The organism is Synechococcus sp. W65.1, from assembly GCF_047461615.1.
Lineage (GTDB): Bacteria > Cyanobacteriota > Cyanobacteriia > Thermostichales > Thermostichaceae > Thermostichus.
Genome location: NZ_JANSHI010000009.1, coordinates 1 through 57281 on the forward strand (window position 1 = coordinate 1; position 57281 = coordinate 57281).

Annotated in this window: 50 protein-coding genes, 1 tRNA gene, 1 other RNA gene and 1 pseudogene (1 of these 53 running past the window's edge); 26 read left to right on the forward strand and 27 right to left on the reverse strand. The window is 60.1% G+C overall.

Translation table 11 applies throughout. From position 1 onward, the window contains the following. The 3 genes from NW806_RS06405 to ppsA all read right to left on the reverse strand — a co-directional run. On the reverse strand, positions 1-1298 hold a 1298-nt coding region (locus NW806_RS06405), incomplete at its 3' end, for a right-handed parallel beta-helix repeat-containing protein (RefSeq protein ID WP_414410448.1). 721 nt (positions 1299-2019) lie between these two features. Next, positions 2020-3288: a dihydrolipoamide acetyltransferase family protein gene (locus tag NW806_RS06410; RefSeq protein WP_414410449.1), complete on the reverse strand. Its 1269-nt coding sequence runs from the start codon at positions 3286-3288 to the stop codon at positions 2020-2022. Between the two features lie 69 nt (positions 3289-3357). Continuing rightward, positions 3358-5823 (reverse strand): phosphoenolpyruvate synthase, encoded by a 2466-nt coding sequence (ppsA, locus tag NW806_RS06415; protein ID WP_414410450.1) that lies wholly within the window; start codon positions 5821-5823, stop codon positions 3358-3360. Between the two features lie 312 nt (positions 5824-6135). Between ppsA and NW806_RS06420 the strand changes: the two genes are divergently transcribed. From NW806_RS06420 to NW806_RS06430, 3 genes are all read left to right on the forward strand, one after another. Next, complete coding sequence (locus NW806_RS06420) at positions 6136-7089, forward strand: RluA family pseudouridine synthase (protein ID WP_414410451.1); 954 nt, start codon at positions 6136-6138, stop codon at positions 7087-7089. Between the two features lie 178 nt (positions 7090-7267). Continuing rightward, complete coding sequence (locus tag NW806_RS06425; protein ID WP_414410452.1) at positions 7268-8995, forward strand: alkaline phosphatase D family protein; 1728 nt, start codon at positions 7268-7270, stop codon at positions 8993-8995. 260 nt (positions 8996-9255) lie between these two features. Then, on the forward strand, positions 9256-9615 hold the full coding sequence (locus NW806_RS06430; RefSeq protein ID WP_414401581.1) for a hypothetical protein: 360 nt from the start codon (positions 9256-9258) through the stop codon (positions 9613-9615). A gap of 57 nt (positions 9616-9672) precedes the next feature. Here the strand turns inward: NW806_RS06430 and NW806_RS06435 are convergent, their stop codons facing one another. From NW806_RS06435 to NW806_RS06445, 3 genes are all read right to left on the reverse strand, one after another. Continuing rightward, the gene (locus NW806_RS06435) at positions 9673-11967 is read right to left on the reverse strand and encodes a glycosyltransferase (RefSeq protein WP_414410453.1); all 2295 of its coding nucleotides are present in this window, start codon (positions 11965-11967) and stop codon (positions 9673-9675) included. A 59-nt stretch (positions 11968-12026) separates the two neighbouring features. Next, positions 12027-13961 (reverse strand): cellulose biosynthesis cyclic di-GMP-binding regulatory protein BcsB, encoded by a 1935-nt coding sequence (locus NW806_RS06440; protein WP_414410454.1) that lies wholly within the window; start codon positions 13959-13961, stop codon positions 12027-12029. 119 nt (positions 13962-14080) lie between these two features. Next, entirely contained in the window at positions 14081-14482 is a 402-nt protein-coding gene (locus NW806_RS06445; protein WP_414410455.1) for a cupin domain-containing protein, read from the reverse strand. 276 nt (positions 14483-14758) lie between these two features. Here NW806_RS06445 and NW806_RS06450 point away from each other — a divergent pair, with 276 nt between their 5' ends. The 4 genes from NW806_RS06450 (at position 14759) to NW806_RS06465 (ending at position 19350) form a co-directional block, all read left to right on the forward strand. Further along, positions 14759-16378 (forward strand): hypothetical protein, encoded by a 1620-nt coding sequence (locus NW806_RS06450; RefSeq protein ID WP_414410456.1) that lies wholly within the window; start codon positions 14759-14761, stop codon positions 16376-16378. Then, positions 16375-17484, forward strand: a complete 1110-nt coding sequence (locus tag NW806_RS06455; protein ID WP_414410457.1) for a hypothetical protein — start codon at positions 16375-16377, stop codon at positions 17482-17484. Before NW806_RS06450 ends, NW806_RS06455 begins: the two co-directional genes overlap by 4 nt. 28 nt (positions 17485-17512) lie before the next feature. Further along, entirely contained in the window at positions 17513-18412 is a 900-nt protein-coding gene (locus NW806_RS06460) for a hypothetical protein (RefSeq protein WP_414410458.1), read from the forward strand. A 101-nt stretch (positions 18413-18513) separates the two neighbouring features. Continuing rightward, a complete protein-coding gene (locus NW806_RS06465; protein WP_414393609.1) occupies positions 18514-19350 on the forward strand; it encodes a universal stress protein in 837 nt (278 codons plus the stop codon). 1 nt (position 19351) lies between these two features. On the opposite strand, the gene NW806_RS06470 is transcribed toward NW806_RS06465, so the two are convergent. From NW806_RS06470 to prmA, 4 genes are all read right to left on the reverse strand, one after another. Next, positions 19352-20836 carry a hypothetical protein gene (locus NW806_RS06470; protein WP_414410459.1) on the reverse strand — a complete coding sequence of 495 codons (1485 nt, stop codon included), beginning with the start codon at positions 20834-20836 and terminating at the stop codon, positions 19352-19354. A gap of 7 nt (positions 20837-20843) precedes the next feature. Then, entirely contained in the window at positions 20844-22103 is a 1260-nt protein-coding gene (hisS, locus tag NW806_RS06475) for a histidine--tRNA ligase (protein ID WP_414410460.1), read from the reverse strand. A gap of 97 nt (positions 22104-22200) precedes the next feature. Next, the gene (locus NW806_RS06480; protein WP_414410461.1) at positions 22201-22953 is read right to left on the reverse strand and encodes a 16S rRNA (uracil(1498)-N(3))-methyltransferase; all 753 of its coding nucleotides are present in this window, start codon (positions 22951-22953) and stop codon (positions 22201-22203) included. Continuing rightward, positions 22923-23810 (reverse strand): 50S ribosomal protein L11 methyltransferase, encoded by an 888-nt coding sequence (gene prmA / locus NW806_RS06485; RefSeq protein WP_414410518.1) that lies wholly within the window; start codon positions 23808-23810, stop codon positions 22923-22925. The genes NW806_RS06480 and prmA overlap by 31 nt, the downstream gene beginning before the upstream one ends. 291 nt (positions 23811-24101) lie before the next feature. On the opposite strand from prmA, the gene NW806_RS06490 reads away from it, so the two are divergent. Further along, entirely contained in the window at positions 24102-24929 is an 828-nt protein-coding gene (locus tag NW806_RS06490) for a hypothetical protein (protein ID WP_414410462.1), read from the forward strand. Here the strand turns inward: NW806_RS06490 and NW806_RS06495 are convergent. Together NW806_RS06495 and NW806_RS06500 are read right to left on the reverse strand one after the other, a co-directional pair. Next, complete coding sequence (locus tag NW806_RS06495) at positions 24926-25675, reverse strand: phycocyanobilin:ferredoxin oxidoreductase (protein WP_414410463.1); 750 nt, start codon at positions 25673-25675, stop codon at positions 24926-24928. The genes NW806_RS06490 and NW806_RS06495 overlap by 4 nt on opposite strands. Beyond that, a tRNA-Ser gene (locus NW806_RS06500) sits at positions 25675-25761 on the reverse strand. Before NW806_RS06500 ends, NW806_RS06495 begins: the two co-directional genes overlap by 1 nt. 102 nt (positions 25762-25863) lie before the next feature. On the opposite strand from NW806_RS06500, the gene panB reads away from it, so the two are divergent. Then, positions 25864-26682, forward strand: a complete 819-nt coding sequence (panB, locus tag NW806_RS06505; protein ID WP_414410464.1) for a 3-methyl-2-oxobutanoate hydroxymethyltransferase — start codon at positions 25864-25866, stop codon at positions 26680-26682. Between the two features lie 38 nt (positions 26683-26720). Next, complete coding sequence (locus NW806_RS06510; protein ID WP_414410465.1) at positions 26721-26981, forward strand: hypothetical protein; 261 nt, start codon at positions 26721-26723, stop codon at positions 26979-26981. A gap of 90 nt (positions 26982-27071) precedes the next feature. Here the strand turns inward: NW806_RS06510 and NW806_RS06515 are convergent, their stop codons facing one another. Continuing rightward, on the reverse strand, positions 27072-27938 hold the full coding sequence (locus NW806_RS06515; RefSeq protein WP_414393620.1) for an acyl-CoA desaturase: 867 nt from the start codon (positions 27936-27938) through the stop codon (positions 27072-27074). Positions 27939-28221: 283 nt separating this feature from the next. Between NW806_RS06515 and NW806_RS06520 the strand changes: the two genes are divergently transcribed. Continuing rightward, entirely contained in the window at positions 28222-28890 is a 669-nt protein-coding gene (locus NW806_RS06520; RefSeq protein ID WP_414410466.1) for a TetR/AcrR family transcriptional regulator, read from the forward strand. Between the two features lie 9 nt (positions 28891-28899). On the opposite strand, the gene rnpB is transcribed toward NW806_RS06520, so the two are convergent. Both rnpB and lipA read right to left on the reverse strand, forming a co-directional pair. Further along, positions 28900-29348: RNase P RNA component class A (rnpB, locus tag NW806_RS06525), an RNA gene on the reverse strand. A gap of 29 nt (positions 29349-29377) precedes the next feature. Then, complete coding sequence (gene lipA, locus NW806_RS06530; protein ID WP_414393624.1) at positions 29378-30295, reverse strand: lipoyl synthase; 918 nt, start codon at positions 30293-30295, stop codon at positions 29378-29380. Positions 30296-30594: 299 nt separating this feature from the next. Here lipA and tkt point away from each other — a divergent pair, with 299 nt between their 5' ends. The 5 genes from tkt (at position 30595) to NW806_RS06555 (ending at position 34329) form a co-directional block, all read left to right on the forward strand. Continuing rightward, positions 30595-32595, forward strand: a complete 2001-nt coding sequence (gene tkt, locus NW806_RS06535) for a transketolase (protein WP_414410467.1) — start codon at positions 30595-30597, stop codon at positions 32593-32595. A gap of 39 nt (positions 32596-32634) precedes the next feature. After that, complete coding sequence (locus tag NW806_RS06540) at positions 32635-33120, forward strand: hypothetical protein (protein WP_414410468.1); 486 nt, start codon at positions 32635-32637, stop codon at positions 33118-33120. Between the two features lie 166 nt (positions 33121-33286). Then, positions 33287-33457: a hypothetical protein gene (locus NW806_RS06545; RefSeq protein WP_414410469.1), complete on the forward strand. Its 171-nt coding sequence runs from the start codon at positions 33287-33289 to the stop codon at positions 33455-33457. A gap of 27 nt (positions 33458-33484) precedes the next feature. Further along, entirely contained in the window at positions 33485-33733 is a 249-nt protein-coding gene (locus tag NW806_RS06550) for a hypothetical protein (RefSeq protein WP_414410470.1), read from the forward strand. Continuing rightward, on the forward strand, positions 33724-34329 hold the full coding sequence (locus tag NW806_RS06555) for a hypothetical protein (RefSeq protein ID WP_414410471.1): 606 nt from the start codon (positions 33724-33726) through the stop codon (positions 34327-34329). Before NW806_RS06550 ends, NW806_RS06555 begins: the two co-directional genes overlap by 10 nt. Positions 34330-34366: 37 nt before the next feature. Here the strand turns inward: NW806_RS06555 and NW806_RS06560 are convergent, their stop codons facing one another. After that, positions 34367-34621, reverse strand: coding sequence for a hypothetical protein (locus tag NW806_RS06560; RefSeq protein ID WP_414410472.1), 255 nt, complete (start codon positions 34619-34621; stop codon positions 34367-34369). A 108-nt stretch (positions 34622-34729) separates the two neighbouring features. On the opposite strand from NW806_RS06560, the pseudogene NW806_RS06565 reads away from it, so the two are divergent. Beyond that, positions 34730-36223 (forward strand): annotated as a pseudogene (locus NW806_RS06565) (DNA gyrase/topoisomerase IV subunit A); the annotation flags it as partial. Between the two features lie 46 nt (positions 36224-36269). Here the strand turns inward: NW806_RS06565 and NW806_RS06570 are convergent. After that, positions 36270-36833: a hypothetical protein gene (locus NW806_RS06570; RefSeq protein ID WP_414410473.1), complete on the reverse strand. Its 564-nt coding sequence runs from the start codon at positions 36831-36833 to the stop codon at positions 36270-36272. A gap of 107 nt (positions 36834-36940) precedes the next feature. After that, positions 36941-38071, reverse strand: coding sequence for a peptidylprolyl isomerase (locus tag NW806_RS06575; RefSeq protein WP_414410474.1), 1131 nt, complete (start codon positions 38069-38071; stop codon positions 36941-36943). 343 nt (positions 38072-38414) lie between these two features. On the opposite strand from NW806_RS06575, the gene NW806_RS06580 reads away from it, so the two are divergent. Continuing rightward, positions 38415-39014, forward strand: coding sequence for a hypothetical protein (locus tag NW806_RS06580; RefSeq protein ID WP_414405352.1), 600 nt, complete (start codon positions 38415-38417; stop codon positions 39012-39014). 70 nt (positions 39015-39084) lie between these two features. Here NW806_RS06580 and tyrS read toward each other — a convergent pair whose 3' ends face one another. Further along, positions 39085-40341: a tyrosine--tRNA ligase gene (gene tyrS / locus NW806_RS06585; protein WP_414410475.1), complete on the reverse strand. Its 1257-nt coding sequence runs from the start codon at positions 40339-40341 to the stop codon at positions 39085-39087. A gap of 140 nt (positions 40342-40481) precedes the next feature. Here tyrS and NW806_RS06590 point away from each other — a divergent pair, with 140 nt between their 5' ends. From NW806_RS06590 to glyS, 5 genes are all read left to right on the forward strand, one after another. After that, positions 40482-42452 carry a transglycosylase domain-containing protein gene (locus NW806_RS06590; RefSeq protein WP_414410476.1) on the forward strand — a complete coding sequence of 657 codons (1971 nt, stop codon included), beginning with the start codon at positions 40482-40484 and terminating at the stop codon, positions 42450-42452. Further along, the gene (locus NW806_RS06595) at positions 42449-42763 is read left to right on the forward strand and encodes a hypothetical protein (RefSeq protein WP_414410477.1); all 315 of its coding nucleotides are present in this window, start codon (positions 42449-42451) and stop codon (positions 42761-42763) included. The genes NW806_RS06590 and NW806_RS06595 overlap by 4 nt, the downstream gene beginning before the upstream one ends. A gap of 223 nt (positions 42764-42986) precedes the next feature. After that, positions 42987-43586 (forward strand): superoxide dismutase, encoded by a 600-nt coding sequence (locus NW806_RS06600; protein WP_414393646.1) that lies wholly within the window; start codon positions 42987-42989, stop codon positions 43584-43586. A gap of 200 nt (positions 43587-43786) precedes the next feature. Then, entirely contained in the window at positions 43787-45865 is a 2079-nt protein-coding gene (locus tag NW806_RS06605) for a cation:proton antiporter (RefSeq protein ID WP_414410478.1), read from the forward strand. Positions 45866-45975: 110 nt separating this feature from the next. After that, positions 45976-48168: a glycine--tRNA ligase subunit beta gene (glyS, locus tag NW806_RS06610; RefSeq protein ID WP_414410479.1), complete on the forward strand. Its 2193-nt coding sequence runs from the start codon at positions 45976-45978 to the stop codon at positions 48166-48168. A 51-nt stretch (positions 48169-48219) separates the two neighbouring features. Here glyS and NW806_RS06615 read toward each other — a convergent pair whose 3' ends face one another. From NW806_RS06615 to NW806_RS06650, 8 genes are all read right to left on the reverse strand, one after another. Then, positions 48220-49143: a fructosamine kinase family protein gene (locus NW806_RS06615; RefSeq protein ID WP_414410480.1), complete on the reverse strand. Its 924-nt coding sequence runs from the start codon at positions 49141-49143 to the stop codon at positions 48220-48222. Positions 49144-49304: 161 nt separating this feature from the next. Continuing rightward, complete coding sequence (locus NW806_RS06620; protein ID WP_414410481.1) at positions 49305-49733, reverse strand: hypothetical protein; 429 nt, start codon at positions 49731-49733, stop codon at positions 49305-49307. Between the two features lie 29 nt (positions 49734-49762). Further along, entirely contained in the window at positions 49763-50332 is a 570-nt protein-coding gene (locus tag NW806_RS06625) for a GTP-binding protein (protein WP_414410482.1), read from the reverse strand. 105 nt (positions 50333-50437) lie between these two features. Continuing rightward, positions 50438-51034 (reverse strand): DUF4388 domain-containing protein, encoded by a 597-nt coding sequence (locus NW806_RS06630; protein ID WP_414410483.1) that lies wholly within the window; start codon positions 51032-51034, stop codon positions 50438-50440. A gap of 286 nt (positions 51035-51320) precedes the next feature. Continuing rightward, positions 51321-53825 carry a heavy metal translocating P-type ATPase gene (locus NW806_RS06635; protein ID WP_414410484.1) on the reverse strand — a complete coding sequence of 835 codons (2505 nt, stop codon included), beginning with the start codon at positions 53823-53825 and terminating at the stop codon, positions 51321-51323. Between the two features lie 56 nt (positions 53826-53881). Continuing rightward, positions 53882-54151: a hypothetical protein gene (locus NW806_RS06640; RefSeq protein ID WP_414393669.1), complete on the reverse strand. Its 270-nt coding sequence runs from the start codon at positions 54149-54151 to the stop codon at positions 53882-53884. A 12-nt stretch (positions 54152-54163) separates the two neighbouring features. Next, positions 54164-55429 carry a beta-ketoacyl-ACP synthase II gene (gene fabF / locus NW806_RS06645; protein ID WP_414410485.1) on the reverse strand — a complete coding sequence of 422 codons (1266 nt, stop codon included), beginning with the start codon at positions 55427-55429 and terminating at the stop codon, positions 54164-54166. A 63-nt stretch (positions 55430-55492) separates the two neighbouring features. Beyond that, positions 55493-55741 (reverse strand): acyl carrier protein, encoded by a 249-nt coding sequence (locus NW806_RS06650; protein ID WP_414393674.1) that lies wholly within the window; start codon positions 55739-55741, stop codon positions 55493-55495. A 194-nt stretch (positions 55742-55935) separates the two neighbouring features. Between NW806_RS06650 and rpsF the strand changes: the two genes are divergently transcribed. The 3 genes from rpsF to NW806_RS06665 form a co-directional block, all read left to right on the forward strand. After that, entirely contained in the window at positions 55936-56226 is a 291-nt protein-coding gene (gene rpsF / locus NW806_RS06655) for a 30S ribosomal protein S6 (RefSeq protein ID WP_414393677.1), read from the forward strand. Between the two features lie 69 nt (positions 56227-56295). Then, positions 56296-56691, forward strand: coding sequence for a single-stranded DNA-binding protein (locus NW806_RS06660; protein ID WP_414410486.1), 396 nt, complete (start codon positions 56296-56298; stop codon positions 56689-56691). A gap of 112 nt (positions 56692-56803) precedes the next feature. Beyond that, a protein-coding gene (locus NW806_RS06665; RefSeq protein ID WP_414410487.1) for a universal stress protein crosses the window boundary here: on the forward strand, positions 56804-57281 show its 5' portion. The gene runs 56 nt beyond the window's last position; the window shows 478 of its 534 coding nt (coding positions 1-478); its start codon is at positions 56804-56806; its stop codon lies off the right edge, out of view.

A 57281-nucleotide genomic window follows, 5' to 3' on the forward strand; every position in this document is an offset into this window, starting at 1 on the left:
GTACCATCCGCTTGTCGAATGGTCACCGTGGCCCCTGCCGGCAAGCCCGGGATCGTAATCCGCGGGCCAGCAGGAGTAGGCGTTAGCGTCTGCGTGGGCGTTGGTGCCGGCGTGGGCGTTGGCGTTGGCCTGGGTATTGGCTCTGGGATGGGCGTTGGAGTCAGCCTAGGTGTCGGTTCCGGCGTAGGCGTGGGTATCAGTTCTGGAGTGGGCGTGGGCGCCGGAGTTGGGGTGGGCCTTGGAGTTGGCCTGGGTGTTGGCGCTGGGATGGGCGTTGGAGTCAGCCTAGGTGTCGGTTCCGGCGTAGGCGTGGGTATCAGTCCTGGGGTAGGTGTGGGTGTCAGTTCTGGAGTGGGCGTGGGCACAGGGCCAACGCTGATCCTTTCAGCAAAGTTCCCCTGGAAGCGGTTGTTGGCCAAGTAGGCAGCAACTACTGTCTCCGGAGTGCCAGCTACCACTTGAATCCCTGCCCCTATGCCTTCACCGCGGGTTATGAACGTATTGTCGGAAATAGTACGAGCTTGGCTTCCTTGCAAAATGCGGATACCAACACTGCCAGCTATTCTGCCAACACCGATCCTATTAAATTGGATGGCCGGTGCCGACCCCGCTCCATCCAGCTGGATCCCAGTTGTGCCGTCGGTAGCTGCTTGCCGAGCCTGCACTGGCGCAGCAGTTGCAGCAGTGGCTGGATCCCCTTCAATCTGGTTGTTACGGAAAACCCCGCCAGAGTTGTCGCTATAGCGAACAGCCAAAGCCCGCACAGCCTGCAGGAGGATTGTGCTGTTTTCAATGGTAGGGTTACTACCTGGCACAGTGCCTATACCCACACCACCAGCTTTGCTGACGGTGGATGAGATGCTCGCGACCCGGCCATTGCCAGAGATCTGCACACAAGGATCCGAAAATTGCCGGCAAAAGATCTGAGCCAGCTGGCCCAGAACCCCCTCCAGAACCGCAGCATTGCCATTGACCAAGATGTTGGAGCGAGGGTCGTTGAGGGTGACCTTGCTCGGCTGAAAGGTGCCACCGTTGACCTGAATCTTTCCACCTTCCAACACGACCTCTACCCCTTGCAGGCTAGTTTGGCTGGCTACAACCACATCGAACAACCCCGCTAGGATCTCGTAGGCAGCAGAGCTGGTAATCCGAATCCGCCCGCCATTGGTGCCGTCACCTCCATCCAGGGCGAGGTTCTTCTCCAGTCTCTCCTTGCCCGCCCCCAAAATCTGGATCAGCACCTCTAGTCCTGCTGTGGCATTTTGCAGCCGCTGCGCTTCTGCAACGGCATCAGCCACCTTGGTAAAGGGGCCCCTGGCCGGATCCACTTGCAGGACGACAGATCCACTACCTGGCGACGGCAGAGGGGGAGAGTTGCCTGTGCCTCCTCCACAGCCGAAAGCGATCCCTGCCAACAGAGTCAGCAAAAGAGAACGAACTGGCCAGATAGATTGGGATACTTGGCCGTTTGTAGGACGAAGTCCTTCCATCGGTGGAAGATCCTTAGCAAGTTCCTATTAGTCAAGCCTATCAGAACTGAAGACACCCAGAGCCCCGATAGACCCCTGGGATCAATCTTCTCAAGCAGAGCCTCCTAAAGGGGATCTTGGCAGAGGGTCTGCAATCAGTAGGGAAATTTGAAGTTCTAGCGTTGTCGGCCAACCACGACCACTTGCAAGCAGCCCAGAGCAGATGCTGAGCCGGTATATCCTAGGAACGGATCCAGATAAGTTACAGGTCAGCCATATCCTCTTTCATTCGCCCGGTCGCGCGCAACAGCTGGCTGCCCGCTTAAGAGATCCTGGGGCTGCCCCACTGCAACTCATCGATGTGCGAGAACCGGTAGAGCCAGAGCTAGCCAACCTCAGTGCCCTTGGCTTTAGTACCGAGAGTAGCGCGAGCGGATTCTGGCGGAGCTTGACCGAGATTGCTCAGCTCTCGTCCTCTGCACCCACAACATTAGCGTCGGCATCCACGCCTGGGCTCTTGAGTAGATCTCAGCCTGCCCCTTATTGAGTTCTACAGCGTCAGGGATTCCACCTTTTGCTCCAACAACTGGGCTAGATCTTGCAAGAAGGCCGCAGCGTGGGCGCCGTAAATGACGCGGTGGTCGCAGGTGAGGTTAACCTGCATTTGGGAGCGAATGGCAATGGCTTTTTCCGGCGTAGCCACCACGGTGGGGCGAGCAGCGCCAATGGCCAAGATAGCCCCTTGGTTGGGGGGCAGGATGGCGTCGAAGCGATCCACCCCAAACATGCCCAGGTTGGAGAGGGTAAAGGTGCCACTGTTGTACTCTTCTGGCTGCAGTTGCTTGCGCCGCGCTCGCTCCACCAGCTCCTTCCAACGCCGTGAGAGTTCGTACAGGTCAACGCGGTTGGCTTGCTTGAGCACAGGGGTAATTAGGCCCCCATCCTCCATGGCCACCGCCACGGCAATGTTGATGTCCGCTTTGTAGTGGATCCCGTTTTCTGTGTAGCTGGCATTGAGGAGGGGGTGCTTTTCTAGAGTGAGGGCCACAGCTTTGACCAAAAGGGCCGTCAGCGTTACCCCCTTGGGCTTCACCTGTTGGTAAAGCTGATCCAAGCTGTCAGTGGTGATGGTGTAGCCGACGTGGAACACTGGCACACCCAGGCTGGCGTTCATGTTGCGCACCACCGCCGCCTGCAGGGTGCTCAAGGGAACCACTTCTCCCAAGGGCGCAGAGACAGGGGGAGGAGCAGCCGAGGAAAAAGCTGCCGCCGGGGCAGAGGCAGCCTGAGCTGCGGCCCGCTCCACATCTTCCGCTACGATGCGGCCCCCTGGGCCAGAGCCGCGCACAGTGCTCAGGTCAACCCCCAAGCTCTCTGCCAGTTTCTTTGCCCGTGGGGAAGCCAGGATCCGCTGGGATCCAGCCCCGTCGGAGCCAGTTGGGGGTGCGGAGGTGGAGATCGCTGCAGGGGCAGAGGCTGGCCGTTGCACTGGGGGGACAGAGGCTGCACTAGGCGTAGCTAGTGGCGCAGCACCCTTAGAGAGGGCCTTAGCTCTCTCTTGAGCCTCGGCCACCTCTGCTTCGGTTTCGGCAATGAGGGCAATGGGCGTGCCCACCGGCGCCGATTCCCCTGCCGGTACCAGGATGCTGGCCAGAATGCCGCTGTGGAAGGACTCCACATCCATGTCCGCCTTGTCCGACTCCACCACCAGGATGTTTTCCCCTTTCTCCACCCGGTCGCCGGGGTTTTTCAGCCAGGCAACGATCTTGCCCGTTTCCATGGTGGAGCTGAGGGCCGGCATGGAGAGTTCGTGGATCATGGCGGGGATGGCAACACAGCAGAGAAGATTGTAACCCAGCCAACGCGATCCCAGCGCAGCCCCCTGAGCCTATTGGGTACCATCGCCTTCCGCCTCAGCCACCACCAACAGAGTTTTCAGCAGGGAATCCGGGTTGAGGCTAATGGAGTCGATCCCCTGCTGCACTAGGAAGCGGGCAAAGTCAGGGTAGTCGCTGGGGGCCTGGCCACAGATGCCAATCTTGCGCCCGTGGCTTTTCACGGTCTGGATTACCCGGGCGATCATCCGCTTGACCGCTTCGTGGCGCTCGTCAAAAAGATGGGCCACCAGGGCGGAGTCGCGATCCAACCCCAGGGTGAGCTGGGTGAGGTCGTTGGAGCCGATGGAAAAGCCGTCGAAGATCTGGCAGAACTCGTCGGCCAGGATGACGTTGCTGGGGAGCTCGCACATGACGTACACCTGCAGGCCGTTTTCCCCTCGCACCAGGCCGTGGCGGGCCATCTCCTCCAGCACCTTGTGCCCTTCTTCGGGGGTGCGGCAGAAGGGAATCATCAAGATGACGTTGGTCAGGCCCATCTCGTCCCGCACCCGTTTCATGGCCCGGCACTCAAGGGCAAAGCCGTCGCGATAGCGGGGATCGGTGTAGCGGGAGGCCCCCCGCCAGCCAATCATCGGGTTTTCCTCGTGGGGCTCGTAGCGGGCTCCGCCCAGCAGGTGAGCATATTCGTTGCTCTTGAAGTCCGACAGCCGCACGATCACCGGCTTGGGGTAGAAGGCAGCGGCGATGGTGGCCACCCCCTGGGCCAGCTTGTCCACAAAGTACTCCGGCTTGTCAGAATACTGGGCGGTGAGCTCTGCCAGGCGCGGCTCCTCCTTGACCGCCTCCTCGTAGTGAACCAACGCTAGAGGGTGCACCTGGATGTGGTTGGCGATGATGAACTCCAGCCGCGCCAGACCTACGCCATCGCAAGGGATCTCGCTGAGGCCAAAGGCTTTTTCCGGGTTGCCCACGTTCATCATCAGTTGGGTGCGGGGGCGGGGCAGCTCCTCGAGGGGGATCTCTGTAACTTCATAGGACAGCAAGCCAGGATAGACGCGCCCTTCCTCCCCTTCGGCGCAGGAGATGGTGATAGGCTCGCCGGAGCGGAGCACCTGCGTGGCGTTGCCGCAGCCAACAATGGCCGGGATCCCCAGCTCGCGGGCGATGATGGCCGCATGGCAGGTGCGCCCCCCTTGGTTGGTGACAATGGCGCTGGCCTTTTTCATGATCGGCTCCCAGTCGGGATCTGTTTTCTCCGTCACCAGCACCTCGCCCGCTTGGAACTGATCCAAGCGGCGCACATCCAAAATGACCCGAGCTGTGCCCTGGCCAATGGCCTCCCCCACTGCTCGTCCCCGCACCAGGGGTTCTGGGCGCGCCTGCGGCTGCGTCAAGCGATAGGTCTTGAGGCGGTTGGCGGCTTTTTGGGACTGCACCGTCTCGGGGCGGGCCTGGACGATGAACAGCTCGCCCGTGATCCCATCTTTGGCCCACTCGATGTCCATGGGGGTGAAGCGGCCCCGCAGTGCCGAGTAGTGCTCTTCGATAAGGCAGGCCCAGCGAGCTAACTCCAGGATCTCGTCGTCCTTGAGGGCATATTGCCGGCGTAGGCTTTCGGGGACGGGTACGTTTTTGGTGGAACGGGATCCCTCCTCGTCGTAGACCAGCTTCAGGGCCTTGCTGCCCAGCTTGCGGGAGAGGATGGGCCGCCGCCCCTGCTGGAGGGTGGGCTTGAAGACCACGTACTCGTCGGGGTTGACGATCCCTTGCACCACGTTTTCCCCCAGGCCATAGGCCGCGGTGATCAGCACCGCATCTTTGAAGCCGGTTTCTGGGTCGATGGAGAACATCACCCCCGAGCAGGCCAAGTCCGAGCGCACCATCTTCTGCACCCCCACCGAGAGGGCCACCTGGAAGTGGTCGAAGCCCTTGATCTGGCGGTAGGAGATGGCCCGGTCGGTAAACAGGCTGGCAAAGCAGCGGTGGCAGGCCTGCAGCACCGCCTTGATCCCGTGCACGTTGAGGTAGGTCTCCTGCTGGCCGGCAAAGCTGGCATCCGGCAGGTCTTCGGCGGTGGCGCTGGAGCGCACCGCCACATCGGTATCGGGGCCGTAGCGCTCGCACAGCTCCTGGTAGGCCTTGGCAATGGCCTGCTCCAGCTCTGGGGGGAAAGGCGTCTGCAAAATCAAGGTGCGGGCGGCCTTGCCCCGCTCGCGCAGGTTCCGCACATCCTCGATATCGAGGTCTTTGAAGATCTCCCGCAGCTTCTCCTCGAGGCCGGCAGCGGCGATGAACTGGCGATAGGCATGGGCCGTGGTGGCAAACCCCAGGGGCACGCGGATCCCTTTAGGGGCTAGCTGCTGCAGCATTTCTCCCAAGGAGGCGTTTTTCCCGCCTACCTGAGCAATATCCCGTAGGCCCACCTCTGTGAGAGACAAAACCAAGGGCGGCTCTGAGCCAAGCTGGCGTTGAGGGGGTTGCTGAAGCTGGGACCCCAGCGCTGCTCCATCCAACATGCCTTGCCTCCTTGTACCCAGCGGACCAACTGTGCAATAAGTGCTGCAACACTTGCGTGTAGCAAGAAACTTTCCCCAGCCAGAATCTGGCTCGGCTTTAAGGAGCTATACCCCCACTGTACTGAGGGTTTTTCTCTGGTTAAAATCCCGGCACAGCCCCCTAGAGAAACCTGAGAAGGAGATGACACAAAGCCAATCCTGCCAAGATCCTGCTGAGAAAGCTGACACAAATCTTCGACCTTTTTTACCTAATGCAAAAGTAACCGCTCTGCCACAATGTTTTCAAAGCAGCAGTTTGCGGAAACAGGGCAAATGGAAGGCCTCAGGGATCCGGTGGCAGCAATTCGCCAGGTAAGAGTGACGGAAAAACAGCAGGGCTTGCGGCTGGATCGCGGGTTGGCAGAACAACTGCCGGAGCTGTCGCGCTCGCGCCTGCAGCAGCTCATCCGCCAGGGCCAGGTTTGGCTCAATGGTCAGCCCTGCCTGGATAAGGATCGCCCCCTGCAAGCGGGGGATCAGATCGAGGTGCGGATCCCGCCGGCCACCCCCACCCCCTTGCAGCCGGAGCGGATCCCCTTAGATATCCTCTATGAAGATGAGGATCTGCTTGTCATCAACAAGCCGCGCGGCCTGGTGGTGCACCCGGCTCCTGGACATGCCAGCGGCACCCTGGTGCATGCGCTGCTGGCCCATTGTTCTCACCTTTCGGGGATCAACGGCGAACTGCGTCCGGGGATTGTCCATCGCCTGGACAAAGACACCACCGGCGCCCTGGTGATTGCCAAACACGATCAGGCTCACCAGCACCTGCAGGCCCAAATTCAAGCCAAAACTGCCCGGCGCATCTACCTGGGAGTGGTGTTCGGGCGTCCTGCCCAGAGCCAAGGCACTATCTCTGCCCCCATTGGGAGGCACCCGGTGGATCGGCAGAAGATGGCCGTCCTGCCCCCCGGCCAAGGGCGAGCAGCGGTAACCCACTGGCAGGTGCTGGAGCGCCTGGGCAACTACACCCTAATGCAGTTTGAGCTGGAGACCGGTCGCACCCATCAGATTCGGGTGCATGCCGCCCACCTGCACCTGCCCATTGTTGGGGATCCCCTCTACACCCGGAGCAAAACCAGCCCCGTCAAGCTAAGCGGCCAAGCTCTCCACGCCTGGAAGCTCTCCTTTGTTCACCCACGCACTGGCCAGCCACTGCAGTTTACCGCTCCCTTGCCAGAGGAGTTTGAGCGGCTGCTGCGGCAGTTGCGCAGCCAGGTTGGCTAAGGGAGAGGCAAGCAGGATTGCAAAAAGCTAGGGCACGGAGCTCGGCGTTCTTAAACAGAGGCTAACCCAGCTTTCACCAATCCACAACCTCCGTTCGGGGGCAAAAGTGCTTGACTAAAGGCAACTAGCCATTGTTGCGGATCCCTTTACATTTGCCGGCGTCGCTGAGGTTAGCCGTATGAGTTCCCTGAGCTCCCGTCGTTTTTTCCTGCAGTTGTTGATGTTTGGGGGTGGGGCAGCTGCCCTGGCCGCCTGTGGGGGCACCTCCAGTTCTTCTATCCCGCCGCTGGGGGAGCCGGGATTTCCCCAGGGGGTGTTTGCCGGGGATCCCACCCCCGAAGGGGCAGTGCTCTCGACGCGGGTGGTGCCGGCTAGCAGCGTGGATACGGTGGCGGTGACGCTGCAGGTGGCGGAAAATGCTGGGTTCAGCCCCATTCTGCAGCAGGTTTCCCTCACTGCCCGCCGCGTGGCCGGTCGCAACTACCGCACCGAGCCAGGCGACTACATTGTCCGCACCGTCGTCACCGGCCTAAGACCGGCGCAGCGCTATTTCTACCGTTTTGTTAGCGAGGGGTTTACCAGCCCCGTGGGCCAGTTCCGCACCCTGCCAGCTCCAGGCGATGGGCGGCCCATTCGTTTCTTGCACATTAGCTGCGCCAACGAGCCTCCTTTTCCCATCGGGGCGGCCCTGCTGGCAGAGGTCAACCGCGGCGACATCGATTTCATCGCCTTCAACGGCGACACCGTTTACGCGGATCGCTTCTGGCTGGGTCTGGATCCGATACCAACGCTTGAGTTTTACCGCAGCCTCTATCGGGATCAGCGGGATCCCAAATATGCCGGGCCGGAGTTTGCCCAGTTGTTTAGCCGCACGGCTTTTGTTTACAACTGGGACGACCACGAGGTGATTGACAACTACAGCGGCCAGAAGGCCCGCGGCGGTCGCGCCGTCCAGCTCAACGACGCCACCGGGCAAACCCGCGATGTGGAAGATCTTAGAGTGTTAGGCTACCAAGCCTTTTTTGAATACAGCCCCATGAACCCGAATTTGACGGATGTGCCGGGGGTGGATAGCCGGGATCGGCTGTTTCGCAGCTTCCGCTACGGGGCCAATGCCGAAGTCTTCATCCTCGACCTGCGCCAGTACCGCGACTTGGCTGCCGTGACCCCCATCCTGCCCATCTTGCCCCCCGGCCTGACTCGTCAGCGCTTTTTGGAGCTGGCCGGCATCCGCCTCACGCCCGAGCAGGAGACCCTTTTCTTTGGCCCGCCGGGATCCGAGCAAGCCCTGTTTAACCTGCTGCGCCGCACGCCGCGCACCCTCTTGGGAGAGCCGCAGAAGCAGTGGCTGTTCAACGGCCTGCGCAACTCCACTGCCACCTACAAGTTCATCGTCAGCGAGTTTCCCATCACAGTGACCTATTTCCGCTCCAACGACATGTGGGAGGGCTATTGGCTGGAGCGGCAGGAGGTGATCGACTTTATCGAGCAGAACAACATCCGCAACGTGGTGTTCCTAACCGGCAACAACCACGCCGGTTTCATCGGCCAGGTCAACCCCGGCAGCAGCAACCCCATTTGGGAAGTATGGACTGGCCCCACCGGACGGAGTGTTACCGCTTTAAGCATCGATGAAGAAGGGAATCGCCTAGGGATCCCCAACGCCAGCCGCCTCTACTACCGGATTGTGAATGGCTTTCTGGCCCCTGTGAACCCTGCCAATCCAGAGGTGAGCGGGACCCCTGGCGTAACAACGGGCAACCTGCGCTTCTTGGAGCTGGCAGTGCCTAACTACAACGTCATCGAAGTGTCCGGCAGCCGCTGCACCATTCAAATCAAAGGCCCCACCGGCAGTGTTCTGACCGATCCCCTGGGACGCCGCGGAGAACTGATTCTGCCCCAGTGAGGAGCTAGACAGCTCCGGCCTGGAAAAATAGAGGGCTTTAGGCAGATTTTATCCACCCTACTCTGATCGAAATCAAGGGATTCCCGCTCTGGTCGGGATCCCTTTTTTGTAACTCTTTTTTGCGATTTTCAACATGGGATCCTTAACGTGATCTGGATCATTCGGGAGAAACAGAGTTGGCTGCTAGAGTGTGGGTGTTGAGGTGGATCCCTGTAGCCAAATCCATTCTTTCTCCGTTCTTCAGTAAGGAGGGCATTCCTATGGCTTCGGTGCGGGGCTGGTTGATGGCAAGCCTGATAGGGGCAGCCGCGGTTGTCGGGGGTGCTGCCGCCTGGGCTCAGAGCCGTAGTTTATGGCTTTTTCATGGACAATCGACAGTAGTTACAGGCTACTTCTACCAAGGTGAAAACATCTGGGCGCAGTGTGATCGGGATTGCTTCGATGTGGATCTGGTGCTTTACGATGCCAGTGGTCAAGTGGTGGCTACAGACGAACTCCTGGACGATTTCCCCATTGTGCAAGCACCCTACGAGGGAAACTTTGCCGTTAAGGTGATTATGGCTAGCTGTCTCCACCCGCGTGGTTGCGCTGTGATTGTAGATTCGGACTACAGCTTCTAAAGGGGCGCCGGCTGTCCTTAACTTCGCCCCCACGGCTTGGAAAGCCAAGTCAGCAGCCTAGCCTGCTTTTTGGGTGGCTTCTTGCACTTTGGCGTGGGTAAACTTGCTTATGCCATGGACGGTCTTCTCCCAGTAGAAGGGCTTGGTAAAAAGCTGCCACAGGGCCATATAGGCTGCGATGGAGTGGAGCTGCCAGTAGATGGGGTTGAGCAGGGCATAGAAGGCCAGATCGTAGTAGCCGCGTCGGAAGACAGCCACCAAGTTCAAGTAGATCCCGATGGCATTTCCTACCAGGAGGTTGAACAAGCCTAGGTAGATCAGCCAACTCGGGAAAAGGTTTTGCAGCCAATGAGCACGGGTGAGCAGCCAGTAGAAAAAGAGCAGCCACATAATGGGGCTGGTGAGGAAGGTCAAGAAGCTGCCCCCGATGAAAAGTTGGTAGGCCAGCCAGTTTTTAAGGCCCAGTTTGCGCAACGAGCGCAGGGGGTGGCGGTTGTGGACTAGCCAAGTCTGCATGTAGCCCTTGATCCAGCGGGAGCGCTGCCGGATCCAGTTTTTGAGGGCGCAATTGGCCTCTTCGTAGGTGGTGGAGTTGATCACCCCCACCGTGTAGCCGTGCTGGCTAGCGCGGATGCCTAGATCGGCGTCTTCGGTAACGTTAAAGGGATCCCATCCCTGCAATTCCCGCAGGCGGTCGGTGCGGAAATGGTTGCTCGTGCCTCCCAGGGGGATGGGCATTTTCAGAGTTTCCAAGCCTGGCAGGAGGTAGTCAAACCAGTAGGAATACTCCAGCGTAAACATGCGGGTGAGGAAGTTCTCGTTGCGGTTGAAGTAATTGAGAGCAGCCTGGACGCAGACCAAGCTGGGATCCCCTTTTCGGAAGGCAATGACTGCTTTTTTGAGTTGATCTGGGTCAGGAATGTCTTCAGCGTCGTAGATGGTGAGATATTCGCCACGGGCAAAAGCCAGGCCGTAGTTGCAGGCTTTGGGTTTGGTCTTGGGCTTGCTATCCGGCACGATGAGTAGGCGCACATAGCGGGGGGGCTTGGCGGCCCGAGCGGCTTCGATGGTGGCCTGGTCGTTTTCCTCCAGTAAGATGATCACATCCAAGCGCTCATGGGGGTAGTCCAGCTTGGAGAGGGAGTTGATGAGAATCGGGATGACTTCTGGCTCTTTGTAGACCGGCACCAGGATAGTGTAGATGGGCAAGGTGCGGTCATCGAGGGCAGCCACTTCCTCATCGGAGATCTGGTGGAAGCGATCGGCGGATCCCACCAGGCTGAGCAGCAGTTTGAACAGGATCGAAGCGACGTAAAAAAGATTGATCAGCAGCACCAAAATGGTCAGAGTCGTCCAAGGAGCACTGGCCAACCCCCACAGCAGCAGCACCAGCAGGCCGTAGCCTACCGCAATTTGGGAGGGGGTAAACACCCGCGAGGCCGATTCTTCTGGCAGGCGGGCCATGAGCTTGTACACCGCCTCTTGGCTAAAGCGGGATCCTTGGTCTTGGCTGAGGAGTTGGGTGATATCCCGCTCGCTGCCCAGCACCTTTTCAATTCGCAACCCTGGCCGCCAACTGTAGAGCATCTCATCCACCGCCCAGTCCAGGGGGTCATTGACCATCACGGTGAGGGTGTTCTCATCCGTCCAGTTCAAGGGGTAGAAGAGGTGGCGCATCATCAGCTCGGGCTCGAACTGGCGGCTCAAGCTCTCGTCGCGGTAAAGCAGCCCTGTCCCCATCAGCTCCGAGACGGAAGGATAGCCCAGCAGATGGGCCAGGATGCTGAGATACTCGGGAGTCGAGAGATAGCTCAGACGGGTCAGCACTTGCCCCAGGTTGGATCCAGTGCGGCGGCGGATGTCCAAAGCCTGCTGCCACTGCTCCAGAGTGAGACGACTGCCCAGCAGTTCGGCAGCAAGCTTGCGTTCGAGGATAACTGTCAGGATCTGCTTTTCTGTGGCTGGGATCTCCCAGATTTTTTTCACTCCTGGGCACAGCCGTTTCACGGCCTGCCAAACGCCGGGGTAGCCCGGCTCTTCAGTGGCCACGACAACGGTTTGCGGGTTGAGCCAGCCACAGGGCAAAAAGCGCACTGGTAGCAGATCCCCTGGCTCAACTAGCCAAGGCAGTTCTAGATCTAAGGGGTGCTTGAGCAGCCAGTCCCTCAGGTTGGGCCGATCCAGAATCTGGCGACAGAGATGAGCAAACTTGGAGGGGTGCATGGCCCGCAAGCTCCAAAGAGCCCTGGGCAAGGAGCAGCCCACTGCTTCCCGGTAGTCCTCGGCTGCTGCCAGTTGCTGCCGGGTGAGGTAGCCTGTCTGCACCAGCCAGGACTTGATCGACTGCAGCATGGCCTCTAGGTTGGGGTTCGGCTTCAGTCTGGCTTAAGCGCAAGTCCGTGACTAGCCCCCTACGAGGGGATTGGGGATTCGGGGCGGCGGGCCAAGCGTTGGTAGATATTCCAGGCCCCTACTGCCAGCAGGAGAGCCAGCACCAGCACCAGCCAGTAGCGGTACTGCCACAACAGGAGCTGCCAACTGAAGCGGCCTGGGTAGCGCACCCGATAGCCTTGGGGTGTGAGATCCCAACTCTGTACCTGGGTGAGCTGGGGGGTGGCAGCGTAGGCAGTGAGCACATTTCCCTGCAGTTGGTTGGCTAGGCGACTGCGCGGATCGGCAAGGCCACGGCTGAGGCGTTCTGCCAAAGCTGGATCGGATCCCCACCAAGACAGCCACAGGGTGGGCTTGCCCTGAACCAAAAAGTACTGCAGCAGGCCAAGGTTTTCTTGTGGTTGAGCAGCCAGGGCCACCTGCTGGTTTAAGGGATTGAGGATCTCAAACTGGGATCCCAGCCGAATGGGGCTATTCAGCTCCACCTGCTCCGGGGCGGCTACCAGGATTTGCCAAGCGAAGTTCCCGCTCTCCAGTTTGCCTCCCTCTTTGGGCAGAAACTTCACGGCGGGCAAAAGCGGTCGGGCGGCCAGCCGGCTCAGGGCCCCAACCAAATAGGCAGCAGCCGGCAGCAACTGCGGATCCCCCAGCCACACTTGGCCCGATCCCCGCAGCACTGCTGGAATCTCTTGCAGCTCCCCAGTGGGAGCTTGGTAGCCACTCCAGAGAAGGCCAGAGCTATCCGAGCGCACCTGGACTGTTAGCGGTGTCAGGGATCCTCGACAATTGCCTGGGCTGGCCCCGTAGTCAAAGCGGAGCTCCAGTTGATTAAAGCGGCGCAGCAGGCGGGTGGGCAGAGTAACAGTCTCGTTGAGCTGGGTGCGGCCTGTCAGGTTGTAGGTGCGCAGCAGAACGCCGTTCAAGAACACGTAGCCCGTCAGGCGATCTCCCACTCGGCCATCCACCGGGTTCATGATCACATCCAGTTGCGCCGCCAGATCCCGCGGCCGCCCCCCCAATTGGGACAGGTTGAAGTTGAAGACCAAAGACTGGCTGCCAAACCCCCGCAGCAGGGGATCCACAATCCCCAGCTCACGGAAGCTGAGGCGGTTGGCCCTGAGCGCTCTCTCCAGATCCGCCACCCTTGTCACCTGGATGCCGCGGCTGACCAGCCCCACCCGCTTCCATTCTTCATAGAGAGCAAGAATAGCTTCCCGGCGGGCGGCCACTCGCAGGCGGGATCCCTCTGGGGTAATTTGATGCTGCAAGTGGGGGGTGAAATTGGCCGGCTCTAGGGTAACTTGAGCTCCTGTAACCGGGCGGCTGCTCCAGAGAATAGGGGTCTGGGGAAAGAGGTGGGAAAGCAAGCTATACAGCCAAAGGGCCGCTTCTGCGGCTTCAGGAGTGAGGTTGGCTGGCACCACCAGAGTAAGCTGAGGGTACAGCCGACGCAGAAAGCCGGCCACTGTGGTATCCGGAACGCGGGGCACCAACTCAAAGAAACTATCCCGCCCTACCGTCAGCAGCAAATTGCCGGTATTCAAGTCGGCGCAAATATCGTCGCTGATGCTCAGGAAAGGCTGCACCGATAGGGTGATAAAGCGCTCGCCAGCGGCCAAGCTGGGGATGGGCACCCGCACCACTGGCTCCTGCCGCAAATCTCCCACCAGAAAGATCCCAGCCAGTTCGTCGTTAATGAGCACCCGCACGGTGGAAGTAGGCTTCAGCACTGGCGAGGGCTCCAGCCGCAACTGCACAAAGCTAGCTTCAGGATCAACGCCATTGATAGGGGCAGGGACGGTAACATCGAGGCGCGGGTTGGATCCCTGCAGCAGCACCGAGCGCTCGTAGCCTAGCCTTTGGAACGAAAGAGGCTCTGCTTGTCCTGCCTCTACCGGCACGCAGCACAGCAAACTGGCAACGAGCAGCGCCCATCGTCTTCTCCTCTGGCTCACCTTTTTGTTTGGATCCCTAGACATGCACAGACAAAGCCCAGCTCTAAGGTGGGAGCAGCCGTCCAGGCTTCAGAAGTTATTAGCCGGCCACAAGAGAGCCCTTTTGTCTTGGGCCTACCCTATGTGCGAGCGTAGTCGTCCTCGAAGCGTACAATATCGTCCTCTCCCAAATATTCCCCGTTCTGCACCTCGATGACGACCAAAGGGGTAGTGCCAGGGTTTTCCAGGCGGTGCTTGGTACAGGGGGGGATGTAGGTGGACTCGTTGGAGTTGAGTAGCATCACCTCTTCGCCCCGCGTGACCCGCGCCGTACCCCGCACCACAATCCAGTGCTCACTGCGGTGGTAGTGCATCTGCAGGCTGAGGCGATGGCCAGGCTTGACCTCGATGCGCTTGATCTTATACATCGGCCCTTCATCCAAGACCCAGAAGGCTCCCCAGGGTCGGACTTCTGCCTGGCAGGGCAAAAGCTCCAGCGCCGGAATTACCGCGTTCTCCCTGTCCCGCGCAGACTGTAGCATTGAGGTCACACCTTGTTCCCGTTCAAAGACCTTCCTATCTTCACCTGCAGCCTGCCAACTTTTCATCGACCATTTTGCTGAACCCAATACGCCAAAATGCGTAGAAGAAACGCCTCGAAAATACGGCTCTGCAGGGATCCCCAAAAACACCCACCCATCACCCAATGGTTTTTCTGAAGCTTGTTGGTATCCAGTCGCTTTTGGGATTCTCTAGAGGATCCGAGTCTCCCAGCTCAATTGTTAAGTTTAGTAGTTGAATTTGTTTACGAAGCATCTATGTTTGCAACTCAGCTTAAAGCCTTCTGGAGGCTCTTTGCGCCTATCGGGATCCCGTTGCCGCTCCTAGCTGGCCTTTTGTGGGGGCTCAAGGAAGGCTGGGGCTGGGTGAGCCTGGAGATGCAGTTTCTTGGCTACAAGGGATCCGTAGCCGCCCTGGGGCCGGATCCGCGCCTGCCCATTGTCGGCACCACTTTCCCCCCCTCCCTGGTGCTGGCTACGGCCATTCTGGGACAATCCCCGCTGTTGCTGCAGGCCATTTTGGGAGCCCTGCTGTTGGGCTGGATGGGGCAACAGTTGCGCCGTCTGCCTGCCGGCCTGGGGTGGCGCTGGCTGTGGGGCTTGTTGCTGCTGCTGCAGCCGGCTTTGATCCTAATGCTGCTGCGTAGCCCCACCTGGACAGCTACCTCGCTTTTGCTGGGGGTGAACATGGCCTTGTTGTTTCCCCTGGCCGATGAGAAACAAGCAGTGGAGAAGGATGAGCTGCCCGTTACGCTGCGGCTGCTGCTCATTGGCCTGACCTTGGGGCCTCTGATGGTGCTGCGCTGGGAAAGTAGCTGGCTGCTGCCCTGGCTGGCGATAGCACTGCTATTAGCTTTTCGCCGCGAATCCTGGGGCTTTCGCTGGGCTTCGCTTTTGGTGGCAGGCTTTGTCAGTCTGGCCTTGATCCTGAGCTGGCTGTACGTCAACTGGCTGTCGGTGGGGGATCCCTGGGCCTTTACCTTTCAGGTGGGCAGTGGCCTGCGGCTGCCCCAGTTGCGGGAAGACTTACAGCAGGTAGGTGGCTGGCGGGGGCTGCTTGAAGCGGGAAAGTGGCTGGCGCTGCTGGCTCCTGCCTATTTGCTGTTGGGGATGGGATCCCTGTTGGGTCACGGTTCGGGCCGCTGCGTCTGGATCTTGATCTGGGGGATGCCGCTGGTGATCCTCTTAGCTTCTCTGGGGCAAGGGCTGTTTCTGCCAGAGCTATGCCGTTTTGCTGTTTTCTGGGCACTCTTGCCTCTTGGGATGAGCGCCTACCTCGCTCGTGGAGCTGGTCCCCGTTGGGCTAAGTGCTTGTTGATCACTGCTCTCTTGGGGCTGAACTGCTTGACTGCCGGCTATGGGCTAAGCCAAGAGCCGGGTTTCCTCATGCCCCTGGTGGCTGAGGAGCGGGATCTCTGGGAGCGACTGGTGGCAGAGGTAGCACCCATAAGCCCCCAGTTGGAAGCTGCCCAAGACCTGTACGAAGTAACTCCTAGCGGGCAAGCTCTAGAAACATGGCGAAGACAGCGCCAGGAAAAGCGCCAGGTTGGGCAGTATCTCTATCGCCACCTGTTGCCCGGGCGAAAAGTGCTGGTGGACGACGACATCCACTTTGAGGCTATCTTTTGGGCAAGAGACCCGCGCCTGTTTCTCACCCCTCACCAGTACGAGTTTGCCCTGGCTTTGCAGCACCCCCAGGAGCGGGTGGACTACTTGCTGGTGGCGGGGCCAGCGGATCCCTTGCGGAGCGCCGATCGCATCCTGCAATTTTGGCCTGAGCTCAATTTTGAGGGGCTGCCAGGCTTCAGGGAGGTCTACAGCTCCCCACAGGTGCGGCTGTGGGCCCGCCAGCTAGAGCTTGAGGAGGAGAAGGGATGAGCTGGGGACGACAATGGCCGAGGCGACAGGTGCTGCAAATGGGCGGGGCGCTGCTAGCTGCCTATGGAGTTGCCGGCTGTGGTCAAGGCTCCGAAAACGTTGCCCCTGGGAACCTGAACTTGTCAAAGCTGCTGGCCCGCTGGGAAGTGGGCATCGGGGCAGATCCCGGTCGCTTCCTCTGGGAGATTGAGTCAGACCCCCAGGTGGCGGCGGTGGCGCGGGGCTGGGATCCCCATTTCTTGAGCGGCTGGCTCAACAGCTTTGACCACCGCCAGGGGGATCTCTCCTTTTGGCGCAACTGGCACCAGGCCGGGCTTTTGCGGCAGTGGTTTGAGCGGGGCTATACCCTCCACATCATCACCTGGGAAGACGACACCCACCGCCCCTGCGGCGACTACCACATCTCCCAGCAGTTTATCCAAGACGTAGCCGAGCTGGCGGGGTATATTGCCCAAGCCAACCCCCAAGGCCGCCCCACCTACTGGAGCTTGGCCACCGAGTTCTCCTACTGGCGCATCCCTGCCGATACCTACAACGCCGACACTGCCCCCTACTACCAGGCCCTCATGCGCAACGTCCTAAGAGCTCGCCAGGCCATCAAGGAGCGTTTGCCAGAGGCCGAAGTGGCCCTCTGTTGGGGCGGGTGGATTGCCACCTTCGACGATCCCCAGCGCGGGTCGGGGCGCAGCATGGTGGAGCCTTTTGCCGAGACGATGAGCCAGATGGACGGGATCGCCTTCCAGTCGATGCGCCAGCGGCGGCCAGGGGAGTTTAACCCAGAGCTGAACGGCCCGGATCCGGGCAACCCTGAGCAGATCCGCCTCTGTTGCCATCTCTTTGCCCCCATCCACCGCAACTTGATGCTGGCCCACTACGAGCCATCGATTAAGGACAAACACCCCAACGGCGGTCGGGCCGACACGGTCCAGGTGGACTTTGCCATCATGAGCCGGCGGGAGTGGCTGCAGGAGGTGTCGCAACTGGGGCTGCGGCGCATGTCTCTCATGCACTACGGCCTCTACAAGGGAGATCCCTATGGGGCGCTGACAGCAGCGCGGCAATTCCGGGCCCGGGTAGGTTTGCCGGCTGTTGCCAGGAGGGTGTAGCCGTGGAGACGAGGACCCAAAACGGCCTTTGGCAGATACAATCCCCCTTGGCGGCGCTGTTGTTGGGGATCCCCAGATGAAGCCTTTTGCCATAGCAAGAAGCTGGCTGCTGGGCCTAAGCCTTGTCTTGGGTCTGGAGCTGCCAGCCTGGGCAGGCTGTGGCTTTCCTCGCGGAGAAGGGAAGACGTTTTTCTCGCTGCAGCCCGAGGTCTACCAACCCCGCACCCGCTTTGACCAGAAGGGACGCCTGCAGCAGGCCCTTTCGGAGTACGGAGAAACCCGCCTTAACCTTTTCGCCGAGACTGGCCTTAGCGATCAGCTCACTCTCAACCTCAACACCAGCTACGTTTTCATCGAAAATCGCTTTGCCAGCGGGGCTGACACCGTTACCCAGCGCAACCAGGGCCTGCGGGATCTGGAACTGGGCCTGCGCCATACTTGGGGAGAGGGGGATCCCTTTTTCTCAGCTCAGTTGACGGCCCTCATCCCGCCTGGATACGCCACCGAAAATACCCCCCTGCCCTTGGGGTACGGAGTCTTTGGCTACGACTTCAGCTTAGGAGCGGCAGCCAATGTCGAGCTGGGATCCCTGCCCGCCTTTTTCGACTCTTGTCTTACGTTTCGGGATTACCTGGGCTATCCGGGCGACCGCCTCAAAGCCAACTTGACCTTTGGAGCAGATATCAGCCCTGAGGTCCAGGCCATTGTGGCTCTGGATGGCGACTTTACCCTCGGCAACGGCGCCCCTTTGCTCTTTGGAGATGTGGCAGTGCAGGATCCCGACTACGACAGCCTCAAGCTCTCCGGCCAGCTCAACTGGCGACTAGAGGGAGGGTTAACGCTGGGCCTAGGAGGGTTTCAATTCTTGACTGGTCGCAACACCAACGCCGGCGGCGGCTTCACCGGCTATGTGTGGCTGAGTTACTAAAACCCAACAAAATATTGCAGGATACCCGCCTCGGTAACAGGGATCCGCAGCGCCAGATCTAGGATGAGTCTTGGCAGCTGTTGGCCAGGAGAACGGATCCCATGCCTCGCTTTGAAAACATCATTGCCGCCATCGACGGCACTGGCCCCACCGAGCAGATGGTGCATACTCTCCTGTCCTTGCCGGCCTTTGCCCAGTGCCATGTGACGCTGCTGCATGCGGTGCCTTCCCAGACCTCTGCGGAGGAGATGCGAGCGGCCTGGCAAAGGGGGCAGGAGCTATTGGCCCAGACGCTGCAGACCTTTCCCCCGCGACCTGGGCTGAAGATCAGCACCCAACTGGTGGAAGGGGATCCCAAGGTGGTGGTGCTGCAGGTGGCGGAATCTCTACCCAATCCCCTGATTGTCATGGGATCGCGGGGGCGCAACCGCATCATGGCCATTTTGCAGAACTCGGTGAGCCAATACGTGTTCCAGCTTGCCTCCTGCCCCATGCTGCTGGTCAAAGACGACGCCTACGTCAAATACCCCAGCCACGTCATGGTGGCCCTCAACAACTCCCCCGCCGCCCAGGCCGCCTTTGCCACGGCCCTGGATCTAGTGGCCGGCATCCCGGGAGCCCAGATTTTCCTAGCCTCTGTGCAACTGGATGCCGATGCCCAAGCGCGGGACGAGGTTCTGGATAAAGCCATTGCCACTCTCAAAAGCCGCCAAATCAGCCATCGGGTGTTCACGGCGGTCGGGGATCCGGGCACCGAGATTGTCCGATTGGCGGAAGAAAGCAAGGCCGACCTGCTGGTGATGGGATCCCCAGATCGCCGGCCCAGCATTGCCCGCAGCATACCCGACTTGGATCGGCTCTTGGGACGATCTGTCTCCGACTACGTGCGGGTGCATATCGGCTGCCCAGTGCTGATGGTGCGCTCTGTCCAAGACTGACCTAGGGCAAGATGGAGCGGTGCTCCGTCACGCGGTCGCTCTGCTGCTGGCGATCTGGGCTGACGGCCCAAGCCTCGAAGATTAGCTCAGGGACGCCGGGAGGGATGGTCATGCGGGTGAGAGCTTGCCACTGCCCCTGCTCGTTGCGGGAGAAGTCCAGCAACCAACGAGGGCCATCCACCAAAGAGCGGGTGCGGCCATGCTTGACCCAAAACTTAATCCACAAGGGAGGCTGCTCGCTCGAGCTACTGACAGAATTGAGCGAGGCCGGCAAACGCAGCACTACGTCAAAATTGTCACCTGCCCGCAGGTGCTCGGGCACCAGCAGTTGGGGTGCTGGGCACACGCCTGGGGGCAAAGGTAGGGTTTCCGGGTTTTGGTCAGTCACAGCTAAGGGTGGGGTGGGCTGGATCTCGGTTTGGGCTGGCAGGACAGCCTCTTTGCCAGGCGGCTCAGTTGGAAGAGTCCCCACCCCAGGTTGGGCGTTGGCTTTGGCTGCAGCCTCTGCTGGGGGGGTAGGGGAGGCTGGGAGCTCTTGTGGCGGAAGCGGGTCGGGAGCTTCTTTTCCCCCAGAGGCGCTGCGCTGCCAGATGCGCAACAACTTCTGCAGGGTGCGCTCGGGGGAGAGCAAGGTTGTGGTCGAGGCAGGGCTGGCCTCAGGGATGGGTGGCTCTTCTTCCTGGGGCAAAGAGGGTGGCCCTTCCCCCTGGCCGCGGCAGCGAACAGAGAAGGGGACTCTCAGCAGCTCTGGATGCTGCCAGGAGGAGGGAGCAAGGCACACTTCTCCCTGCAGAGGGCGAGCCCACGGCTGGCTAGGTAGGGTGAGGGGAATGCTAAACACTGCCGTTCGCGCCTGTCCTGGGAGTTGAATCTGCCGTCGCCCTTGGAAAAGGGGATCCGGGCTCCCCTCCTGCCAAAGCCGTACCTGCAGTTCGCCGCTGCAGCCAATTCGCCCCGTCAACACCAGTACTTCCTCAGGGGATCCCTCCAGTTCGCTGTGCATGAGGGAAAACAGCTCGGGTGGGGGGGCAGGCTCTTTGGGCTGAGGAGCGGATTCGGGCTCTGTTGGCTGGGCCACCAAGGCGGCTGCTGGTTCTGACTGAGCCGGGGCAGGCACGACCTGGAAACGCAGACAATTCTTCAGCTCCTTCTCGCCAAACAGCTCAGCTATCAAGTCGGCATCGCGGCAGTGCAGTTCCCAGGAACCAGGGGCAAGACGAGTGGCCGGCAAGACAATGGCAATCCCCTCCTCGTTGGTGCGCACCGAACGGGTTTGCAAGAGTTCTCCCTTCGAGGCCTTCGCCTCTGCTGGGGCTTGTTCATCCTCTGCTGCCAAAGGGCGGTGGCGAACTTCCACAGTAATGGTGAAGTAGGGCTGGGGACAATGGGCCAGGACGGTGTACGTGTCTTCCTCCAGAATGGCTCCTTCGGCTGGTACTGGCTGCCATTCTTCTTGTCCGTTGCGCCGTACCCAAAAACTCAGCATTCCGCGGTCACCTCTGGGAGAGCAAATACTTCACCAGCTCAGCTTGCAGGAGGGTTTGCTGCTGTCCTGTGGGCAAGTGCTTCAGCTGCACCTCGCCGGCCACCGCTTCCGCATCTCCCAGGACCACAGCCCAAGTGGCGCCGCTGCGGCTAGCCCGCTTGAACTGCTTGCTAAAGGGGCTGCCGCTGAGATCCAGCTCGGTGCAAAAACCAGCTTGGCGCAGGGCCTGGGCAACCTGAAGGGATTGGGCCTCTGCCTTGGCTCCGCGGGAGATCACGTAGACGTCCAGCGGCCTGGCCACCCCCTCTAGCTGCTTCTTTTGCAGCAGCAACACCAGCCGCTCCATGCCGATGGCCCAGCCTACGGCCGGGGTCGGCGGTCCGCCCAGCTCTTCCACTAGGCCGTCGTAGCGGCCGCCCCCGCAGACGGTGCTCTGGGATCCCAATTTCGGCGAGACGATCTCGAAAGCAGTGTGGGTGTAGTAGTCCAAGCCGCGCACCAGGTAGGGATCCAGCTCATAGGGAATGTCTAGGGCTTTGAGATGAGCTTGCACTTGCTCGAAGAAGGCGCGTGAGTCAGCGCTAAGGTAATCGGGCAGCTTGGGCGCTTTCTCAACAATGGCGCGGGTGTGGGGATCCTTGCTGTCGAGGATGCGCAGGGGGTTGCGGCCAAGACGCTCCTGGGAGTCCGGATCCAGCTCTTCCTTCAAGGGGGTGAGGTAGTCCACCAGGGCTTGGCGATAGGCCAGCCGGTCCTGCGGATCCCCAAGGGAGTTGAGCCGCAGAGTGAGATTTTCCGCCCCCACCGCCCGCAGCAGATCCCAGGCCAGAGCGATAACCTCGGCATCGGCGCGGGGATCGCGGCTGCCCAGGAGCTCCACCCCCAACTGATGGAACTGGCGTTGCCGCCCCGCTTGGGGACGCTCGTAGCGAAACATCGGCCCACAGTACCAGAGGCGCTGCACATCGCCCGCCATCTGCAGCCCGTGTTGGATGTAGGCCCGCACCACACCAGCAGTGTTCTCGGGACGCAAGCTCACCTCCTGCTCACCGCGGGTGCTAAAGGAGAACATCTCCTTGCCCACCACGTCGGTGGCACTGCCGATGCTGCGAGCAAAAAGCTCCGTCAGCTCCAAAATGGGGGTGCGGATCTCCTGGTAGTTAGCCCGCCCCAAGATCTCGCGGGCACTGGCCTCCACCTGCTGCCACAGCCTTACCTCCTGAGGCAGGATGTCGCGGGTACCCCGCACCGCGTGGATTTTCCCCATGTCTGTTCCTCTCACCCAGAGCCCCGCCCTGGGAAGCAAGGGTTCGTGTCAATGCCATAATATCGCCCTGCTGGCGGGGGGCAGAGCTAGCCTCGGCTCAAGGGCTCAAGCTAGCGTAGAAAGCGGCAACTTGGCTGGCAGCGGCCACCGCCGCGGTGGTGGATCGCAGGATCGTAGGGCCCAAAGAAACAGGCACTCCGCCGTGGGCTTCCGCTTGGCGGCGCTCCGTCTCTGTCCAGCCACCTTCTGGGCCAATAGCCAGCGCCACGACGGCACCCCTTAGAGGCGGCAGGACTTGCAGCAGCGGGGGGGCGTTTTGGCGGGCAACCGCTATGCCCCACCAGTTGGCCTTGAGCTCAGCCAGCCAGCGGCTCCAGGAAGTGGGCGGGTCAATTTGGGGCCAGTGCAGCCGCTCACACTGTTCTGTTGCCTCCCGCACAATTTTTTGCCAGCGTTCCTGCCGCCCCGATCCCGGCTCCACCACGGTGCGCTCCGTCAGCAGAGGGGTAATGCGCGCTACCCCCAGCTCGGTAACCTGGCGAAACACCTCGTCAAATCCCGGCCCCTTGACCACTGCTAAGCCCAGATGCAGGTAAACGGGCAATTCCCGCGGCGGGGCCTCTACCTCAGCCACAATTTGGCATTTCTGGGGCTGCCAATGGGCCAGCCACAGCTTGCCGGAGCCGTCCAAAACCAAAAAGGGATCCCCCCCCCGAAGGCGGTGCACCCGCTGCAGGTAGTGCCGCTGCGGGCTGGTTAAATAGATCCCACCGGTGGGATCCCGCTGGGCCGGGTCTATAGCTAGGCGGGGCAGGGAACTTAGAGAGCGCGTGCGTTCAGACAGCACCACTCCCCCCGTCGCCAAAGGGCTGCAACCAACCACTCGTTGGCCTCCAACATCTCCGTAACCAACCTGGCCTGCTCGAGGAGAATGCCGCTGAGGATAAGCCAGCCCCCTTTCTTCACCACTAGGCCAAACCCCGGGATCATATCCAGGATCACGTCGGTCAGAATGTTGCACACCAGTCCATCCACCATCTCCGGAATGCGTTCCAGACTGCCCTGAGCCACCTCGATCCGGTCTGTAAGGCCATTGAGGTCGCGATTGTGGAGTGCTGCCTGCACCGCCAGCGGGTCAACATCCACAGCATAAACCCGCTTGGCCCCTAAGAGGGCTGCCGCCACCGACAGAATGCCCGAACCGCAGCCCACATCGGCTACCGTCACCCCCTCTGTACCCGCTCCTAGGCGCATCTCCAGGGCTTCCAGGCAAAGCTGGGTGGTCGGATGGGTGCCTGTGCCAAAGGCCATGCCCGGATCCAGCCGCAGCAGGAGACGGCCAGGGTGAGGGGGTGGATCCAGCCAGGCTGGACAGATGAGCAGCCTCTCTCCCACTGGCTCAGGCCGCCAGTGTTGCTTCCAACTGTTGCTCCAATCCTCTGCTTCCATTCGTTCCCAGTGCAGCTTGGGAAGGGGCTGGCCGGCCACGAGGGCATCTTGCCGCAGGCGCAGCGCCAGAGCCGCCAAGTCCAAAAGAGTGGCGCGGAAGCAGGGCAAATAGGCGTGAATGCTAATTTGGTCTTCGCCATAAGCCTGGCTGGCCATGCCCTGACAGCCAAAGCTCTCCAGCCGCCAGAAGATCTGGTCTTCCTGCACAGGGGAGGCGAGGATGTGGAGATCCCACCAGGCTCCACCCGGATCCGGCACCTGGGCAGAGGAACGCGAGGAGGGATCGGCAACAGTCCTGCTCACGGCGGGAGTTCTTGAACGGGAAAACAAAAAGGCTGCCAAAGGGATGCCGTTGGCTTGGCCAAACCAGTTCTTGTTCTAATTTAGGATCACCCGCTGCCCTGCAGCTCCCCCTGCTGGGGGGTTTTTGATGCCCTCCTTGATCCCGTGAGATAGAGTTTAATTGGACGCGCGCTTTGCCTCCCCTTAAAGCTCCGTGCGGGTGAGTGGAGTCGGGTTGTGCTTTGTCGAGCGGAAGGGGTGAGAGAGATGGCAGCTGAGCAGTCAGCAGAACAAGACACTCCACCCTCCCTCGAGATGGCTAGGGAAAGTGGGGCTGAGGCTCCCCCTTTGCCCAGGGTCGGCCCTGCCAAGAACTCGATCCCGCTGACCCGAACCGCTCTGATGCGGCGCTTCAACGAGAGTTTTCCACCTTTTTACAGCCAGTTTGTTAGCAGTGAGATCCAGGTGCAAAACTTGCGTCTGGCCTATGCCCTTTATCAAACCCGTAGGGCAGTGGTCCAGATGCAGGACGAGCGGGGCAAGACGGTGGTTTGTCTAGCCTATCGCAACCGGCCTTCTCTGCTCAGCGACCTATTTGGGGTGCTGACGGCCTTCAATCTTTCGCTGCACGGCATCCATCTCTACGGGCAGATCTACTCGCCCCACTTGGTATTTATCCGCCTCACGGTCTCCCGTGATGGCCACAGCCTTTCCTCTCAAGCCAAGCTCAACCTAGAGCGAGCCATTCACGAGTGTCTGGCGGGGGTGTTTCCTGTTCACGAAACCCTGGCGCTGGAGTTCGATCTCAAAGCCAGCCTGAAAGACGTACAGGTTTCTTTTTACTTTGACCCAGTGTTTCACCTGCCCACGCTGTTGGTGGATGTAGACAACCAACTGGGCGTGTTTTACCGGGTGATGAGGGCCCTGGCGCAGGAGGATTTAACCGTTGTTAACCTCAATTTGATGTTTCGCCGCAACCGAGCGCGCTTTATTTTCTACTTGCTAGGTCCCGACTCAACTCTAACCATGCCGGAATTCCTGAGGCAAAAATTGGCCCTGAACATCCAGCAGCGGCTGCAGGGGGATCCCGTCTAGATCTGCACAGGATTGGGAGGCGAATCGAAAAGGACGGTGCTCAGGTAACGCTCAGCCCAGGCGGCGCCAAAGGCTTTTTCCAAAACACGGCGGGTGCGGTCGTTCTGCTGTTGTTGGCTGCAGTAGCGCTGCTGCCCTTGGTAGTGGAGCAGGATCTGCTGGGGATCCGTCTGCGGGGAGATCTGTTGCGCCAGGTGGCAGTGAATCTCCAGGTAACGGCAAGCAAAGTGCAAAAAGCGCTCGGCCTCTGCTGCATCGCTAGGACGTATGAATAGGCAGTAGGGGGAAAAAATCGTGCCCCAAGGTGGCAACTGGCGCCGGTGTTGGAAAGGGGCTAAATGAGCTCCTACAGCTTCCAGCTCCCGGATGTAGGGATCCGGCAAAGTGGGAGTGACCGGTGAGAGATCGACGATGGCGGCGCTCACCTGGCCGCGACCAGCCACAATGTCACAGCCAAACAGGGGCAGCGGGTACTGCGGCTGTGGAAACATAACACAGTGGAGGATATCCAGGCTTTGGCCAGCCTGGGCCAGCTCCAGGTGCAGCTTGCGGAAGGGCCCCCCCTGGTAGCAGCGGTTTTCAATCTGCAGTTTCTCGCCCTCTAGGCGGCCCTCCACGTAGCCCAGATCCTCTGGCAGGTCGTAAGGGGCCAGGGCAAAGTGGGATCCCCAAAGGTCTAAAATCGCCTCCGAGAGGCGCTGGATGAGGGGATGCAGTTGAGCCTGTAACGCAGGAGCTGTGAACACGGAAGGGGTGGGATTCGAACCCACGGTGACCTTGCGGCCACAACGCTTTTCGAGAGCGCCACAATCAACCACTCTGTCACCCTTCCAGTTTGCATAGGGCTTTACTATCTTAGCGGCAAACGGGCTATCCTGACCGGATCCTCGCCCCCAGAATGCGGAGGATGCGACCCGATGAGATCATAGGAAGTATGGCTGCCCTCTCCATTCACCACTTCCGCCAGGCTAAGCAGACCGGTCAACCGCTGGTGGCCCTCACAGCTGCCGACTACGTCACAGCCCAGATTTTGGATCAGGCTGGGATTGACCTAATCCTGGTGGGCGATAGCCTGGCTATGACCAGCCTGGGCCATAGCAGCACCCTGCCCTTGACCCTGGAGCAGATGATCCACCATGCCCAGGCGGTGCGCCGCGGCGTAGAACGGGCCTTTTTGGTGGCCGACTTGCCTTTCTTGAGCTACCAAGTCTGCAAAGAACAGGCCCTCTTCTCGGCAGGACGGCTGATGAAGGAGGCGGGGGTAAATGGAGTGAAGCTGGAAGGGGGCTACCCGGCCATGGTTGAGACGGTGGCCTTTCTGGTGCAGCGAGGGATCCCCGTTCTAGGCCACATCGGCCTCACGCCCCAGGCCAAACACCAGCTGGGGGGCTACCGCCAGCAAGGGAAAACGCCGGAAGAGGCGGAGCGGCTGCGCCAGGAAGCTTTAAACCTAGAGCAAGCCGGGGCTTTTGCTCTAGTTCTAGAACACATGCCGGCGGACTTAGCTGCCCAAATTACCCAGCAACTCCGGATTCCAACCTTGGGAATTGGGGCTGGCCCAGGCTGTGATGGCCAGATCCTCGTCACCCATGACCTCCTAGGCCTAAGCGAGCGGATCCCACCTTTCGCTAGGGCCTACGCCAACTTAAGACAGGTAATCCGGGAAGCAGTGGAAGCTTTTGCTGAGGATGTTCGCCAGAAAGTATTTCCCCCCTCTTATCCCTGTGGCCAGACTGTGTTATCCAACAAATAAGGAAGCAGAGCTAAGCAAAGACCCCGTAAGGTAACCCTGTGATTCCGGCTGGACTGAAACGCTACGCCGTTCGCTACCCTTCTATGCCCCTGATGGTTTATCGGGAGCTAGCTGCCCACTTGGCTTGTGTTCCCGGGGTAGAAACACAGCTGGAATGGAAAAAAGATCCCAGCTTTAACTACTCCGCTAGCCAAATTGAGGCGCTGCACATTTACCAAGGGCCAGAGGCTGATATAGAGCAAATTCAGCGTATCCTTGACCACTATGGGCCATGGCAGTATAGCCCTCTAGAGGGCTAGTTTCCTCTGCTTGCCGAACAGGGATCCCAGAAAAGGATCCCTGGCCTATTTTTAGCTGGGAAAGTTCTGGGGCAGGAGTGCCTCGGAGGGTTACTGGCTTTGAGCTGGTAGGTGCAACTTACGGGCCAAGCCTAGCTGCGCCAGCACCCAAATGACCCAGTAGGTCATGTCAATTTCCCACCAACGCAAGCCTGCTTTTACACACTTTGGATCAGCGTGGTGGTTATTATGCCAGCCTTCGCCGTAGGTCAAAAGGGCAGCCCACCAAAGGTTGCGGGCATTGTCATTGCTCTCGAAAGTTCGATAGCCCCAAAAGTGACTGGCCGAATTGATCAGCCAGGTGCAGTGCAGCAGCAGCACCGTCCGTACAAAAATGCCGTAGATAACGAACGACCAACCTCCCCACAGATAGAGCACGGCAGCTAGCGGCAGTTGCAGCAGCAACCCATATTTGTCCAGCCAGCGGTAAAAGGGATCCCGAGCCAAGTCGGGCGCAAAGGCAAAATACTTCTCAGGGTTGAAAAATTCTTCTCGCTGGTAGATTAGCCAAAGCATGTGGCTCCACCAAAAGCCTTTGCGGGCCGAGTAGGGATCCTTTTCCTCATCCTCAGTAAATGCGTGATGCTGGCGATGGCCACCTACCCAAAAGATTGGCCCTCCTTGAAGAGCCAGAGTACCGAGCGTAGCAAAGACGTATTCCAGCCACTTAGGCACTTGAAAGCTGCGATGGCTGAGAAGGCGGTGATACCCTAGGCAAATCCCCAAGCTGCCAAAACACCAGTGGAAAAATAGGGCCACTCCCAAAGCAGGCCAAGAGAAGAAAAGAATGCCGCCCACCAAAGCAATGGCGTGGAGAACTAGGAAAAAAAGAGCGAATTCCCAAGCAAAGCGGAAAGACTTTTGGGATGCGGAGCCGTCGGAGTTGCCCAAGGACTTGGGGGAAAGAGAGATTGCCATGAACTAGCTAAACCTCAAGGTAGATGAAGTAAAGTGGCGCAGAGTCCAATCGCTCCCTGCACGGTTGCCGCCCCCAGCACTAGGAAACGCAGTGTGCCTTCCCCACCCTTGCCAGGGCAAGTTTTAGCAAGGCAAGCGGACAGCAGCAAGAGGGCAACAGAGCAGACGATGTCATCTGGCCTGAGGTTAAGCTTAACGATATTTCACCCCAAGTGCAAGCGATACTTGCAGATTGCTTCTCGTCTTCAGGATCTTCTCTTGGCTCCTTACCCCATCCCCTACCATGGCACGTCCTTCTTCCCGGCAAAGGCTGCTAAAGGCAGCTCGAGAGCTATTCGTCCGACAGGGCATTGCCCAGACTACCACCCGCCAAATTGCAGACTTGGCGGGGGTTCACGAAGTAACCCTGTTTCGCCACTTTGGCAGCAAGCAGGGACTCCTCCTAGCCGTATTCGGTGAGCTGGGAGTTTTCTCCGGCATTGCCGACTTACCCCTGCCGGCGGCTCCTGCCACCTTCCAGAGCTCTGAGCTGCAAGCCATTCTCCTGCGCTATGTCCAAACCTGCTTCCAGGCTCTAGCCAATAACCCTGAGCTGGTGCGCTCATTGGTGGGAGAAGCAGGCTTCTACTCCGAGGAGCATCGCCGCGCCTTGAGAGCAGGCTTCCTGCAGGCCCAAGAGCAGCTAGCCGGCTACCTGCAGCAGATCCCCAGCCCCGAACTCCAGGCAATTGACCCGGAGCGCCTTCACGCAGCTGCTGGGGTTCTCCACCTGATGATTCTGGGGACAGCTGTGTTGGCCGTTACCGCTGGCTTGCCTGCCGACGACGGTAACCAGCCCTCCTCTAATCCAGGGGACAAAGGCACTTCTGAAAATGACATCAGCGCCGCCTCTCTTCTCGATATCTGTGTAAAGCTGTGGATGGCGGCCTTGAGGGGGATGAAGGAAACCTAAAAAAAGAGAAGAGATGAGGAGGTTGTAAGCCGGGTTCTGTAGTGGGGTACTCCGAAGAGCAGCCCCCACTGGCGGCCATCTCTCTGGGAGTGATGTTGCCATCACCCTCTAGCGGCTCACCACCACCGAGACCACCCTTCCCCAACCACTTGGCTGAGTACCGTGACCTCGGTGCAGCCGACAGGGGCGAAGAACAGCCATAGTCCTGCGGCTGCGGCCTTGCTTTCCACCGGGGTTTACCGAGCCAGCGCCTCACGACGCTGCTGGTGGGCTCTTACCCCACCTTTGCACCCTTACCTGTGCTGGACTCCCAGCCATCGGCGGTATGTTTCTGTGGCACTATCCTCGCGGTTTCCCGCACTGGGCTTTCCCCAGCGGTGTGTTCTTCTGAAAGCCCGGACTTTCCTCATCCTGCTGTCTAGTGGCGACAGCGAGGACGCGGCCGCCTGCCCCTCCTATCTCTTCATTTCAATCCTACCGCATCCCCCTAGCGTAGAAAATCCCTCCCTGGGCCTACAGTTCCTTGTCGGGGAAAGCGCTGCATCAGCTCTTGGACAGCCTCGGCATGGTAGGAGCTGCGGGTAAGCGGGGAGGACACCACCTGCAAAAAGCCCAGCTCTTCCCCCACCCGTCGCCAGTGGTCAAACTCCTCTGGGGGCACATAGCGCTCCACGGGCAGGTGCTTGGGGCTGGGCGCCAGGTATTGGCCAAGAGTGAGGATGTCGCAGCCTACCCGCCGTAGATCCTGCATCACTTGCAAAATCTCTGCCGCAGTTTCTCCTAGCCCCAGCATTACTCCCGACTTGGTGTAAAGGCCAGGATCCCACTGCCGCGCCAATTCTAGCAGCTTAAGGGAGCGCTCGTAGTTCCCCTGGGGGCGCACCCGCCGGTAGAGGCGGGGCACGGTTTCGGTGTTGTGGTTAAGCACCGTGGGGCGGGCAGCGAGAATCTGCTCCAAGGCCTGCCAGTTGCCGCACAAGTCCGGGATCAAGACCTCGATGGTTGTCTGGGGCATGCGGCGGCGGATTTCGGTAATGCAGGCAACAAACTGGCTGGCTCCCCCATCGGGGAGATCGTCCCGGTTGACGGAGGTAATCACGGCATGACGCAACCCCAGCCGTTGCACAGCCTCTGCCACTCGCAGCGGCTCGGTGGGATCCAAAGGCAAAGGGCGCTTGGTGAAGTCGATATCGCAGTAGGGGCAGGCGCGGGTGCAGGCTGGGCCCATGATTAGGAAGGTGGCGGTGCCGTTGGCAAAGCACTCTCCTAGGTTGGGACAAGACGCCTCTTCGCAGACGGTGTTCAGACCTAAGTCCCGCAGCAGCTGTTTGACGGAGCCTACCCGCTGAGGTGCCTTGGCCCGCAGCCAGGCTGGTTTGCCACTAGGGGAAGCAACGGCACTCAAAGAAAACCCTCCAACTAGCCACCAACGGCAACTCGTGTATCTCTTAGCTTATCCGCCTTGAGGGCAGGGCAAAAGCCCGCAAGCACTTTGATTACCAACTTGTACTAGACTAGGGTTGGCCGATACGAAGCCAAGGGCTTCGTCCCGCTACGCGGTTGCCAAGGCGGTGCAGCTTGCTGAGGGGGCCAAAGCGGGGGCAGGTAGCGCCTTTGCAAACCTTTTCATAGGCATTCCCTGCTTTGGTTGGCGGGAGTACCAAGGCATACTGGAAAGCGAGTGTCGAGCGATAGAGATCCCACATGGTTGTTGCTGCTCCTCCCTCTCTGGAACAACTTGCCATCAACACCATTCGTTTTTTGGCGGTGGATGCTGTTCAGAAGGCCAACTCCGGCCACCCTGGCCTGCCGATGGGGGCAGCACCCATGGCCTATGTGCTTTGGCAGCAGTTTCTGAAGTTCAACCCCCGCAACCCCAAGTGGGTGGATCGGGATCGCTTTGTCCTCTCGGCAGGCCACGGCTGCATGCTGCTGTATGCTCTGCTACATCTGACCGGCTTTGACGTCAGTCTTGAAGATCTCAAGCAGTTTCGCCAGTGGGGATCCAAAACCCCCGGCCACCCGGAAAACTTTGAAACCCCCGGCGTGGAGGTGACCACGGGTCCTCTAGGGCAGGGGGTGGCCAATGCAGTAGGGCTGGCCATTGCTGAAGCTCACCTTGCGGCCCGCTTTAACAAGCCTGGCCACACGATTGTTGACCACTACACCTACGTGATCCTGGGCGACGGCTGCAACATGGAGGGGGTGGCCTCGGAAGCGGCCTCTTTAGCTGGCCACCTCAAGCTGGGCAAGCTGATCATGCTCTACGACAGCAACCACATCTCCATCGATGGCAGAACGGAAATTACCTTTACCGAAGATGTGGGCAAACGCTACGAGGCCTACGGCTGGCATGTGCAAAAAGTGGAGGACGGCAACCACGACCTGAAAGGGATCGCCGACGCTATCCAGAAAGCCAAAGAAGTTACCGACAAGCCTTCCCTGATCATTGTCGAGACCACCATTGGCTACGGCTCCCCCAACAAAGCTGGCACTGAGAGCGTCCACGGAGCACCGCTGGGGCCAGAGGAGGTGAAGCTCACCAAGCAAAACCTGGGCTGGCCGCTGGAGCCTGAGTTTTACATTCCCGACGAAGTGCTGGCTCACTTCCGCCAGGCCATTGAAAGAGGGGCCAGGGCCGAGGCCGAGTGGAACGAGCGCTTTGCCGCCTACGAGAAGGCCTACCCAGAAGAGGCTGCTGAGTTTAAACGGATCATGGCGGGCGAGCTGCCTGTGGGCTGGAAAGAAGCCCTAGCGCCAATTGCTGAAATCGGCAGGGAGTCCACCCGCAATCTCTCAGGTCTTTGCCTTAACGCCTTGGCCAAGGCGGTACCTGAGCTGCTGGGCGGATCTGCCGATCTGGCCCACTCCAACATGACTTACCTAAAGGGGATCCCAGAATTTCAGGCCAGCTCCTACCACGGGCGCAACTTCCGCTTTGGAGTCCGGGAACACGCTATGGGAGCTATCGCCAACGGCATGGCCCTGCACGGCGGCCTTATCCCCTACGACGCCACCTTCTTGGTTTTCAGCGACTACATGCGGCCGGCTATTCGCCTGTCAGCCCTCTCGCGGGCGCGGGTGCTCCATGTGATGACCCACGACTCCATTGCCCTGGGAGAGGACGGCCCCACCCACCAGCCCATCGAGACGCTGGCCTCCCTGCGGGCTATCCCCAACCTCTACGTCATCCGCCCTGCTGATGCTCGCGAGACGGTAGGAGCCTACCAAGTAGCCCTCGAGTCCAAGTCCACCCCCTCGGTGCTGGTGTTTACCCGGCAGGCGGTCAATCCCGTGGAAGGTACCTCCGTGGAGGGAGTGGCCAAGGGAGCCTACGTGGTGGTGGATGCCCCCAACCCGGAGCTAATCTTGATTGCCACCGGCTCAGAGCTGGAGCTGGCGGTGAAGGCTGCTGCCCAACTGAAGCAGGAAGGCCGGGCGGTGCGCGTGGTCTCCATGCCCTGCATGGAGCTATTTGAGGCCCAGCCTCAGAGTTACCGGGATTCTGTCTTACCTCCCAGCGTTACTAAGCGCATCTCCATCGAGGCGGGCTCCACCTTTGGCTGGCACAAGTACCTGGGTTTTGAGGGGGTAGCCATTGGCATTGACCGCTTCGGCGCTTCTGCCCCTGGCCCCGTGTGTATGGAGAAGTTTGGCTTCACGGTGGAGAATGTGCTCAATACTGCCCGTCGTCTCCTAGGCTAACCCTTGATACGCCCAGCAGGGATCCCTAGCCTGTAGAGTATGAGCGCCTCAAAGCTAGGCAAAAGCAAGGGTGGGAGGGTAGCAGCTCTACTGGCTGGCGGGATCAGTGGAATGCTGCTCCAGGGATCCCCCTGGGTTGCCGCTCAGCCTGCCTTCCAAACAGTGCCGCTGCCGCGCCTGCCAGTGGGTGTGGATCAAGCGGTCTTTGACCAGCCAGTGGCTCGCTTCAACCCCACCCCACCTGTTGAGGTGGTAGTCCGCAACCGCACTGGCCTGCCTTTGGAGTACGGCTTTACCGATCCGCGCCAGGGCATCTCGGAACTGCAGCCGGGCGAAACGCTGCGCTTGAGCAGCCCGACCCTCCCCAACTGCCTGGCCATCAACACACCCATGTTGGGCCCGGTGGGCTACCAGGTGAGTGTGGATCCCGCGAATGTAATCACCGTGGAGGTGCGCCTAGTCAACGACGTTTCGGGCGATCACTGCCTAGACCTGAAAGAGACAGGTGCCATCTTTGTCAATTGATGTCAGTGCGAATCCCTTCACCTCCTCTCCGCAACTGGGTTGCAAAGACACCGCATCTTGACAGAGGTTGCCAGCTGGAACAGGATGCAGAGAGGAGGCTGGGATCCAGCTTCTGGCTAGGCAGGGGTAAAGCTGCCCCAACTCAACTTTTCCTTTGGACGGTCTCATGAGCAATCAGTGGTGTCCCCGGTTTCGCAGGGTTCTGGTGGCTGGCGCGGCAATTGTGGGGTTGGCAAGCTTGCCAGCCAAGGCCCAGCAAGTTACGGATCCCAGCCCAGCTCAGGCGGCCACCGATGTTGAGCCTACCTCTCCAATCTCGGCTTCTTTTCGCAGCTAAAATGGGGTCAGCGTACGCCCGGAAACGGTGAGGGTTTTCCTGAATGGCAGAGAGGTTACCTCGGAAGCAGTGATCACGCGCGATTTCTTTACCTACCGTCCCCCTCAGCCCCTGCCGTCAGGGCGTCACGAAGCCTTGCTGGAGTTCACCAACACCCAGGGAGTGACCCGCCGCGTCAGTTGGAGCTTCACGGTGGGCAGCCCTGTCCGTGCCTCCATTGATCTAGTCACAACGCCGGCCATCGCCCCCTGTCAGCAGGCGAGATCTTGCTGGTAACCGTTAAAGGCACTCCCTCTAGCCGAGTAACCGTTTACCTCGTTCAGGATGGACGGCAGGCGCAAACTCTACAGGCCCGGGAAGTTTCCAGCGGCACTTACGTGGTCAACGTCCTCGTCGAACCGAAAGATGCTACTCGCGAAGGGATCGTCATTGCGCGTTTGGAAAACAACGGCCAGGTGCGCTTTATGACTGCAGAACAGCCAGCTCGCTGGATCGAGGGGGCTGGCGGCGGTATCCAGCGTCTTGCCGCCCAAGAAGTTTCCGCAACTACCACTGTCCCCAGCTTAGTGCCCCAGATTACTAACTTGCGGGACGGGGATCGGGTTGCCGGCTCTTCCTTTACGCTGCAAGGCACCACGGCTCCCAATGCTTCAGTGCGGGTAACGGTAACGGCCTCAACTTCAGTGGGGGGCATTCTCAGCGCTCAGCAGACGGTGATGAACCAAACTGTCCAGGCCGATGGGCAGGGCCGTTTTACCATCACCGTCCGACCCCCCATTCCGGCCGCCGGCACGGTGTATCCGGTCAACCTCACGGCTACTTCTGGTAGCCAAACTAGCCCGACAGTAACCCTGCGCCTTACCCAGCAGTAGCGATCCGGCCTATCGTTTGTCTCCGCTAGGGGGAAGGTCAGTCCAGGTCTTCAAACCCTGCCGTTGGTGGCGAGCCCTGAAGGTCTTGGGTAAGGGTTGGGGAGAGGGAAGAGCGCTGTTGCCAGCGCCACAGAAGGGCGGCCATAACCACAGCAGGGGAAGCAATCATGGTGACCATTACCGGCAGAGTCTTCGGCAAGGCCAGGTAGGGGCCACCGTATTTGATGGCGGCGCTAATAGCAGCAGCAGCTACCATCAATTTTAGGGCCGACCCAAGGGTCTTGGGCTGCATAGCTCTGCCACTCCCTTGCCCTCTGGACGCCAGCTCTCACAGCCTAGGCTAGCATTCCCTGCAGGGCACTTTCTGGAGACGAAACAGCGCTAGAGGCTCCGCTGGGTCATGACTCGGCAACTACCGGGATCCCGTCCAGGGCGGGTGATTGCAACCGATTTGCGGGAGGAGATGCAGCGCTCCTACCTGGAATACGCCATGAGCGTGATCGTGGGGCGGGCCTTGCCAGATGTGCGGGATGGCCTCAAGCCAGTCCATCGCCGCATCCTCTACGCCATGCACGAGCTGGGCCTGACGCCGGATCGCCCCTACCGCAAATGCGCTCGGGTGGTGGGGGAGGTGCTGGGGAAATACCACCCGCACGGGGATCAGGCAGTTTATGACGCGCTGGTGCGCATGGCCCAAGACTTTTCCAGCCGCTATCCCCTGGTGGCGGGACACGGCAACTTCGGTTCGGTGGACAACGACCCGCCGGCAGCCATGCGCTACACAGAGTGCCGACTGTCGACCCTGAGCCACAGAGTGCTTCTGGAGCAGCTCTCGGAAGAGGTCGTCGATTTTGCCCCCAATTTCGACGGATCCCACATCGAGCCGACTGTTTTGCCAGCCCGCCTGCCCATCTTGCTCCTCAACGGCGCTTCCGGGATTGCCGTGGGCATGGCCACCAGTATTCCGCCCCACAACTTGGGAGAAGTGGTGGACGGCCTGCTGGCTCTGATTGACCGTCCCAACCTCAGCGCCGAGGAGCTGTTGCGCTGGATCCCGGGGCCGGACTTTCCCACCGGCGGCCAGATTGTCGACAGCCAAGGGATCCGCGAAGCCTATCTCAGCGGGCGTGGCTCCATCACCCTGCGGGGAGTGGCCCACTTTGAGGAGGCTCAGCCGGGCAAAGGACGCCACCGGCGGCCCGCCCTAGTCATCACCGAGTTTCCCTACCAGGTGAACAAAGCCGCCTGGATTGAGAAAGTGGCAGAGCTGGTTGCCCAGGGTCGTCTCAGCGGCATTGCCGACTTGCGGGATGAGTCGGATCGCAAGGGCATTCGCGTGGTGGTGGAGCTTAAGCGAGAGGCCAATCCCCAGGAGGTTTTGCAGCAGCTCTATGAGCTGACCCCTTTGCAGAGCAACTTCGGGGTAATCCTGCTGGCCTTGGTGGATGGCAAGCCGCAGCAGCTTAACCTGAAGCAAATCTTGCAGCATTTTTTACAGTTTCGCGAAGCCACCCTCAACCGCCTGTTCCGCGCCGAACTGCAGCAGCTACAGCGCAAGGTAGAAGAAGTGGCGGGGATGGTGCTGGCCCTGGCCAATCTGCAGGGGGTGATCGACCTGCTGCAGCAAGCATCCGATGGCGCCACCGCCAAAGCCCAACTGCAGGCCCGCTTGGGTTGTACCCCTCAGCAGGCGGAGACCATCTTAGCCATGCCTCTGCGCCGCCTGACGGCCTTGGAACGGGAACGGTTGCAGCAAGAGCAGTCCCAGTTACAGGCCCGCATTGAAGAATTGCAGGGGCTACTCAGCGACCGCCGCAAGCTCTTGAACTACTTAAAGAAAGAGCTGCGCCACCTGAAGAAAACCTTCGGCGATCCCCGGCGAACCCAGATTCTCTAGTGGTTGCCAGAGGAAAGGGTGATCTAGCCAGTGCAGAAGGGCGCTAGGCCAAAGAGGTTTTGTCGGCGGCGGGATCGACCTCTGGCGCTTCAGGATGGCGGGCAGATTTGGGAAGGGAGCCACCTGACTGGAGAACTAAGCAGCGCACGGTCTGGTGCAGTTCCTCCAGCAAGATGTTAAGGGCAGAGCGAAAGTCGCGATGGTCGTCCCGCATGTGTTCCAGAATGGCGCGGATGACTTCCTTACAATCCTTGAGAATGTGCTGCTGCTGGGCAATGATCTGCACCAGCTCACTGTGTTCTTTGAGCAGATCCCGCAGGCAGGTGCGCAGATCGTCTACCTGGCTTTGCCAGAAGGCCTGTCCCTCCCGCAGCTCCATGACGCTAGCGCGCAGGTCAACGATGGCGTCGCGCAGAGCTTGGCTTTGGCGGCACTCGGCCTCCAGTTGGCGCTGCAGCTTCTCTTGCTGTTGGCGCAACTCGGCATTGGCCTGCAAGTTGGCTTCAGCGGCTCTAAGCAGTTGCTCAAGGCAGGCCTCGACAAGAGCCCAACGCTCCTGCCCTAGCGAGGATTGACCCCGACGGACTTGCCTGCTGAAGTACCTCACAGTCGCTTCCCCCTGTCTCCTAGGCAAGGGCATCCTGCAAGCTGGGGCTTGCCAGCCCTACTGATCATACTGCCTCTTGGGGATTCCCCTCGCTTGCGGAAACGGCTTTAGGCATTTTTGAGGTTTTCTTTGCCCGAGATGATGCGGGCGCTTAGAATGCGATCCCCCAGCTTAATTTTGCGCAGCACCTCGGTGCCTTCGGTAACATACCCAAACACAGCGTAGCGGCCATCCATGAGGTTGAGGCCGGCGGGGGTGAGATCCGGCTCGGCCATGAAGATGAAAAACTGAGAAGAGGCGCTGTTGGGATCCTCTAGATAGCGAGCCATGGCCACTGTTCCCTCGGCAGAAAAAGGCAAAGCCGGCTCCGCATCCCAGAGGCCCAGTTGCTCAAAAGTCTGGCCGTAGCGGGGCATTAACTCACCTTTGGCGCGAATCTCCAGAGGAATGGTGCGAACTTTGCCCGTGGCCGGATCCACGTAGCCGTCGGCAGGGCCAGGGGGATCCCCGGCTTGCACAAGGAAGAATTTCTCCACTCGATCAAAGGTCAGGCCATCGTAGAAGCCCCGCTGCACCAAGTCAGCGAAGTTGCCGGCAGTGATTGGAGCACTATAGCCATCGAGGGTGATCACCATACGCCCAGCGGTGGTGTTCAGCTCCACTTCTGCTCGGCCCAGGAGCTGGGGCCTGTCGGCATACTCCTGCGGGATCTCGTAGGGGAAAGCCCCCACCCACTTGCTCTCCAGGGATCCCAGTTTGTCCACCAGACGGTCGTAGGCGGCGCGAGCCTCTTCTTTGCCCTTGGGTTTGCGCTCCGTGGCCTGGTTGATGGTTTGCAACTCCTGCCGCAGAGCGGCAATTTCTTCAGAGGCGGCAGCAGCTTGCTCAGGGGGCAACTCCGCCAGCAGGGGATCCGTATAGCGGTCCAGAAGCCGCTCCACCTGGCGCACATCCCCCCGCACGGCTGACCAGCGGTTGTACTTCAGGTCCGCCTCGATCTCGGTAATGGCTTCATCGATTTCCCAAATCCGACTGTCCTGGATGGGCAGGGCCCGCCGCAAGAGAGTACGCGGATCGGTAATGGCATCCCCTTGGGGCAGCGCCAGCGCCGGGATCCCACCCAGCCAAACCGCCCAAAGCAATACAGCGGCCAAAACCAGCCGGAGCGATTTCCTCCCCCCCTCCCACCGCTCGGCCCTGCTGCCAACTGGGGATCCCTGCTGAGCACGCTGTGTCATGTCTTCACCCATTGCCAATGCTGCTTTTGCTCTCAGCCTGGCATTCTACCCTCGCCGGCGGCAAGCGCTGCGTGGTCAGAGCCCTTGCCTCGTAGCGGCAGCGGCGGAAGTAGGTTCAGCTGACTCTAGCTCGACCAGCCGCTTGGATCCTAATAGGGGGGCTGAAGTCTGTCTTGTGCGAAGGCGGCTCCGACTTTGCCAATGATGGAGAGCTTGATCTCCGGCTGATTGTCAAATGAGGCCAGCGCTTTCTTCCATGGCCTATAGTGCATAACAGCTTGTCAATTCAGGTGTAGGCTCTAGAGGAAGGGATCCCGTCATTGGACAAGAGGACGGCTAGAGCATGGCGGCAAAGCAACTGAAGTTCTACTGGAGCCCTCAATTCCAGCTCTTTAGCTGCGACGGCGCCAAACTAGAGGGACATGGCTTTATTCAAACCAACCCTTCCCACGACCTGGTGCACCTATTTATTGCCGCCAACGGCAACATGCCCTGGCAGCCGGTGGAAAGCCGCGAGCAAACCTGCTTTGCCGAGTACAACGCCGTGCTGCTGGAGCACCTTTTGGTTAACTGCTTCAACGCGGCAGTGCTGGAATCCATGGCCCCTGAGCAAATTGTTCCAGAGGCCCGCAAGTTTTTGAAGTGGTTTGTCTCCGAGCACTATGCGCCTTTTCCGGTCTCAGAAGAAGAGGCTTTTCGCCGCTTTGCCGAGGCTTTGGATATTGATTGCATCGTGCGGCTATTTCCCTACTTCTACAGTTTGCGGGCTTGGGAATGCTTCAGCCCCATCTACCGCAGCGAGGTTTATGATTTGGAGTTTACTTCCGAAGATGACCCGGTCAGGGAAGCGCCAGAATGGGCAGCAGATCCCAATATTTTGCAAGCCCAAGAGCTGGTAAGACAAAAGCTCACTGAGGCATTGGCCGAGGCCAGATCAAGCTGATCCAGGCCAGAGTCGGTTTTCTCAACAACTCTCCCGACTTCACCACCCTTCAAAAAACCTGGCCTTGGCTTCAAGCCTGCCCGTGCTCGGTGAGGGAATTACCCACCACCAGCCGCCGGAAAGCCTTTTTGCCCACCTGCAAAACCCGCCCCGCTAGCTCCGAAGCGTTGGCAAACTCCAGGTTGGGATCCTCCACCTTTTGACCGTCCAGCCGCACGGCGCCCCCTTGAATCTGCCGACGGGCCTCGGCAGCGCTCTTGCACAGGCCGGACTCGCGCAGGATGTAGCTGAGCTTAACCGGATAGGACAAGCCCTCGACAGCAAAGGTGGGGATGGAGGCGGTCTCGACAAGTTCACCTTGCAACACCAGGGCTTGGGCGGTGCGCTGGGCCTCTTCTGCCACCTCAGGGGAGTGAAACTGAGCCACTAGGGTTTTGGCTAGGAGAATCTGGCGCTGACGGGGATCCGCCGGCAGCTCCGAAAGAGGCACTGAGGTGAGCAACTCGAAGTAGCGCTGCACCAGGTGATCCGGCACCTTCTCCAGCTTGGAGTACATGGTGAGGGGATCCTCGGTCAAGCCCACGTAGTTGTTCTTGGACTTGGACATCTTCTGGTAGCCATCCAAGCCCTCCAAAAGAGGCACCGTTAGGCAAAACTGCGGGGTTTGCCCTTTCCAAAGCTGTAGCTCCCGGCCAACTAGGAGGTTAAAGCGCTGGTCAGTTCCCCCCAACTCCACGTCCGCCTCCAGTGCCACCGAGTCGTAGCCTTGCAGGAGAGGGTAGAGAAATTCGTGTAGGTAGATGGGCGTTCCCGAGCGGTAGCGCTGGGCAAAGTCTTCTTTGGCCAACATCTGCCCCACTGTCATTTGGGCTTGGAGCTCAATGAGCTCGCTGAGGGTGAGGCGGGCTAGCCACTCGCTGTTGCGGCGCACCTCCAGCCGGCCAGGGGTCTCAAAGTCCAAGATCTTGGCAGCCTGCTCCAGATAGGTGCGGGCATTCTCCTCCACTTCTTCTAGGGTCAGGCGGGGACGGGCCTCCGATTGGCCGGTGGGATCTCCTACTAGAGCCGTAAAGTCACCGATGAGCAAAATAGCCACATGGCCGGCATCCTGGAACTGGCGCAACTTGCGCAAGACCACCGCATGGCCCAGGTGCAGATCCGGCCGCGTGGGATCGATGCCCAGCTTGACCCGCAAGGGGCGATCGGTTTTGGCTAGGCGCTCTGCCAGAGCTGCCGCTCCCCCTGGAAAGATCTCGGCTACCCCCCGCTGGGTGATCTCGGCAATGCGGGGATCCTCTAGAGCGGAAGAGATAGGAGTTGGCTCCATCTCTGCACTGAGAGGCAACATGAGCCATTTTATTCCCTTGCCTAGAGGCGGCGAGGATCCCCTGCCGGCCCAGGAAGCGCCGCCCTATAATGGGGCAAACTTGGGGTTCTCCGCAACGCTGAAGTGACGGAGTTTTTGACGTGACCTACAGTCCCAGGCCCTCGAGAGCTCCGCGGCACTCTTCCAGCCGCCCCTTTCCCCACCTGGACTACGACGAGTATACCGCTGACATCCCGCCCACCCGCTTCTCCTGGCTTGCTCAGGTTGCTGGCACGGTGGGCAACCTGTTGCTGGGATCCCTGCTTTTGGGCTCTACGGCAACGGCTGCTGGCTTGTTGGGGTTGGCCATTAGCTTCCGCAACCTGCCCGACGTGCGTCAATTGCGGAACTACGTGCCGGTGGCCACCACCCACATTGTCGATATCCACGGCGAGCCCATTGCTAGCCTCCACGGGGAAGCCAACCGGGAGGTAATCTCCCTCGAAGAAGTCTCCCCGGAGATGAAGAAAGCGCTGCTGGCTATTGAAGACAGCCATTTCTACACCCACCCCGGCATCAACCCGGTCAGCTTGGGCCGGGCACTCTTGGGCAGCGTCGAGGGGGGATGGGGCTCGGCGGGGGGTGGATCCACCCTGACGATGCAGTTGGTGAAAAACCTTTTTCTAAAGCCGGAGCGCACCCTCAGCCGCAAGGTGGCCGAGATTGTGCTAGCGCTGCGGCTGGAGCAGGTCTTCACCAAAGACGAGATCCTAGAGATGTACCTCAACCAGGTGTACTGGGGGCACAATCTCTACGGCATTCAGGCGGCAGCCCGCAGCTACTTCAACAAAGATGCGGCGGAGCTCAACTTGGCGGAAGCAGCAATGCTGGCCGGGATCCTGCCGGCGCCAGAAATCTTCAGCCCCTTTCGCAACCTGGAGGCAGCCAAGCGGCGCCAACGGCTGGTGCTGGATCGCCTGGTGCAGCTCAAGTGGATTACCCCAGAAGAGGCCCAGGCAGCGCGAGAGCAGAAGCTGACTTTTGGCCGCATCACCTCTTTCCAAAGCAACGCGCCGGCGGTTACCGACGCCATTGAGGCAGAGCTGCGGCGCCGCTATGGCGAGCAGGCCATCCTCCAGGGGGGGCTGCGGGTTCAGGCCACTATCGACCTGCGGCTGCAGCGCATTGCCCAGCGCATTGTCAACGAAGACGGGCCTCGCCTTACCGCCACTCGCCGAGCCGACCAGATGGCTCTGGCGGCGGTGGATCCCCGCACAGGCTACGTCAAGGCCCTTGTGGGCGGCATCAACGCTCGGCGGGGCCAATTTAACCGCGCCACCCAAGCCTTTCGCCAGACTGGCTCCACCTTCAAGCCCTACGTGTACTATGCGGCCCTGGCTAGCGGCCGCTACACACCCTACAGCATCCTCTACGACACCCCCGTCACCTATCCCGGCTCTCCTCCCTACAGGCCGAAAAACTATGACAACACCTTTTACGGCCCCCTCACCTTCGCCCGCGCCTTGGAGCTCTCCCGCAACGTGCCCACCGTCAAGCTGGCAGAGGAAGTCGGGATCCACAACGTCATTGCTGCAGCCAAGGCCACCGGCCTCAGCGCCGAGATGCCCCCCAACTTAACCACTGCCCTGGGGTCGGCCAGCGCCAGCCCCCTAGAGATGGCAGCCAGCTATGCCGTGTTTGCCAACGGCGGCTACTGGGTGGAGCCGACGCTCCTAGCCCAGGTGGTGGGTCGCGACGGCCAAGTTCTCTTCGAGGCCAAACCCCAGCCGCGGCAGGTTTTGGATCCCTGGGCGGTGGCCACCCTCAACCAGATCCTCAAAGGGGTGGTAACCCAGGGCACCGGGACGGCAGCCCGTCTGGACGATGGGCGACCGGTGGCTGGCAAAACGGGCACCACCTCGGATTTCCGCGACGCTTGGTTCATCGGCTATGTGCCGCAACTGTCCACTGCCATCTGGATTGGCAACGACGACAACTCTCCCATGCTCCCGGGTACGGCAGGAGGCGCTTTTGTCGCTCCCACCTGGAAGCGCTTTATGACAGAGGCCCTGCAAGGGATCCCGCCCCAGGATTTCCCCAGCCCCGATTACTTTCCCCCTCCCCAACCATGAGCGATAGCGAGGAGCGGTTGGCGCGCATTGAGCGCACTGTCGAGGCCAACGCCCAGGCCATCGCCCAACTGGCCCGGCAAAACCAAGAGCTGCTACAAACCATTGCCGGCACCGAAGAGCGCATTGCCAAGGCTGAGGAACGGATTGCCAAAGCAGAGGAGCGCATTGCCAGTGCCGAAGAACGCCTGGAGGCGGAAGTCAAACGCTGGGACGAGCGCTTTTTCCGGCTCAGCCGCGACACCCTCAACTTCACCCGCAATGGGGTTACCATTGCCGCCATCACCGCGGCTTTGATGTTGTCCCCCTGCTGATCGAGCTGCTGGGGCAGGGATCCCGCTGGTTTGGGCTTTCAGGCCAAGGCAAACAGGGCGCTGGGGCACCAGATCCCCACCGCCATGGGCGGGGGATCCAGAGCGTAGGGGTTCTGAGTTACACTAAGACTGCAAAGAAAGGTAACGCCTTTGTCTGGTTTAGGCTTGCCTTCCCGGCGTCCTTTCTTGCATCTTTCGCACAAGACCCAGAGGACAGACGACTATGGCCTTTGAACTCCCACCTCTGCCCTACCCTGCCGACGCGCTTCAGCCCTACATGTCGGCAGAAACCTTCTCCTACCACCACGGCAAGCACCATGCAGCCTATGTAGCCAACCTAAACAAGCTGATCGAAGGCACCGAGCTGGCCAACAAGTCCCTGGAAGAAATCATGAAGACTACGTTCGGGGATCCCGATAAAGTGGGCATCTTCAACAATGCCGCCCAGGTTTGGAACCACACCTTTTTCTGGGAATCCATGAAGCCGGGCGGGGGCGGCGCGCCGACAGGGCCCATTGCTGACAAGATCAACGCTGATCTAGGCGGCTACGACAAGTTTGTGGAGGCTTTCAAAACGGCGGCGGCCACCCAGTTTGGCAGCGGCTGGGCCTGGCTGGTGCTGGACAACGGCACCCTGAAAGTGACCAAAACCCCCAACGCGGAAAACCCGCTGGTCCACGGCCAAGTTCCCCTGCTAACACTGGATGTGTGGGAGCATGCCTACTACCTGGACTACCAGAACCGGCGGCCTGACTACATCACCGCCTACCTGGAGCACCTGGTGAACTGGGATGCTGCCAACGCCCGGCTGGCGGCGGCCTGAGTGTACCTGTTCTGGGATCCCTGGACAGGGGATCCCCTTGAAGACTAGCTCCGCCTCTGCCAGCTAGGCAGACCTCTTTTGATGGGATTCGAGGGATCCTCAGCAACTGGGGATCCCTTTGCTCTTTTTGCAAGGCACCTCGAACCTGGAAGAATCTGATAGACTCAGGCAGGCATCTGGTTGCTGTCCTTTGGGTATCTATGCTGGCTAGCTGGCTGCAAATTTCAGGGATCCCTCTAGCCGTAGTCGGCCCGGTGAAAAACCCGGTGCTGGTATTCCTCATCATCCTGACGATCATGCTGGTGGCCCCGCTGCTATTTGAGCGACTGCGCCTGCCGGGGATCATCGGCCTGATCTTGTCCGGGTTGGTGGTGGGGCCCTACGGCTTGGGGATCCTGCAGCGCGACGAGACCATCGTCTTGTTGGGCACGGTGGGGCTGTTGTTTCTCATGTTCATGGCCGGGCTGGAGACCAGCCTGGAGGATTTAAAGCTCAACGCCGGCAAGGCCAGCATCTTCGGGGCGTTTACCTTCCTGTTGCCCATGCTCATTGGCACGGTAGCCATGCTGGCCATTGGGTATGACTTCCTGGCGGCGGTGCTGGTGGCCTCCTGCTTTGCCTCTCATACCCTGATTGGGCTGCCCATTGTCTCCAAGCTGGGGTTGATGCGCCTGCAAACGGTAACGGCAACCCTGGGGGGTACCCTGATCACGAATGTCCTGACCTTGTTGGTGCTGGCGGTGGTGGTGCGCGCCCATCAAGGGGAGCTGACGCCGCAATTTTGGCTGACGTTGATCCCCTCAATCGTCCTTTATACCTTTGCCACCTTCTGGGGGGTGCCCCGGCTGGGCCGTTGGTTTTTCCAGCGCTTTGGCCACGATGAGGGAGCAGAGTTTACGTTTGTGATTGCCACCTTGTTCCTGGTGGCCTACGGAGCGGGGTTGATTGGCATTGAGCCAGTGGTGGGAGCCTTTTTGGCAGGGACGGCCATCACCCCCATCATCTCCCCTCTCAGCCCCCTGATGAACCGGATTCAGTTTATCGGCAACACCCTGTTTGTGCCTTTCTTCTTGATCTCGGTGGGGATGCTGATCAATCCCGGTATTCTCTTGGGGGATCCGCGCACGCTGCTGGTGGGCGGGGTGATGATCGCAGCGGAGGTGGTGAGCAAGTTTTTGGCGGCTTGGATCCCGGCCCAATTGTTTGGCTGGCGCTTTGCCAGCGCTATGGTTATGTTCGGCCTGTCGATGGCCCAGGCGGCGGCTACCCTGGCGGCCATCACGGTGGCCTTTCAGGTGAAGTTGGTGGATGAGCTGACGGTGAACGGCACCATTGCCATGATCCTGGTTACCTGCATTGCCTCGCCTTGGATTGTTGCCCGCTGGGGGCAGCAGCTCCAGCCTAGGGAGGTGGCACCAGAAGCCAGCGACTTGCCTAGGCCAGCCTGGGGATCCCGCGTCCTGGTGCCGGTAGTCAACCCCGAGACTGAGAGCAACCTGCTGCGGTTGGGTCTGATTCTGGCCAAAAAAGATGGGGGAACGCTGCTGCCGCTGCACGTTCTGTCTGACCGTGCTGGGATCTCGCCAGCAGCCCTGGCCCGGCAAGAGCAGTTGTTGTCCTTTGCCGAGTCCCTAGCCCACAGCGCTGCAGCGCGGGTGGAAGCCATTCGCCGGGTGGATGACTCGGTGGAAAAAGGGATCATTCGCTCGGCCCTGGAGCGGCAGGCGACCTTGGTGATCCTGGGCTGGAAAGGCTACTCCACCTATGCGGAGAACTTTTTCGGCAGCACCATTGACGCGGTGGTGCGGCAGGTGGAGATCCCGGTGCTAATCGCGCGCTTCCCTGTTCCGCTCGAGACGACGCGGCGCATCCTTTTGGCAGCCCCAGAGTTGGAAGTGTCTCCTGGATCCCTGCAGCAGACGATTGGGCTGGCGCAGACGCTGGCTGGGGAGTTGAAAGCGGCGCTGCAGCTTCTCTTAGTGCAAACCCGACCGCTGCGGGAGCGCTCTCCGGGCCCGGGGGCGGCAAGCTATGCCCATCTGCCGGTACAGCGGGTGCAGGGGGGGTTGGTGGCCGAGGTGCTCAAAGCCCTGCAGCCGGGGGATATGTTGGTGGGAGTGCTCAGCGAAGCCCGCAGCCGCTTTCGCCTAAGCCGCGAGCCGGAGATCATCGCCCGCCATCGTCCCGACCTCCCCATGATCGTGGTGCATCTGCCTGCTGCCCACCCGCCGCGTTTGCAGGAGAGTGTTCTGGCGGCAGGAGACTCCACTTGGTACTAGGGCTAGTGAGACTGGCTCAAACGGCAGCCCGCTTCCCCTGCTAGACTGAGAAATCGCGATCAACACCCACCCTCGCCGAGGAAAGACGTCGCTAGCGCCGGGCGGAGCCTATGGTTGCCTATTTGCTGGAAGTTGGCTGTGAGGAGCTGCCAGCTAGTTTTGTGGATTCGGCCCTAGAGCAGTGGAGGACAGGGATCCCGGCCTCTTTGGCAGAAGCCCATCTGCAGGCCGAGCAGATGCAGCTTTTCGGCACGCCGCGGCGCCTGGCAGTTCTGCTGCAGGGGCTGCCCACCCAACAGCCGGATCGCCTTCTGGAGGTGAAGGGGCCGCCAGTTCAGGTGGCCTACCAAGACGGCCGGCTTACCCCTGCCGGGGAAAAGTTTGCCCAGAAACAGGGGGTGGATCCCGCCAGCCTGGAGATCCGGCAGGTGGGGAAGGGCTCCTTTGTCTTTGCCGTGCAGCGGGTGCAGGGACGTCCAACAGCAGCGGTGCTCCAGGAATTGGCGCCCACCTGGATCACCTCCTTGAGCGGCAAGCGGCTGATGCGCTGGGGCTACGGGGAGTTCAAGTTTCCCCGCCCCATCCGCTGGCTGGTCTCCCTCTGGGACGATCAGGTGCTGCCTCTGCTCTGGCCTACCCCTGACGGCAATCCTCCGTCGGGCTTAGTGGCTGGTCGGGTAAGCCGTGGCCACCGCGTCTTGGGATCCCCGCAGGTCGTCTTGGAGCGGGCTGAGAGCTACGTTCAGCAGATGCAAGCAGCAGGGGTAAACCCCGACCCGGCAGCGCGGGCAGCGCACATCCAGGCGGAGGTGACCCGGCTAGCCAAGCAGGTGAACGGGCAAGCCCAGATCCCCCCTGCTCTGCTGCAGGAGGTGGTGCAGTTGGTGGAGTGGCCAACGGCAGTTCTGGGGCGCTTTGAGCCGGAGTTTTTGCGCTTGCCTCCTGCGGTCATTGAAACGGTGATGATTGCCCACCAGCGCTACTTTCCCGTGCGGGATGGGCGGGATCCGGAAAAACTGCTGCCCTACTTCATCACCATCTCCAACGGCGACCCCCGGCAAGCGGAGCGGATTGCGGCAGGCAACAGCCGTGTGGTGCGGGCCCGCTTGGCCGATGCCCGCTTTTTCTACGAGGAGGATCGCCGCCTCCCCTTGGCCCAGCGGGTGGAGCGTCTCCAGGCGGTTACCTTTGCCGAGGGGCTGGGATCGATGCGCGACAAAGTAGAGCGCATCCGCCACATCAGCCGCCTCATTGCCACTGCCTTGAACTTGGATCCCCAAGAGCAGGCCTTGGTGAATCGCACGGCTTACCTGTGCAAGGCGGATCTGGTTACCCAAATGGTGTACGAGTTCCCAGAGCTGCAGGGGATCATGGGCGCCGAGTACGCCCGCCAGGACGGCGAGCCGGAAGCCGTGGCCGAAGGGATCGAGCAGCACTACTGGCCTTTGGGGGCAGGGGAGGCTCTGCCCACCTCTTTGACCGGGCGGGTCGTGGGCTGGGCAGATCGCCTAGACACCCTGGTGGGCATGTTCCACCTGGGGCAGATCCCTACGGGCTCTTCGGATCGCTTTGCCCTGCGGCGGGCTGCCAACAGCCTGGTATTGATTGCCTGGGAGGCTGACTGGAGGTTGGATGTCAATGAGCTCCTGCGCCAGGTGGTGCGGGACTACGCGGCGGGAGACGAAAGGACCTTAAAGGCCTTGCAGGAGTTTCTTGCCCAGCGGCTGCAAATCCTTCTGCAGGAGGAAAAGCGAATTGACTACGACTTGGTCAGAGCCGTGGTCGGGGATCCCGAGTCTGTCCATGGCAAGGAGCCCCAGAAAGCGGAACTGACCTTGCGGGCTTTGAGCAACCTGCCTCTCACCCTGCTGCGGGCCGAGTACCTGCAACATCTGCGAGCGACTGGAGAATTGGCAGATCTCTACCCCACCCTCAACCGCTGCGCCCGCCTGGCCACCCAAGGGAATTTGGACTACGCCGTGCTGGATCCGGCGGCTGCAGTGAATCCTAGGCTGTTTCAGGAGACGGCAGAGCAGGAGCTGTACGAAGCCTGTCAAAGGGTTTACCGGCTGGGCGTGGGGCCAGCTTGCCAAGGAGACTTTACCCCACTGGTGGAGAGCCTACAGGCAGCAGCCCCTGCAGTGGATCGTTTCTTCGAGGCGGTTTTGGTCATGGATCCGGATCCCAGCCTGCGAGCCAACCGGCTGAACCTATTGGGGATATTGCGCAACCAGTCTCGCCTGCTGGGGGATATGGGGGCTGTGGTCATGGCTGGGGAAGCGACGCCAGAGAAGAGCCGCTAGCTGCCGCTGGCTATCCCAGTAACTAAGCGTAGGCGAGGGAGTAGAACAAGACTATGCAAGAAAGCGTAGGCATTGCTGCAAGGCCCGCTGCACTGAGCCCAGGTAGCCCTCTCCAAACAAGTTGAGATGGTTGAGCCAGTGGTAGAGCTGGTAAAGAGGCTTGCGGTGAGGATACCCCTCGTCCAGGGGATAGGCCTCTTGATAGGCCCGGTAGAACTCCGCCGGGAAGCCGCCAAAAAGCTCGGTCATCGCCAGATCCGTCTCCCGATCCCCGTAGTAGGTGGCTGGGTCAAAAATTACCGGCGAGCCATCGGGCAAGGCGCCGTAGTTGCCGCCCCAGAGATCCCCGTGTAGCAGAGACGGGACGGGCCGGTAGTGGCGAAAGAAAGTCTCTAGCTCCGCCATTACCCGCTCGGCTTGCGTCACCCAGGCGCCGCGGTAACCCCGCTGACAAGCCAGCTTGACCTGGTAGAGAAGTCGCTGTTCTCGGTAGAAGTCCACCCAGTTCTGCCGCCAACTGTTGATCTGCGGCGTCGAACCAATGGTGTTGTTGCGATCCCAGCCGTAGTTGCCGTTGGGGGAGAGCGTGCAGTGCAACTGGGCCAACTGGGATCCCAGCAAACTTCCCGTTTGGGGGCGGGGCGAACTCAGCTCCAGGTATTCCAGCACCAGGTAAGCCTGCCCATCAAAGGATCCCCAGGCAATCGGCTGTGGCACCCGCACGGCATTGGCCGCCGCCAAGGTTTGCAGGCCCGCCGCCTCTGCTGCAAACATCTCCAGCGCTCTTTCTCCTCCCCCCGCCACCTTGACAAAGTAGTCTCGTCTTTCCTGGCCAGAAGAAGCCTGAAGCACACAGGAAAGCTGGTAGGCGGCGTTGATGCTGCCCCCGCCCAGGGGACGGTAGTGTAGAGGATGCAAGGGATCCCCTGTGGCTTCAGAGAGGTGCTGGGCAACGGCCTGCCAAAAGTTCTGCATCAATACTGGGCTAGCTGGGCTAGGTGTTTAGATGAACTATCGGTGTCAGTCCGGCAACCGACCCAGCTACCAGCGTAGCAAAGCTGCCTGCCGCGTCCATTTCTCGCTTGGGTGATAACCTCCGCCGCCTTTCTGGCCGCCTGGCGAGAGCCCAGAAGCTGCTATTCTCCTTCTACCGCTGCCTCAGCATCCAAAAAGTCGAGTTCAATGGCTTGGGATCCCCCCACTGCCAACAGCTCCAGCAGGGATCCCAGCCGCCACCAGATCAGTCCTGCTGTGCTGAAGACAAGGATCCCGCCGACCAAGGCCGCCAAAGCCAGAGATAGGCCAAAAACGTGTAAACAGGCAGCTACAAAGCCAAAGGCAAACAGATTGCAGAGGGCGTAGCTGAGGATGATCCCCGGCGTGCGGTAGCGGATCTGCCCCTGGCCCTCTCGGTTCTGCTGCCAAAGGGCTACCTGGTATTCCAACTTGTCTTTAAAGATGATGCCGAAAATAATAGCAAAGAAGCTGAGCAGGGCAATGGCCGAGTAGATAGGGGGGTTGACAAGGCTACGGGAAAACTCGCCGCTGAGGTAGAGGGACTCCATAAGACTTAGCTGACCCAACTCCCCCTAGCTTAACATTTCTTAGCATCTTCTGCTGGGACAACCACCTGGGGCATCAGTTGCTCAACCAATAGGAGCAGCGTGTTGGCCACAGAAGCCGGCTCTTGAGCATTTAAGGTCGTGTGGGGAATTGAGCCGTCTTGGTTGTTCAGGATCAGCAAAATGTCTTCCGGATCCCAGGCATTGGGGTGATCGACGTGGGTGATCCCAATAACTGAGGGAGCATGGGTTCTGGACCTCATAAAGGCTTGAATGGCCTGGGCATTGCGAAACTGGCCAGGCAGGTGGGCAGGCACCAGAAGAACGTAGCCATGAGCGCGCTGGATTAAAATATCCCACATAAAGCTAAAGCGGGCCTGGCCGGGCGTGCCGTAGAGATGCAGCCACATCTCTTCTTCCTCTTCGCCAATTCTCAGGCGGCCAAAGTCCATGCTGACCGTTGTGCTTTGCTTTAGCTCTGCCACCTCATCGGTGGCCTTGCAATCGGTGTCGACCACCTCTATCTCGCTGATGGTGCGAATAAAGGTGGACTTTCCAGCGCCCACGGGCCCGGTGACAACAATGCGGAGAATATTGTCCACAGTTAGCTTCCCCCCACCAAAGACCAGCCCGCTCAAACCCAATTGGTTAGGAAGAAGCTAAACTGCTAGCTCCGGTAGCGATCAAGCGTTTAAACAAGGCCTCGCTCATACCCGTTTCCTGTTGCACAGCGTTGTAGGCCACCTCAAGGTAGGCTTGCTCAATAGAGGAAGCTCAAGGCTGGTGCGCCAGAAGTAGCTATCTGGTTGGGGCAAGTTTTCTTCCCGACGTTGATCCTGCTTCAGCTGCTGCAGCCCTTCCAAAACTACGGCCGAAGCCTCCTTGCTTAAGCCAGTCATCTCTTGATAGGGCAACGGTACGTTGGGTAAGAAGCTGAACTGGCCCGCTTCCAAGGCAAAGAGGCAGTAGAGCCCCACTTGCAGTTGATGGCGAAAGAGCTTGACCAAATCTACAGGGGAGATCAACCCTTGCTGCTGCAGGCAACGCCCCAGAGGTTCCTCCAGACTCCTGGCAACCAACTGGCTAATCACCTGGCTGTCCACTAGCCTAGAGCCAGTCAGCAGGTTTTCCAAGCGATGCTTCTCTTCAGGGGGCAAAGCGGCAATCACCCGGCCTCGATAAAGCCAGATGCGGTAGATACCATTGGGCGCCCAGACAGACAATTGCCCCGATTTCTTACCCTTCTCCATCAAATGCAATAGGTCGCTCAGGGAGAATTCCTGAAGATCCCCTAGCATTGCCATACTTTTACTCCCCTTGCCCCTCTAGGATCAGTTTCTCCAGTGTTTTCACGGATCTTGCTCTGTTAGGCAAAAAACCAAAGCGTGCCCTCATGGGCTAGTCTGGACTTACATAAGCCCAGGTTGCAAAAGATTAAAGCTGATACATTTTTTAGTCATAGTTAGTCGAACTTGCTAAATTTTCCTAACTTGTATGCAGCAGTTGCTATGTCAGAAGCTCGGTAAAAACTCGGAAGATTAACAAATATTTAACAATCAATGTTCGGTTGTTCGCAGCCTCTAACACTTTTTAGCTATAGCTACTCGAAAATTCACAGGGCACAAATGTTCTCCTCAAGAGAATCGAATTGAGGGTTACACTGAGGGAGCTCAAGGCCATGAGACCCCCAGCCATTGCCGGGCTCAGGCCAATGCCAAAGGCGGGCAGGAGCACCCCTGCTGCCAGCGGGATCCCCAGCAGGTTGTAGCCAATAGCCCAGAGGAGGTTTTGCTGGATCTTGTGAAAGGTGGCGCGGCTGAGACGGATGGCTTCCACTACGTCCCAGAGGCGGTTGCGCATGAGGATGATATCGGCAGTCTCCAGAGCGGCAGCAGTAGCAGAGTGCAGGGCAATGCCCACATCGGCCTGGGCTAAAGCCGGTGCATCGTTGATGCCATCGCCCACCATGGCAACTCTCTGGCCCTGGGCCTGCAGATCTCGGATGACTTGAGCCTTGTCGGCTGGCTGCACCTCAGCGATGACGCGGATCCCTGGCACCTGCAAAGCTTGGGCCACCTGGTGAGCCACCTCGGCTCGATCCCCAGTCAGTAAGACCACCTGTAGGCCCATTTTCTGGAGCTGTTGCAGCGTTGCCTGGGCATCAGGCCGCAAGGGATCCTGGGCCGCCAGCAGCCCTGCCAGGGATCCCTCCACAGCCACGCCCACCACCGTTTTGCCAGCTTGCAGCAACACCTCGGCTTGGGCCTGCGCTGGAGGGGAAATCGGGATCCCCAGGGTAGCCAGCCCCTCGAGGGAGGCCAAGATAACCTGTTTTCCTTCCACCCGCGCCGAGGCTCCCACTCCCGCCTGGGTGTAAAACTCGTCGGCAGAAAGCAGGGGCAGTCCTTGCTCGCGGGCGGCTCCCAGGATGGCTTGGGCTAGAGGATGGCAAGTGCCGCTTTCCACGGTGGCCGCCAGCTGCAGCAGCCGAGCCGGATCCAGGGAGGGGTCGAGGGCAAGGCAATCCGTCAGGTGCGGATCCCCCTGGGTGAGGGTGCCGGTTTTGTCGAAGACGACTGTTTGCAAGCGGTGAGTCTTCTCCAGGACGTCGCCGCCGCGGATGAGCAGTCCCCGCTCCGCTCCCAGGCCGGTGCCTACCAGAATGGCTGTCGGCGTGGCCAATCCCAACGCACAGGGGCAGGCCACCACCAGCACCGAGATGGCCAGCTTAAGGCTGAGGAGCAGGGGAGTTGAAGGAGGGGGGTGATCCCCCAGGTGCAGGTAGGAGTGGAGGCCAACTCCCATCAGGATCTCGCTTCCCCAAAGAGGGATCCCGATCCAGTACCAGAAGGCGAAGATGAGAAAGGCTAGCGCCACTACAGCGTAGGTGAAGTAACCGGCCACCCGGTCGGCCAGGCCCTGGATGGGGGCCTTGCGGGCTTGGGCTTCCTCCACTAGCCGGATAATCTGAGCCAGGATGGTGTCTTTCCCAGTGCGCGTAGACCGACACAGCAGCACTCCCGATTGGTTGACCGTCCCGGCCACAACCGGATCCCCTGGCTGTTTGAGCACGGGTAGGGATTCCCCGGTGAGCATGCCCTCGTTGACCATGGCCTGGCCGGCAATAACCTCCCCATCCACCGGGATCTGTTCGCCAGCGCGCACCTGCAGCCAATCCCCTACCTGGACTTGTTCAACGGGGCACCATTCTCCTTCCTGGGATACCCAGTCGGATCCCAGCCCTTTCTGGGCTCGTAGCCGGCGAGCTGAGGTGGGACACAGGCTCACCAAAGCCTGCAAACTGCTGGCAGCCCGCAGACGGCTCTGCTGTTCCAGCGCCCGTCCCAGCAAGATGAAGCTGAGCAGCATCACCGGCTCGTCGAAGAAGCACTCCCAACCCACCTGCGGGGCCAACAGCCCCACCAGACTGGCCAGGTAGGCGGATCCGGATCCCAGGGTAACTAGCGTGTTCATGTTGGGAGCTAGCCGCCGCGCCGCCCGCCAGCCGTCCAGGACAATGCCCCGAGCTGGGCCAAGAAAAGTCAACGTCGCCAACCCCCAGTGCAGCCAGACGTTGTTGAGAACGGGCAAGCTCAAACGGGTGAACAGATCCAAGTGGCTAGCGGCAGAGACAAGCAGCAAAAAAGCGGCGGCGAGGGCCTGGCGGATCTGGTCTTGGGTTTGCCGCCGCTGCCGGGCCAGGGGATCCGCGGGCGCGTCCAGGGCCTTTTCGCCCGCTGCCAAGGGGGCCTGATTTTGGGGAAAAGTGCTGGGAAACCCCGCCTCTGTCAAGATCCGAGCCAGATGCTCTGGGTCAGGCTGGATCCCGGGGGCAAATTCCACAAGGGCCGACTCGGTAACCAAGTTAACCCTGGCCTTGACCACTCCAGGCTGGCTTAGGAGCAGCTGCTCAACGGTCCGGACGCAGCCAGCACAACTCATCCCCCCTACTTGGAGCAGCAGGGATCCGTTCCCAGCCAATCCTAAAGGCCTATCCTCCACAGCGGGCTCGGCTAGCTGGGTTTCTTCCCCAGGGTGCGGCGCCTCTGCAGGGGCCATTACAGGGACTCCCTCGACCTCGCTTTTTGGCGCCATCGGCAAAATCAGGAATGAGGGGTACTCTCCCCATCCTAACGCTGGGATCCCCGCCACTACCCCCTTTGAACTCGCCGCTCAAACTCCTCGCGGGTGGCATCCACCAGTTGCACTGCCTCTGGATAGAGATTGGGGTGGTTTTGCTTGAGCCAACTCAGGAGGCGCGCCAACTGGGCTGTGCAGAGATCCAGATCGGCCTGAAAGATCACCGCCGCCGCCATGTGCTGGGCATACTCAGGCGGGTGGCCTCTTTGGGTTAGCTCTGCAGTCAGAGCAGCCAGGGCCTGCTGACGAATCGAGGGCAAGGGGCCTTCGGGGGTGGACATGGGCAAGATCCCCTAGTCGGCGGAATAGCGGCGCAGGGCCAGGGTCACGTTGTGCCCCCCAAATCCGAAGGCGTTGACCAAGGCCACGTCAACAGCCATCTGCCGCGCCTTATGGGGGACAAAGTCCAGCCCTTCGCACTCGGGGTCGGGGTTATCCAAGTTGAGGGTGGGGGGAACCCAGCCGTGGTAGATGGCTAGGGCCGTCGCTACGGTGGCAATGCCGCCTGCTCCCCCCAACAGGTGGCCGGTCATGGACTTGGTGGCGCTGATGGCTAGGCGAGGGGCATGCTCACCAAAAACTGCCCTGATGGCTTGCACCTCGGCAACATCCCCCACAGGCGTGCCGGTGGCATGGGCGTTGATGTGCTGCACCTGGTCAGGCTGGATCCCAGCATCTTTAAGGGCTAGCCGCATCGCACGGGCGGCACCTTCGCCAGCAGGAGCGGGGTTGGTGATGTGGTGGGCGTCGCAGGTGAGGCCGTAGCCGACGATCTCGGCATAGATCTTGGCGCCGCGGGCGCGAGCATGCTCCAGCTCCTCCAGCAGCAGGATCCCTGCCCCTTCCCCCATGACAAAGCCATCCCGATCCCGGTCAAAGGGCCGGCAGGCCTGCTCCGGGGCATCGTTGCGGGTGGAAAGAGCTTTCATGGCGCTAAACCCGGCCACCGACAGAGGAGTTACGGCTGCCTCCGTACCCCCCGCAATCACAGCCTGTACCTCTCCCCGCTGCAGGAGCCGGAAGGCATCACCAATGGCGTTGGAGCCGGAAGCACAGGCTGTTACCGTACAGAAATTGGGCCCTTTGGCGCCAAAGTGAATGGCCACGTGGCCTGCTGCCATATTTGCAATCATCATCGGCACCATAAAGGGGCTGCAGCGATCTGGCCCTTTCTGGAGATAAATGGTCTGCTGCTCTTCCAAGACCCGGATGCCGCCGATGCCGCTGCCCAGCACCACCCCCACCTGCTCAGCATTGAGATGGGTAATCCGAAATTGGGCATCCTCTAGGGCCTGCTGAGTGGCAGCCAACGCCAGGTGGACAAAGCGGTCAGTGCGCTTGACATCCTTGCGATCTAGGTAGTCGAGGGGATCAAACCCCTTCACCTCCCCCGCAATGCGGCACTCGTGGCGGGAGGCGTCGAAGTGGGTAATTGGCCCAATGCCAGAGCGCCCTGCCAGCAAGCCCTGCCAAAACTCAGCAGGAGAATTGCCAAGCGGGGTTATTGCTCCCAGCCCCGTGATGACGACGCGACGCTTGGAGGGGAGTGGAACGGACATAGGAGCAAGGGCAGGATCTGTAGACAACGCTAAATCAGGGGAAGGTCCCCATCCTCCCGCAGGTTAGGCAGCTTTCTTCTTGGAGAGGATGTAGTTGACGGCATCCTGCACAGTGGCAATGCCCTGAGCGTCCTCATCGGGGATCTCTAGATCGAACTCCTCCTCGAAGGCCATGACCAGCTCGACTGTGTCGAGGCTATCAGCCCCTAGGTCGTTCTGGAAATTGGCTTCCAGGGTTACTTTGTCGTCTTCCACTCCTAGCTGCTCGGACACAATCTTGCGAACACGCTGGTAAACTTCCTCGGCGCTCATCCTTGGAACCCTAGAGTCTCTTAGCTATGGCTATCGAAGCACCCCCTATTGTATCGGAGAAGGGCTCTCCTCTTGCGGGAGCTCTACCCGCTTTTTTGGCCGCAGAGGGGGGAGGTGGCTTTTCCGGTTCCAGAAAGAGCAGCTAGGATAGTCAACTGCACCTCAAGTTGGCTTCTCAAGGAGAACCTGCTTCCATGCCGCGCGCTTACGAAACGATGCTGATTGTGCGCCCCGACCTCTCGGAGGAACCCCTCGCCCAACTCCTTAGCGAACAGGAGTCCCTCTTGCGAGAAAACGGGGCAACTGAGCTAGAAATTACCAACCGTGGCAAGCGCCGCTTCGCCGGGTTTGAGATGAAGAAGTTTAAGGAAGGACTGTACATCCAGGTCAACTACAAGGCCGAGCCGAAGACAGTGGCCACCTGGGAGAAGAATCTGCGCATCAACGAGAACGTCCTGCGCTACATGACCCTGCGCCTGGATTGAGTCGACAGAATCCCGGCCAGAGCACAGACTAGAAATATAAGGCCCTAGCAAACTTCCCGTGGCTTTGTTATGAACTCGATTGTTTTGATGGGGGAGGTAGCGAGCGAGCCAGAGCTGCGCTACACACCTGACAACTTGGCAGTTGCCTCTTTGCTCTTGCGCTTCCCCAGCTCGCGCCCAGAGGAGCCGCCCTACCAGGTGCGGGTTTCCTCTTTTGGGGAGCTGGCCCAGCGGGTGGTGGATACCTGTCGGGTGGGGGATCAGATCACGGTAGAGGGTCAGCTGCACATGAATGTGGTGGAGCGAGATGGACGCAAGGAAAAGCTGGCGGAGATTACTGCCCGCCGCATTCATCAACTCAGCCCTGCTCGCGTTCTCTCCCTCACCGAGATGGGCGAGTCAAGCGGGGAGCCTGGGGAAGAAGATGCTGCCCCTCCGCTCAACCCAGACGAGGTTCCGTTCTAGCCCTAGGGATCTCCTACTTGGCTAGGTAAGGGGGTTTAGGTTTCGCCCGCCCCCCAGGAGGATAGGTTGCTCCTTATTGCCAAGAGAGACTCATGCGGTCGAGGAAATCGGTATGTTCAAAAGGATTCTGGTGGCAGTGGATCGGTCGGAGCTGAGCGAAGGGGTATTTCAAGGGGCTCTGCAGGTGGCAAAAGCCATGCAGGCCGAGATGATGATCCTCCATGTTCTGTCTCAGGAAGAACCCGGTGCCCCGGAGCCCCCTATGATTCTGGGCATGGATTACAGCTCTGCTCTCAGTGCTGAGCTGTGGCAGTCCTACCGGGAGCAGTGCGCCATTTTCGAGCAAAACCAGATGAACTATCTGCGCTCGCTGGCGGAAAAAGCGACTGAGGAGGGAGTTCGGGCTGAATGCAACCTCAGCTACGGCAGCCCTGGCCGGGTTATCTGCGACTTGGCCCGCTCCTGGAAAGCCGACCTCATTGTGGTGGGTCGCCGTGGCTACTCTGGGCTAAGCGAGCTATTTTTGGGCAGCGTCAGCAACTACGTGCTCCACCGCGCCCCCTGCTCAGTTCTCACCATCCAGGGGGAGA

Coding starts and splice junctions, on each gene's coding strand:
- NW806_RS06410 (WP_414410449.1), bottom strand. CDS start 3,288: ATGATCCACGAACTCTCCATGCCGGCCCTCAGCTCCACCATGGAAACG.
- ppsA (WP_414410450.1), bottom strand. CDS start 5,823: ATGTTGGATGGAGCAGCGCTGGGGTCCCAGCTTCAGCAACCCCCTCAA.
- NW806_RS06420 (WP_414410451.1), top strand. CDS start 6,136: ATGGAAGGCCTCAGGGATCCGGTGGCAGCAATTCGCCAGGTAAGAGTG.
- NW806_RS06425 (WP_414410452.1), top strand. CDS start 7,268: ATGAGTTCCCTGAGCTCCCGTCGTTTTTTCCTGCAGTTGTTGATGTTT.
- NW806_RS06430 (WP_414401581.1), top strand. CDS start 9,256: ATGGCTTCGGTGCGGGGCTGGTTGATGGCAAGCCTGATAGGGGCAGCC.
- NW806_RS06435 (WP_414410453.1), bottom strand. CDS start 11,967: ATGCTGCAGTCGATCAAGTCCTGGCTGGTGCAGACAGGCTACCTCACC.
- NW806_RS06445 (WP_414410455.1), bottom strand. CDS start 14,482: ATGCTACAGTCTGCGCGGGACAGGGAGAACGCGGTAATTCCGGCGCTG.
- NW806_RS06450 (WP_414410456.1), top strand. CDS start 14,759: ATGTTTGCAACTCAGCTTAAAGCCTTCTGGAGGCTCTTTGCGCCTATC.
- NW806_RS06455 (WP_414410457.1), top strand. CDS start 16,375: ATGAGCTGGGGACGACAATGGCCGAGGCGACAGGTGCTGCAAATGGGC.
- NW806_RS06465 (WP_414393609.1), top strand. CDS start 18,514: ATGCCTCGCTTTGAAAACATCATTGCCGCCATCGACGGCACTGGCCCC.
- NW806_RS06470 (WP_414410459.1), bottom strand. CDS start 20,836: ATGCTGAGTTTTTGGGTACGGCGCAACGGACAAGAAGAATGGCAGCCA.
- hisS (WP_414410460.1), bottom strand. CDS start 22,103: ATGGGGAAAATCCACGCGGTGCGGGGTACCCGCGACATCCTGCCTCAG.
- NW806_RS06490 (WP_414410462.1), top strand. CDS start 24,102: ATGGCAGCTGAGCAGTCAGCAGAACAAGACACTCCACCCTCCCTCGAG.
- panB (WP_414410464.1), top strand. CDS start 25,864: ATGGCTGCCCTCTCCATTCACCACTTCCGCCAGGCTAAGCAGACCGGT.
- NW806_RS06515 (WP_414393620.1), bottom strand. CDS start 27,938: ATGGCAATCTCTCTTTCCCCCAAGTCCTTGGGCAACTCCGACGGCTCC.
- NW806_RS06520 (WP_414410466.1), top strand. CDS start 28,222: ATGGCACGTCCTTCTTCCCGGCAAAGGCTGCTAAAGGCAGCTCGAGAG.
- tkt (WP_414410467.1), top strand. CDS start 30,595: ATGGTTGTTGCTGCTCCTCCCTCTCTGGAACAACTTGCCATCAACACC.
- NW806_RS06540 (WP_414410468.1), top strand. CDS start 32,635: ATGAGCGCCTCAAAGCTAGGCAAAAGCAAGGGTGGGAGGGTAGCAGCT.
- NW806_RS06545 (WP_414410469.1), top strand. CDS start 33,287: ATGAGCAATCAGTGGTGTCCCCGGTTTCGCAGGGTTCTGGTGGCTGGC.
- NW806_RS06560 (WP_414410472.1), bottom strand. CDS start 34,621: ATGCAGCCCAAGACCCTTGGGTCGGCCCTAAAATTGATGGTAGCTGCT.
- NW806_RS06575 (WP_414410474.1), bottom strand. CDS start 38,071: ATGACACAGCGTGCTCAGCAGGGATCCCCAGTTGGCAGCAGGGCCGAG.
- NW806_RS06580 (WP_414405352.1), top strand. CDS start 38,415: ATGGCGGCAAAGCAACTGAAGTTCTACTGGAGCCCTCAATTCCAGCTC.
- tyrS (WP_414410475.1), bottom strand. CDS start 40,341: ATGGAGCCAACTCCTATCTCTTCCGCTCTAGAGGATCCCCGCATTGCC.
- NW806_RS06595 (WP_414410477.1), top strand. CDS start 42,449: ATGAGCGATAGCGAGGAGCGGTTGGCGCGCATTGAGCGCACTGTCGAG.
- NW806_RS06600 (WP_414393646.1), top strand. CDS start 42,987: ATGGCCTTTGAACTCCCACCTCTGCCCTACCCTGCCGACGCGCTTCAG.
- NW806_RS06605 (WP_414410478.1), top strand. CDS start 43,787: ATGCTGGCTAGCTGGCTGCAAATTTCAGGGATCCCTCTAGCCGTAGTC.
- glyS (WP_414410479.1), top strand. CDS start 45,976: ATGGTTGCCTATTTGCTGGAAGTTGGCTGTGAGGAGCTGCCAGCTAGT.
- NW806_RS06615 (WP_414410480.1), bottom strand. CDS start 49,143: ATGCAGAACTTTTGGCAGGCCGTTGCCCAGCACCTCTCTGAAGCCACA.
- NW806_RS06620 (WP_414410481.1), bottom strand. CDS start 49,733: ATGGAGTCCCTCTACCTCAGCGGCGAGTTTTCCCGTAGCCTTGTCAAC.
- NW806_RS06630 (WP_414410483.1), bottom strand. CDS start 51,034: ATGGCAATGCTAGGGGATCTTCAGGAATTCTCCCTGAGCGACCTATTG.
- NW806_RS06635 (WP_414410484.1), bottom strand. CDS start 53,825: ATGGCGCCAAAAAGCGAGGTCGAGGGAGTCCCTGTAATGGCCCCTGCA.
- NW806_RS06640 (WP_414393669.1), bottom strand. CDS start 54,151: ATGTCCACCCCCGAAGGCCCCTTGCCCTCGATTCGTCAGCAGGCCCTG.
- fabF (WP_414410485.1), bottom strand. CDS start 55,429: ATGTCCGTTCCACTCCCCTCCAAGCGTCGCGTCGTCATCACGGGGCTG.
- NW806_RS06650 (WP_414393674.1), bottom strand. CDS start 55,741: ATGAGCGCCGAGGAAGTTTACCAGCGTGTTCGCAAGATTGTGTCCGAG.
- rpsF (WP_414393677.1), top strand. CDS start 55,936: ATGCCGCGCGCTTACGAAACGATGCTGATTGTGCGCCCCGACCTCTCG.
- NW806_RS06660 (WP_414410486.1), top strand. CDS start 56,296: ATGAACTCGATTGTTTTGATGGGGGAGGTAGCGAGCGAGCCAGAGCTG.